Here is a 56971-nt window from a genome sequence, read left to right as displayed (position 1 = left end):
CCGACGCCGATGATCAGTTCACCGCTGCTCACCTTAAATTTGCCGATGCCTACCTGCAAACATTGCCGGAACCACGGCGTCAGGAATTGAGCACCTTCGACCCGGTGGACAACGCATTGCGCCGGATTACAAATCCGACGGTTCTGGACCTTTTTCTCAAGCCTGAACCTGCACCGGCCTGAACAGGATCAGTTGCACCAGACCTCACGCAATCGTGCCAAAGCCTTTTCGATCGCAGGTTCTGGCACGGCGGCAAAACCCAGCACCAGGCCGGCGCGTTGATCCAGCGGCTCCTTCGAATCGGGCAACCAATAACTACTCAAACCGTTGACCTCGACGCCCACACTTTCAGCCTGTTCTATGAGCTCCTGCTCGCGCGCCAGACTGCTCACCGCGACGGTCATGTGCAGTCCGGCCATCACGGCGGGCGGGCTGCCGACGCCTTCGATGTTGGCCGGCCAATGGGCCAACAGACAATTGCGACGCCCCAGGGCCGCGCGGCGCATGCGCCGGATATGCCGCTGGAAATGCCCGGCGGCCATGAATTCGGCCATGACGGCCTGTGTACTCACTTCGGAATGCCGCACGTCCACGGCGCGCCGTTGCGCGAATGCCTGCACCAGCCCCGGCGGCAGCACCAGGTAACCCAAACGCAGTGCCGGAAACGCAACCTTGCCGAAAGTCCCGACGTACAACACCCGGCCCTGCCGGTCGAGCGCCGCCAAGGGTGCCAGAGGGGCGCCGCTGTAACGGTACTCGCCGTCGTAATCGTCTTCGACGATCCAGCCCTGGGTACGCTCGGCCCAGGCCAGCAACTCCAGGCGTCGCGCCAGGCTCATGACCACGCCGGTCGGGTATTGATGGGATGGCGTGACATAGGTCAGGCGGCAATCACCCAGCCGAGCCAGTTGCGTGCAGTCAATGCCCTCGCTGTCTACCGCGACGCCATGCAGGCGCGCCCCCGCTACCGCAAACGCATGACCTGCTGCGCGATACCCTGGATTTTCAATCGCCACGGCATCGCCAGGCTCCACCAGCAACTGTGCACAAAGGCTGATGCCCTGTTGCGCACCACTGGTGATCACAATTTGTTCAGCTGTGCACTGCATGCCACGCGAACTGCGCAGATACGCGGCGATCATTGCGCGTAGTCGCGCATCGCCAGACGGGTCGCCGTAGCACAGCTGCTGTAAATCCGGTTTGCGCCAGAAAGCCGCATTCAGCTTGGCCCAGACCTCAAAAGGAAACAGATCAAAGGCGGGAACCCCGACTCGAAACGCTCTGGGCGGACCGCTCGGCGGCGTCGGTAAATGATTCCTTTCAACACGTGCCAATGCGCCGCTGTGGATAACTTCGCTGGATAAAACACCAGGTAAATTCGACTGTTTTGTGGATAACCCTGTGGGTAAGTCTGTTGAAATCCCTGTGGATACTTTTGTGGATAGTTTTTTGCCTGGCAAAGTGCTGGAAGTTATTTGCGCGACATAAGTCCCGTCCCCCACCCGTCCTTCAATGAATCCTTCGGCATAGAGCTGATCGTAAGCGCGCACCACGCTATTTCGGGAAATCGCCAGGGCGGCGGCCAGATCGCGACTGGCCGGCAAACGTGTGCCGCTGGCCAGCCGACCGTCGAGCACTCGCATGCGCAGTGCCTGATAGAGCTGGCGGCTCAACCCCTGACGACGATCGAGCTCGATACCCGCCGGGTTGAAGGACAAGGAAAGCGGTACATCCGTCATGGTAATGGACCTATGAAATTGGTCATTAATGGCTCTTACAACAGACCAATAGCCTGCCTAGGATGCAAGCAATCGCCAAGGAATATTTCCATGTATACGCCCAAAGCCTTTGCCATCGATGATCTGGCCCAACTGCACGAACTGATCCTCGCCACTCGCCTGGCCATACTGGTGACCCATGGAGAACATGGCTTGCAAGCCAGCCATGTGCCGGTGCTGCTCCATCGCGAACAAGGTCCCAATGGCACGCTTTACGGACATCTGGCCAAGGCCAATCCGCAGTGGAAGGACCTGCGCGACGGCGCCGAAGCGCTGCTGATATTTTCCGGTGCCGATGCCTATGTCAGCCCGGGTTTCTACCCAAGCAAGGCTGAGCACGGCAAGGTCGTGCCGACCTGGAACTACGTTGCAGTCCACGCCTATGGCCGTGCCGAAACATTCAGTGACGGCGGGCGGCTTCTTGACATCGTCAGTACCCTCACCGACCGCCACGAATCCGGCCGCGATAAACCGTGGAAAGTCGACGACGCACCCGCCGATTACATCGACGGCATGCTCAAGGCCATCGTCGGCTTCGCCATCCCCATCGATCGACTGGAAGGTAAGCGCAAACTCAGCCAAAACCGCAGCCCCGCCGACATTGCAGGCGTGCGCGAAGGCTTGGCCGCCAGTCCTGACGTGAACGACCAAACCCTCGCCCACTTGATGCGCTAAGGAATGAACATGACCCAGATCCAAATCCGCCAGGTCAGCGCCGACGACCACGCCGCCTGGCTGCCGCTGTGGCAGGCCTACCTGCGCTTCTACAACACCGAGCTGCCCGAAGCCGTTACTCAGAACACCTGGCAACGCATGCTCGACCCGAACGAACCGACCCATGCCGCCCTCGCCTGGGCAGATGGCAAAGCGGTGGGCATGGTGCATTTCATCTACCATCGTTCGAACTGGAGCATCGAAAACTCCTGCTACCTGCAAGACCTGCTGGTAACGCCTGAAACCCGCGGCACCGGTGTCGGCCGCAAGCTCATCGAGTTTGTCTACGCTACCGCCAAGGCCGATGGTTGCTGCAAGGTGCACTGGTTGACCCACGAAACCAATGCCACTGCGATCCAGCTTTACGAACGCGTCGCCGAACGCCCCGGTTTTATCCAGTTTCGCAAAGCCATTTAAGGTTCAAGGAGAAACAGCATGTCGACTTCACTCGCCGGCTGGGCAGGCGTCCCGGCACCGACGGTGCAAACCCTCGAAGGGCGTTTCATTCGCCTGGAAAAACTCGACCCGGCACGCCACGGCGACGATTTGTTCAAGGCCCTGCAAGGCCCCGGTGCCGATCCAAAGCTATGGGATTACTTGCCGTACGGCCCGTTCCCGGAGCGCAGCGCATTCAACGACTGGCTGAACAGCCACGCAGCCAGCAGCGACCCGTACTTCTTCAGCGTCATCGACCGCGCCAGCGGCCAGGTGCAAGGCATCCTCAGCCTGATGTCCATCGTGCCGTCCCAGGGCCGCATCGAAATCGGCCACGTCACCTTCGGCGCCCCGATGCAACGCTCGCCGAAAAGTACCGAAGCGATCTACCTGCTGGCCAAGGAGTCGTTCGCCCTCGGCAACCGCCGCCTGGAATGGAAATGCAACAACGCCAACGCCCGCTCCAAGTACGCGGCCGAGCGACTGGGCTTCAGCTTTGAAGGCGTGTTCCGCCAACACATGGTGGTCAAGGGGCAGAATCGGGATACGGCGTGGTATTCGATCCTGGATTCGGAATGGCCGGCGATTGGTGCCGGGTTCGAGAAGTGGTTGAGTGATGAAAATCAGGTGAGCTCTGGGCAGGTGAAGACGTTGGTGGAGTGTCGCGCAACATCGTAAGTGACTTAGCGGCCGTATTCGCGGGCGCATCGGATCGCCGCGCCGCTCGCTCCTCCAGGATCAGCAATGTTTTCGGGAGCGAATGTAGAGACAAAAAAAGGGGAGCACATGCTCCCCCGAGGTTTAAAGCGGTAGATCGAGGCTGTTTATTCAGCCTTCGATTTCAATCAGGATCTCACCCGGATTCACCCGGTCACCTTTGGCCACGTGAATCGCGGTGACCTTGCCGGCGATGGCGGCCTGGACTTCGGTTTCCATCTTCATCGCTTCGGTGATCAACACGGCCTGGCCGGCCTTGACGATGTCGCCTTCCTTGACCAGTACGTCGACGATGTTGCCTGGCATGGTGGTGCTGACGTGGCCCGGTGCGCTGGCCTGTTTGCGCTTGCTGCTGCCGCTGCCGACGAATTCGTTGAGCGGTTCGAACACCACTTCTTCCGGCATGCCGTCGATGGACAGGTAGAAGTGGCGCTTGCCTTCGGCCTTCACGCCGACGCCGGTGATGTCCACACGGTAGGTTTCACCGTGCACGTCGATGACGAACTCGGTCGGCACGCCTTCGCCGCCCGCAGAAGCCACCTTGCCCGCTTCCGGAATCGGCAGCAGCACTTCAGGCGTCAGGGTGCCGGCAGCGCGTTCTTCGAGGAACTTGCGACCGATGTCCGGGAACATGGCGTAGGTCAGCACATCTTCTTCGCAGGTGGCCAACGCGCCGATGTCGGCACGCAGCTTGGCCATTTCCGGCTTGAGCAGGTCGGCCGGACGGACGTCGATCACTTCTTCGCTGCCGATGGCCTGGCGACGCAGTTGCTCGTTAACGGTGCCCGGCGCCTTGCCGTAGCCGCCTTGCAGGTAAAGCTTCACTTCGTTGGTGATGGTCTTGTAGCGCTCGCCGGCCAGCACGTTGAAGAACGCCTGGGTGCCGACGATTTGCGAAGTCGGGGTCACCAGCGGCGGGAAGCCGAGGTCTTCGCGAACACGCGGGATTTCCGCCATCACTTCGGCCATGCGATTGAGAGCGCCCTGCTCTTTCAACTGGTTGGCCAGGTTGGAAATCATCCCGCCCGGTACCTGGTTGACTTGAACACGGGTGTCGACCGCGGTGAATTCGCTTTCGAACTGGTGGTACTTCTTGCGCACGGCGTAGAAGTACAGGCCGATCTCCTGCAACAGCTCCAGGTTCAGACCGGTATCGAACTCGCTGCCTTTGAGCGCGGCTACCATCGACTCGGTGCCAGGGTGGCTGGTGCCCGAGGCGAAGCTGGAGATTGCGGTGTCGATATGATCGGCACCGTTTTCGATGGCCTTGAGTTGGCACATCGCGGCCAGGCCAGCGGTATCGTGGGAATGGATGAATACCGGCAGCGATTGCTCGGACTTCAATGCCTTGACCAGTTCACCGGTCGCGTAAGGTGTCAGCAGGCCAGCCATGTCCTTGATCGCCACCGAGTCGCAACCCATGGCTTCCATCTGCTTGGCTTGCGCCACAAAGGCGTCAATGGTGTGCACCGGGCTGGTGGTGTAGGCGATGGTGCCCTGGGCATGTTTGCCCGCCGCTTTCACCGCTTCGATGGCTACGCGCAGGTTACGCACGTCGTTCATGGCATCGAAAATACGGAACACGTCGATACCGTTGACCGCCGCCTTGGCGACGAAGGCCCTGACCACGTCGTCGCTGTAATGGCGGTAGCCCAGCAGGTTCTGGCCACGCAGGAGCATTTGCAGACGGGTGTTGGGCAATGCAGCACGCAATTGGCGCAGACGCTCCCACGGGTCTTCCTTGAGGAAACGCACGCAAGCGTCGAACGTCGCGCCACCCCAGCACTCCAGCGACCAGTAGCCGACTTTGTCGAGCTTGTCGCAGATCGGCAGCATGTCCTCGGTGCGCATGCGGGTCGCGAGCAGCGATTGGTGGGCGTCGCGCAGGATGGTGTCGGTTACATGAATCTTCTTGCTCATTGTTCTATTCCTCACAGGCCTGCGTGGGCGGCGATGGCGGCGGCGATGGCCAGGGCCAGCTCTTCGGGTTTGCGCTTGATCGAGTAGTTGGTCAGCTCAGGATGGCTTTCAACGAAGCTGGTGTTGAACTGGCCGCTGCGGAATTCCGGGTTGCGCAGGATTTCCTGGTAATAGGCGGCGGTGGTCTTGACCCCTTGCACGCGCATGTCGTCCAGGGCCCGCAAGCCACGGTCCATCGCTTCTTCCCAGGTCAGCGCCCACACCACCAGCTTCAGGCACATGGAGTCGTAGAACGGTGGGATGGTGTAACCGGTGTAGATCGCCGTGTCGGTCCGTACGCCGGGGCCGCCGGGTGCGTAGTAACGGGTGATCTTGCCGAAGCTGGGCAGGAAGTTGTTTTTCGGGTCTTCGGCGTTGATCCGGAATTGCAGCGCGAAACCACGGTGCTGGATGTCTTCCTGTTTCACCGAGAGCGGCAGGCCGGAGGCGATGCGGATCTGCTCGCGAACGATGTCGATGCCGGTAATTTCTTCGGTGATGGTGTGTTCCACCTGCACCCGGGTGTTCATCTCCATGAAGTACACCTCGCCCTCGGCGAGCAGGAACTCCACGGTGCCGGCGTTCTCGTAACCCACTGCCTTGGCCGCACGCACCGACAGGTCACCGATATAGGCGCGCTGTTCAGGGGTCAGCTGGGGGCTCGGGGCGATCTCGATCAACTTCTGGTTGCGGCGCTGAATCGAACAGTCACGCTCGAACAGGTGCACCACGTTGCCAAAGCTGTCGCCGAGAATCTGCGCTTCGATGTGTTTCGGGTTGACGATGCATTTTTCCAGGAACACTTCGGCGGAACCGAAAGCTTTGGTGGCCTCGGAAATAACCCGCGGAAATGCCTGTTCGAGTTCTTCGCGGCTGTTGCAACGACGGATACCGCGCCCGCCACCACCGGATGTGGCCTTGAGCATCACCGGGTAACCGATGCGATCACCTTCAGACAGCGCTTCTTCGATGCCGGAGACGTTGCCTTCGGTGCCTGGAGTGACCGGCACTCCCGCCTTGATCATGCTGCGGCGGGCTTCGGTCTTGTCGCCCATGCGGCGAATGACTTCAGCCGATGGACCAATGAATTTAATGCCGCGTTCGGCGCAGATTTCCGCCAGTTCCGCGTTTTCCGAAAGGAAACCGTAACCGGGGTGCAACGCATCGCAACCGGTTTCCACAGCCAGGTTCACCAGCTTGCGCGGGTTCAGGTAACCGGCCAGCGGCTCGGCTCCGATGCTATGGGCCTCGTCCGCACGCTTGACATGCAAGGCATGACGGTCGGCGTCGGAATAGATCGCGACCGAGCGGATGCCCATTTCGGCGCAGGCACGCACGATTCGTACGGCAATCTCACCACGGTTGGCGATCAGGATCTTTTTTATCACTTGGAGGTTCCCTTGAGCCGGTGGTACCCACGACCTGCTAGACCAGGTCGACGCGTGACCAAATGTTTCAATTTGGTCGCAAGCCCACACTAGCGCCCACAAGGGATTAACAAAAATGAATAAAAATTGGGTCGTGCATAAGTAACAGCTTATAGTTGATGCATCAGCCGGTGGCCAGAGCACTTAGAAAATGCGTAAGTCCTTGATGCGTATGACATTGCGTCAATTGCAAATCTTCAATGAAGTCTGTGACTTGAGGTCGTACAGCCGTGCTGCCGAGGAAATGTCACTCACACAACCTGCCGTCAGCCTGCAAATTCGACAACTCGAAGAGCTGATCGGCCAACCTCTGTTCGATTACGTCGGCAAAAAACTCTATATGACCGAAGCTGCCGAAGCGCTGCAACGTGCCAGCCGGGACATCTTCGGTCGCCTGGAAAACCTCGACATGCAGCTGTCCGACATGCAGGGATCGTTGCAGGGCCAGTTGAAACTGGCAGTGGAATCCAGCGCCAAGTATTTCGTCCCGCACCTGTTTGCCGCGTTCAAGCGCCAGCACCCGGAGGTCAATCTGCAACTGACGGTGGTCAACCGCGGGCAAGTGATCCGGCGCCTCTCCGATAACCGTGACGACCTGGTGATCATGTCCATGGTGCCGCAGGACATGGGCCTGGAGTTTCTGCCCTTCCTCAACAACCCGATTGTTGCCGTCGCGCCGCCCGATCACCCCCTGTGCCACATGGGTCCACTGCGCTTGCAGGATCTGGAGCCTTACACGTTGTTGCTGCGTGAACCCGGCTCAGGGACACGCCTGGCTTGCGAAGAGTACTTCAAGGAAAAACGCGTGCATTTCAACCAGACCCAGGAGGTCTCGTCCGCCGAAGCCCAGCGTGAATGTGTGCTGGCGGGCCTGGGCGTGGCTCTACTGACACGCCACGCCCTGAATCTTGAGCTGGCGACCGGCGGGTTGATCGAGTTGCCGGTCGAAGAATTGCCGCTGTACCGCAGTTGGTGCCTGGTACAGGCCAAGGCTAAACGCCTGTCACCGGTGGCTCACGCGTTCCTTGCGTTCGTTCGCAGCGAGCGGGTACAGATCAGCGGCCTGGTTGAGCGTTTCGACGGGAAGTCGTCGAAGCCGACTGCCAGAAATTGAGTTCGAATTCTTCGGGAAAATCGCCGATCTCGGCCAGAAGTTGGCGGCGCTCGCAGCGATCCTCGATAGCGCGGCGAAACACCATGCGGCGCTGATCTTCTTGCTGGCGGCGGGTTCTGACAGCGCTGTTGCGTTCTTCGTAAGGCAGGGCCATTTCGAGTCTCCCAAGGCGAGTACGGGAGTTTCAAGATAGGCGCACGGGATGACGGTTTGGCGGCTCGGGGATTACAGACTGATGAAGGTTAGGGTCTACTCAAGGACGCCATCGCGAGCAGGCTCGCTCCCACAGGAAGCTCGGTCAAATAGTGGCAGCGAGCCTGCTCGCGATTCAGGTCGTTACGACCTGAGGACGACGTCAGTCGTCCAGCGCCTTCACTGCCTTGGGCGACAACCGCAAGCTGCGAAGGCTGCGCTTGACGCTTTTGAGATGGTTGACCAGGCTCGGCCCACGCGCCATGGCTACTCCCATCGCCAACACATCGATCACCACCAGGTGAGCGATCCGCGAGGTCAACGGCGTATAGATTTCGGTGTCTTCATGCACATCGATTGCCAGGTTGACGGTTGACAGTTCGGCCAACGGTGTCTGACTCGGGCACAGGGTAATCAACGAAGCTCCGCTTTCACGCACCAGGTTGGCGGTGATCAGCAGGTCCTTGGAACGACCGGACTGGGAAATACAGATCGCCACATCGGTCGGCTTCAGTGTCACCGCCGACATCGCCTGCATGTGCGGATCAGAATACGCCGCTGCGGTCAGCAGCAAGCGGAAAAACTTGTGTTGCGCGTCCGCCGCTACCGCGCCCGAGGCGCCGAAACCGTAGAACTCGACACGTTGGGCCTGGGACATCAACGTCACCGCGCGCTGCAATTCCACCGGATCGAGCTTCTCGCGAACCTCCATCAGGGTATGCAGGGTCGTGTCGAAGATTTTCAGGCTGTAGTCGGCGACCGAATCGTCTTCATGGATCGCGAACTGCCCGAAACTCGCGCCTGCTGCCAGACTCTGGGCCAACTTCAGCTTCAGGTCCTGGAATCCGGAACAACCGATGGCGCGGCAAAAACGCACGATGGTCGGCTCACTGATACCGACGCTGTGGGCCAGATCCGCCATGGAGCTGTGCATTACAGCCGCAGGGTCAAGCAGCACATGGTCGGCGACCTTGAGCTCCGACTTGCGTAACAGGTGACGTGACTGGGCGATGTGTTGCAGCAGGTTCAAAGGGCTGGACTCTTTGTTATTGGGTGCCGGGGATGTAGCACGCTTGTAGTTATACTACATGAATCGGCTTTTTGCCTGCTCAATGCTTAACCGCATCCCTCGAATTCAGGTGCCCGCGCTTCATGTAGCACGCGTATTCGATGCCTGGTGCTCAAGCGCCACTGACAGGGGCAGGCACTATGCCCTGCCCGTTCCCCCTCCAAAGTTTCCTCCGCCGTCATATATCGATATCGACTGGAACATATAACCTTACAACACGAATAACGAATACTTCGCACCAATGGATATATTGGCCCCGCAGGAAGCAACTAACTTTTATTAAAGGAACCCAATACCATGAGCATTAAAACCAAAGACTGGACCGCACAAATCGACAAGTTTCCCGGCAGCCCATCCTTTCGCACCTCTGGCACGGTAACTGTTGCCCATTCCGGCATCACGCCAAAGCTTGAGTACATGCCATTGCAGGACAAAAGCTTTGATCTGAGACTGGAGCTTAAACTGGAAACATCCGACGCGCCTTCACTGCAAGTTGAAACCGACAAAGTTGTCGAATATGAATCCCAGGGAAATTCCAATGTCAGTGGTGTCAGTATTTTCCATGAAGGCAAGTTACTGCATCACATCGATAAAGTTGTAATCACTCACTAAGGCACTACTCACTTCCTGTGCTTCCCGCCGCCTCAGGAAGGGGCGGCGGGAAGTTATCCTTTCACGCCGTACACTGCTCGCGCAGCAGGGCTGCAAGCCCGTCCGCCTCTACAGGCCGGCTGATGAGATAGCCTTGCACTTCATCGCAGCGCTCCTGCTTGAGGAATTCAAGCTGCTGCGCACGCTCAACCCCTTCTGCCACGACCTTCAGCGACAGACCATGGGCCATGGCAATGATTGCCCGGGTGATGGCCGCATCTTCGCTGCCCTCCCCCAAACCACGGATGAACGCCTGATCGATCTTCACGTAATCCACCGGAATCCGCTTGAGGTAGCTCAGGGATGAATAGCCGGTACCAAAATCGTCGATGGCCAGTTTGACGCCCAGATCACGCAACTGCTGGAAGGTCGCAATGATGTGTTCGACGCTGTCCAACAATTGGCTTTCGGTGAGTTCCAGCTCCAGGTAGTGCGGCGCGAGCCCGGTTTCTTCCAGTACCTGACGCACCAGGCTGACCAGTTTGCCCTGCCGCAACTGATGCACCGACAGATTGACCGACACGCGAATGGGCTCCATGCCCTGGCGCTGCCACTCACAAGCCTGCCAGCAAGCCTGGCGCAGTACGAATTCGCCGATTGGACCGATCAATCCGGTTTCCTCGGCCAGGCCGATGAAATCCCCGGGTGGCACGCGCCCCATCGTCGGATGATCCCAACGCACCAGGGCTTCGGCAGCGTTCAGCTTGCCTGTGGAAAGGCAGAGCTTGGGTTGGTAAAACACCTTCAGTTGTTTCTCTTCGACGGCTTTACGCAGCTGGTTTTCCAACTGCAATCGCTCCAGCGTGCTGGCTTGCAAACTGTCGGTGTAGAACTGGAAGTTGTTACCCCCCAGATGTTTGGCATGTTGCATGGCCATGTTCGACTGACTGACCAATGCGGAAATTTCCCGGGCATTGTCCGGCAACAAACTGATGCCCATCGACGCGCTGACCACCAGCTCGTGCCCATCGACGGTCACCGGCAAGCGCAACTTGGTCGACAGGCGAGTGGCTACCCGCGCCAGACTCGAAAGGTTGCCGTAGGAGTTGAAAAGCACTGCAAACTCGTCGCCGGACAAACGCGCGATGGTGTCGGCTTCCGGCAATGCGTTGACCAGTCGCCGGGCCATTTTCTGCAACAACTGGTCCGCGACTTCATGACCCAGGCTGTCATTGAGCTGCTTGAAGCGATCCAGATTGATATGCAGCAACGCCAGACTTCGATGGATGCCCTGGCGCACCCGCAGGTGCGCCTCGCTGAGCCGTTCGCGGAACATCGAACGGTTGGCCAGCCCCGTGAGTTCGTCGTAATGGGTCAGGTAGCGCATGCGCTCTTCCGATTCGCGACGAGCAGACAGATCGGCGAAGAAGCCTACGATATGACTTACATTTCCCCGGGAATCGCGCACCGTATTGAGCTGCAGCAATTGCGGATACATTTCACCATTCTTACGGGTTTCCACCAGTTCGCCTCGCCAGCTGCCGTGCTGCTCCAGGGCTTGATGGATCGCGGAATAATGACGACGAGCGTCGCGACTGCAGGGCAACTCCACCACATTACGCCCGAGCATTTCCTCGCTCTCATATCCGGTTACGCGGCTGAAGGCCTGATTGACCGCGATCAAGGCGTAATTGGGGTCGAAAATCACGATGCCTTCGCTGGCGGCCTCGAACACCATTGCCGCCAGTTGCAACTGTTCTTCAACGACCTTGCTCGCGCTGATGTCGCGCCGTGTGCCAACCATGCGGATCACCCGGCCGTTTTCGGCTCGCTCGACCGCCCGCCCACGGTCCTCGATCCAGACCCAATGGCCATCGGCATGCCGTACGCGGTATTCGACCTGATAGTCCTCGGTTCGGCCCTTCAAATGTTCGACCAGTGCCCTTCTCAGCGCAGGGAGGTCTTCGGGGTGCAGACGCGGCTTGAGATGGCGCAACATCGCGGTCACGTATTCCGGCTCCAGGCCGAACAGCTCCTGAATCAGCGTGTGATGGACTTCATCGGTCTGCAGGTTCCAGTCCCACAGTCCCAGCTCACTGGCCTTCAACGCCAGCGCCAGACGCGCCTCGCTTTTGCTCAGCGCCTGATTGGCAGCGTCCAGTTCCAGGCTGCGTTCGGCGACGCGCTTTTCCAGATCGACCTGGATTTCGCGCAGTTCCTCTTCGGCCCGCCGGCGCTGGTCTATTTCTCTGGCCAGTGTCTGATTGAGCTGATCGCTGCAATTTTGCGTGTGTTGCAGATGCTCGATCAGCGCCTGATTCTGAAAGCGTCGCAACAAGCCTTGATCGATCAGACGATTGACCTGCCAGGCGACCACGCTCAATGCGCCGAGCAGAATCAGGCCGAACCAGCCCCAGCCATGTCCCTGCTCGTCGCCGTTCCAGAACAGATAGGCGATCGCCGGTAACAAACAGGGCAAGGTGAACGACAGAAACGCCGGCAGGCTGACTGCATAGGCCACGCTGGCCGAAAGGGCGGCCGCGCCAATAAGGCCAAAGACCCAGGCTTGCTGAATGAAATTGTCCGCGGGAACAAGGGCAATGCCCGCGCCGGCCAGCGTCAGGCCAGTCAGACCCGAGCCCATCCAGAACATACGCTGCCAGACCGGATGGGCTTGACGATTGGGTATCGCCGAATCGAAGGCCGCCACCTGAATCACTCGCAGCGCCACCAGCGACAGCAACCACACCAACCAGACAGTGATCAGGAAGTAGCGCTGCGGACTCCAGAGCAGTCCGGCGCAGACCAGGCCATTGATCAGCATGAACAGCGTGGGCAGCAGCGAGCCCTGATAAAGCAGGCGCGTGCGTTCGACCGCCATTTCCATGGCGTATTGTTTACGGATAACCCGGGGCTCCACAGTGGGGCCCGACAGGTCGGAGCTGAAGGTCATAGGCGATGTTCTTGTTCTTATAATGATGAGCATGAGCCCGAAACGTCGACGGAGCATACACAAGCCCGTGCCGGGACCAAACTGCTCCCGATCAAAAAACAGACAAAAAAACCAGCCTCCTACCGCTATCCAAAGCCGACATGCGAGACGGGCCAACGCTTGCAGCCGATGACTGACCGGTCGTCTCGCCTGCTTCTTTCATCGGTTTAGGCAAACCGGGGTTTGCCGGGTGTGGCGCGGCCCCCTAGAATGCCCCGATGCGCGATGATCTCTCCCTTCTGCTGAACTCCCTCAACGATGCCCAACGCCAGGCCGTAGCAGCCCCCGTGGGTCGTCAGTTGGTCCTGGCCGGCGCCGGTTCCGGTAAAACCCGAGTGCTGGTGCACCGTATCGCCTGGTTGATCCAGGTCGAAAACGCCTCGCCCCACTCCATCCTGTCGGTGACCTTCACCAACAAGGCTGCCGCCGAGATGCGTCACCGCATCGAGCAGTTGATGGGCATCAACCCGGCCGGTATGTGGGTCGGCACCTTCCACGGCCTGGCACATCGCTTGTTGCGGGCACACTGGCAGGAAGCCGGACTGAGCCAGACCTTCCAGATTCTCGACAGCGACGATCAGCAGCGACTGGTCAAGCGGGTGATCCGCGAGCTGGGTCTGGACGAGCAACGCTGGCCGGCCCGTCAGGCCCAATGGTTCATCAATGGACAGAAAGACGAGGGTCTGCGTCCGCAACATATTCAAGCCAGCGGCGATCTGTTCCTGGCAACCATGCGCGGCATCTATGAAGCCTATGAGGCGGCCTGCCTGCGCGCCGGCGTCATCGACTTCTCCGAACTGCTGCTGCGGGCCCTTGATCTGTGGCGCGATCACCCCGGCCTGCTGGCGCATTATCAGAAGCGCTTCCGGCACATCCTGGTGGACGAATTCCAGGACACCAACGCCGTGCAATACGCCTGGCTGCGCCTGCTGGCCAAGGGTGGCGACAGCCTGATGGTGGTGGGCGACGACGATCAGTCCATTTACGGCTGGCGTGGCGCGAAAATCGAAAACATCTACCAGTATTCCGATGACTTCCCGGACGCCGAGACCATTCGTCTTGAGCAGAACTATCGCTCCACCGCAGGCATTCTCAAGGCCGCCAACGCCCTGATTGCCAACAATGCCGGGCGCCTGGGCAAGGAGCTGTGGACCGATGGCGGCGACGGCGAAGCAATCAATCTGTACGCCGCGTTCAATGAACACGACGAAGCACGCTATGTTGTCGAAACCATCGAAAGCGCGCTGAAAACCGGCTTGTCTCGAAGCGATATCGCAATTTTGTACCGTTCCAACGCCCAATCACGGGTTCTGGAAGAAGCCTTGCTGCGAGAGCGCATCCCCTATCGCATCTACGGGGGCCAGCGCTTCTTCGAACGGGCCGAGATCAAGAACGCCATGGCTTACCTGCGCTTGCTGGAAGGTCGTGGCAACGATGCCGCTCTGGAACGGGTTATCAACGTGCCGGCCCGTGGCATCGGCGAAAAAACCGTCGAAGCGATTCGCGACCATGCACGCCACAGCGACGTGTCGATGTGGGAAGCAATGCGCCAGCTGGTGGCCAACAAGGGCCTCACCGGTCGGGCCGCCAGCGCGCTCGGCGCCTTTATCGAGTTGATCGAAAACCTTGCCGCCAAGTGCATGGAAATGCCGCTGCACCTGATGACGCAAACCGTCATCGAGCAGTCGGGTCTCATTGCCTATCACGAAGCGGAAAAGGGCGAGAAAGGCCAGGCTCGGGTAGAAAACCTTGAAGAGCTGGTCAGCGCCGCGCGCAACTTCGAAAACAGCGAAGAAGACGAAGACCTGACGCCACTGGCGGCGTTCCTTGGTCACGCATCGCTGGAAGCCGGGGATACCCAGGCCGACGAACACGAAGACAGCATTCAACTGATGACCCTGCACAGCGCCAAGGGCCTGGAATTCCCTTACGTGTTCCTGGTGGGTATGGAAGAAGGCCTGTTCCCGCACAAGATGAGCCTGGAGGAGCCCGGGCGTCTTGAGGAGGAGCGCCGCCTGGCGTATGTCGGCATCACCCGCGCCATGCAGAACCTGGTGATGACCTATGCCGAAACCCGACGCTTGTACGGCAGCGAGACCTACAACAAGGTGTCACGCTTCGTACGCGAAGTACCCAAAGGCCTGATCCAGGAAGTACGACTTTCCAACAGTGTCAGCCGTCCGTTCGGCGGCGGCCAAACGCAAAGTACCAGCAACCTGTTTGGCGGCAGCGAGATACCGCAGACCGGCTTCAGTCTGGGCCAGGCGGTACGCCACTCCATATTCGGCGAAGGCGTGATTCTGAACTTCGAAGGCGCCGGCGCCCAAGCGCGGGTCCAGGTGAATTTCAGCGAAGGCAGCAAGTGGTTGATGCTGGGCTATGCAAAGCTGGAAGCCATTTAAGGCTATCGATCAGCTTTTCTGTGGGAGCGAGCCTGCGCGCGAAATTAGCACCTCGGCCGATCTGATTCACCGCGGTGCGGCTATCGCGAGCAGGCTCGCTCCCACAGGGTCTCGATTAAAGATCTCTCTGACAAGGCGTAAATCATGGGCTCAGGCTTCTTTTCTTCCTGGACATTCTGGGCCCTGTTGTCGGCCATCTTCGCGGCGATGACTGCCATTTTTGCGAAAGTCGGCGTCGAAAACGTCAACTCCGACTTCGCCACCCTGCTGCGAACCGTGGTGGTCCTGATCAGCCTGGCCTTGATTTTGTACGCCACGGGCCAATATCAATCCTTGGGATCGATTTCAGCCAAAAGCTACCTGTTTTTGCTTCTGTCCGGCCTGGCCACAGGTGCATCGTGGATTTGCTATTTCCGGGCACTTAAAGTCGGGCCGGCTTCATTGGTCGCCCCCGTGGACAAATTGAGCGTGGTGATCGTGGCGGTGCTCGGCGTGATTCTGCTGGGCGAGAAGCTGGACCTGCGCCAATGGGGCGGAATCGGCCTGATTACAGCCGGGGTGGTCATGCTGGCGCTGCGACGCTGAGCATCGTTCCTACAGAACTAATCCACTCTTCCTACAGACCCACGTGAACAAGCCTTATTGCACCGACTGGAGCTGAACCCTACCTGTCAGGCAAAAGCCCGAAACACTCTGTCGCTAGCCAGTGACACTTCAGCTGTGCAACATGGCGCGCGTGCCTTCCACAAATGGGAATTCCCTTTATGAAACGTTTTCTTAGCATCGCCATGGCGTTGTGCATCGGCCTGACGATGAGTCTCGACGTCAATGCCGCCAAGCGCTTCGGTGGTGGCAAAAGCGCAGGCGCTGCGCCGACTCACCAGACCAGCCAGATGGCGCCTTCTTCTCCAGGCATGGGCGGCGCTGCTGCGACCGCCGGTGCTGCCGGTGCCGCTGGCGCGGCTGCCAAGGCCGGTGGTGCTTCGCGCTGGCTCGGCCCTCTGGCCGGTATCGCTGCCGGTGGCCTGCTGGCCTCCATGTTCATGGGCGGCGGCTTCCAGGGCATGCAGATCTTCGACATCCTGATCATGGCGGTCATCGCCTTCCTGGTCTTCCGATTCATCGCCGCTCGTCGCCGCAAGCAGCAGGAGCACTACGCTCCGGCGGGCCATGCGTCGATGCAGCGTGAAGCATTCGAACAGAAGCCGGCCACAGGCTCCATTTTCGGCGGCTCGGCGGCACCTGCTGCCGCCCGCCCGGTGATCAATGCACCCGCCTGGTTCAATGAAAGGAACTTCGTCGAAGCGGCCCGCAACCACTTCCAGTCCCTGCAACAGCACTGGGACGCCAATGAAATGGACAAGATCGCCGAGTTCGTGACCCCGCAAATGCTGGAGTTCCTCAAGCGCGAACGTGCCGATCTGGGTGACGGCTTCCAGTCGACCTACATTGATAACCTCAATGTACAACTGGACGGCGTTGATGATCGCGCCGACAAGACCATCGCGACCCTGACCTTCAGTGGCGTGGCAAAAACCTCTCGTTTCGACCAGGGCGAAGTGTTCAGCGAAAGCTGGAACATGGAGCGCGTCCAGGGCGAAAACCAGCCTTGGCTGGTGGCAGGTATCCGCCAGAACGGCTGATTGTCCTCCGCGCTTTTCACGTTGTAATAAAAACCCCGGCTTGCCGGGGTTTTCTATTTCGCGGTTGCATCCATAGCAAGCTACTGTATAAACCGCCCCTTACAAACCGCGCCACACAAGCAAGAGGATCCCGGACGTGGAAGAAGTCATCGAACAACTGCGTGAAGCCAACGAACCTGTACCGGTTCCGCTGGAGTTGCCCGACGAAGATCAGTTGGTGGAAATCGAAGAAGAACTTTTCATTAACATTCCATTTGTCTTCAAGGAATTTCTGCTGAATGTCAGCGATGTGGTGTATGGCAGCCTGGAGCCAGTGACTGTTACCGACCCGCAATCCCACACCTACCTTCCGGACGTTGCAGCCAACGCCTGGGATGCCGGCGTACCTCGCGATCTGATTCCGATCTGCCAGGATGGTGACGATTACTACTGCGTCGAAGAAGACGGTACCGTGGTGCTGTGGTCGGGCGAAGAAGAGCTGATTACCGAAGAGTCGTGGGAATCGGTGTGGCACTGGGCACGGGACGTCTGGCTGGAAAGCTGATCGGCCTGACCCACCCGGTGTGGTCAATGCCCTGACGGCTCCTTGTGATTGTCTAACGTTTCCAGCAAGGCCACCTGCATGCGCGTGTGGACGCGGATAAACCAGCGCCACAGCAACGCCGCCACGGCAGCCGCTACCACCGCGATCAGCACAAGCAACTTGTTGGTCGGCAGAATACTGGCCGACAAGGCTGCCAATAGCAGGAAAATCACCAGCAGCGAGAGGATCGGGATCACTTCGGCAATCACCCGGCGCACTCGCTGCGTGTGGCGCCCGGCCACCTCCGGTTTCACCCCCATTTCCGCCAGCAGCATCGACAGCGCCTTGAGCTTGCGATACGCCGCGATCAGGAACGGCAGCGACAACAGCAATGCCCCGCCCCAGATCAGCGCTTTCTGCCAGCTCGGGTCGGCGATCCAGCCCTGCAGATATCTGGATATGCCTTCGGCAAAGTAGGCCCCAGCGAAGAAGATCCCGATGACCAACGCCAGATTGACTCCCACCTGCAGCAATATCCGTCGAATCATTGAAGCCAGCAACGCCCCCTCGCCCTGCGGCTGAATGCTGCGCAGCCATTCCCCATACATCCCCAAAACCCGCCCCAAACGTTGCGGCATGACGGCAGCGAGCCGGATCGACAAAGGATCGGCCGCGCGGATCAGGTAAGGCGTCAGCAACGTGGTGATCACCGAAACCGCAACCGCCACCGGGTACAGGAAGTTGCTGGTGACCTGCAGGGTCATACCCAACGAAGCGATGATGAAAGAGAACTCGCCAATCTGGGAAAGCCCCATCCCGACGCGCAGCGACGTGCGCCCGTCGTTGCCGGCGATAAAGGCGCCGAGTCCGCAGGACACCATTTTTCCAAGCACCACTGCGATGGTGATCACCGCAATTGGCCACGCGTATTGCAGCAGGATCATCGGATCGAGCATCAACCCGATCGCAACGAAAAAAATGGCGCTGAACAAGTCGCGAACCGGCTCGATCAGGCGCTCGATCTTCAGCAACTCCCTGGATTCGGCCATGATTGCGCCAATCAGGAACGCGCCGAGCACCATGCTGTATTCAAGCTTGACCACCAGCAGGCAAAAGCCGAAACACAGACCCAAAACCGTGATCAACAGCATTTCGTTGCTGTCGAACCTGGCCACATAAGCCAGTAATCGCGGGACCAGCAGAATGCCGATGACCAGCGCAACGATCATGAACAAGGACAGTTTGCCAACGGTGGAAAACACCTCGCCCGAACTGACCATGCCACTGACTGCAATACTCGACAGCAAGGCGATGATGCCGATGCCAAGGATGTCTTCGACGATCAGCACGCCGAAAATCAGCTGCGCGAACCGCTGGTTTTTCATCTTCAGATCGTTGAGTGCCTTGACGATGATGGTGGTCGAGGAAATGGCCAGGATCGCGCCGAGAAACAGCGAATCCATGGTGTTCCAGCCGAACCATTGACCGATTTCATAACCGATCCAGATCATCAGCACGATTTCCAGGAAGGCGGCGATAAAAGCCGTGGCGCCTACCTTGAACAGCTTGCGCAGACTGAACTCCAGCCCCAGGCAAAACATAAGGAAAATCACCCCGAGTTCCGCCAGGGTCTTGATGGTGTCCTCGTCGTGGATCAGGCCGAATGGCGGGGTGTGCGGGCCAATGATGAAACCGGCCACGATGTAACCCAGGACCACCGGTTGTCTGAGGCGATGGAAAAGCACGGTTACCACACCTGCAACCAACATGATCACTGCCAGATCCTGAATGAAACTGATGGCATGCATGGTGTGGGGCTCCCTGGGTGAAATCGCTCAAGCGCCGGACGCAGTCAATGTCCGCATGAGCAGAGTTAGAAATCCGCTTATCGCGTAGGAATTTTCCCTTTGGAATGGGCTTTTGCAGGGTAACACCGCGACTTCCGGCAGAAAGGCGGTGCAATATATGGAAACAGATCGATTGGGCGTGACGGCGGCTTACCGCTCGGCGTCCCGATAATGGTGATTCTGAAAAATCACGCAGGCACCCGCAGAGGTGCGCCCCTCAAACCTTGCCTTGACCCGTGAGAATGCTATGGAACCCGGAAACGCCCAACTGTCGATGACGGTATTGATGACCCCCGACATGGCCAATTTCTCTGGCAATGTTCACGGCGGAACCCTGCTCAAGTACCTCGACGAAGTCGCTTATGCCTGTGCCAGCCGATATGCCGGCCGCTATGTGGTTACCTTGTCGGTGGACCAGGTGATTTTCCGCGAGCCGATCCATGTCGGCGAACTGGTGACCTTTCTGGCTTCGGTGAACTACACCGGCAACACCTCGATGGAGGTGGGCATCAAGGTAGTGACGGAGAACATCCGCGAACGCTCGGTACGCCACACCAACAGCTGCTTCTTTACCATGGTCGCCGTGGATGACCAGCGCAAGCCAGCCCCCGTACCACCCCTGCAACCGGACAACAGCGAAAGCAAGCGTCGTTACATCCAGGCCCAGCAACGCCGCCAGATTCGCCAGGAGCTGGAAAAGCGCTATCAGGAGATCAAGGGCGACGCCTGATACTTCCACGTTCGAACGTTGGATGGCTTCGCGAGCAGGCTCGCTCCCACAGGGGTACGCAATCTACTGTGGGAGGGAGCCTGCTCGCGAATGAAGCGGCCCGGAATCAGAGACTGATGGAAGTCGCTTCGAACCGTACCCGCGGATGGGCTATCCGGTCCTGCGCCCGCACCAGTTCCAGTTCGTAGCTCGCGCAGGCCTGGGTTTCCAGCAACACCTCATGGACCGCCGATGCGGCAAACTCGAAGGCGGCCACCAGACTGTCGCCCAACAATACGCGCGCCAGAAACAACCCCGATGTCAGATCACCGACACCCACCGGCTGACGGGGGAACGCCAGCAAGGGACGTTGCAGGTGCCAGCTGCCTTCGGCTGTTACCAGCAGCATTTCGAAGACCTCCGGGACTTTGCCCGGATAGTCCAGATGCTTGACCAGCACGGCTTTGGGGCCACGTGCCAACAGCGCCCGTGCCATCGCCAGGCAATCGAACAGCGACTGAGGTTTGCGCCCCGAGAAACTGTCGAGTTCCAGTTGATTGGGGCACATGAAGTCAGCAACCGCAGCCGCTTCTTCCAGCAGGAAGTCGCTGACTTCGGCGGGCACGCTGCAGCCCTTCTCCGGATGGCCCATGACCGGATCACACAGATACAGCGCCTTGGGATTCATGGATTTGATCCGGGCCACTCCAGTAAGGATGGCCCGCCCTTGGGCAGCACTGCCGAGATAGCCTGACAACACAGCATCGCAGTTGCCCAGCTCGCCAATCGCCGCGATGCCTTCCACCAGGTCAGGGATCTGATGCGGCGCCAGCACTTCACCCGCCCACTGACCGTATTGGGTGTGGTTGGAGAACTGCACCGTATTGAGTGGCCAGACATTCACGCCGACCCGCTGCATCGGGAAAACCGCGGCACTGTTGCCGGCGTGACCAAACACCACGTGGGACTGGATAGCGAGCAGATGAGGCGTGCGTTTCATGCGGTGAGATTCCGTAAAACGATTGAAATTCGGACGGCGCAGTATGCGACTAAACGCAGCCTGTACGACAGACCGGCGACGCAGTTAAGCTGACACTATCTTTTGGAGCGCCCTGTTGATGCTGACCCTTGGAAATATTTTCGTTCTGATGCTGCTCGCCACCGCTGGAGCCTGGCTATGGCATAACCACGGCTTGCGCGAACGTGCGCTGGAGCGGGTCAAGCAGCATTGCATCAACCTGGGGATCGAATTGCTGGACGGCAATGTGGCGCTGAAGAAAATCGCATTCATCAAGGATGCCCACGGCCGGCGGCGCCTGGCTCGCGTGTATAACTTCGAATTCACCGTGACCGGCGAGACTCGCCATAACGGCACCATTACCCAGTTCGGCACTCATAGCGCGCAGATTGAACTGGCGCCCTACCCGATGCCATTCGATGACACCCCTCCGGTCGCCGATGTCGCCAGGCCCAGCGCTGAAGTGATCGAGCTGAGTCATTGGCGACAGGAGCACAACAAGTGGCGGCCTTGATAGGCTGTCGAAAAGCCCGCTAGTGCGCGTGAGTCCGACACCCGTCCAAGCCTTTCTGCAGTTCACCAACGTCCGGCGACGTGCTGAAAATCAGCTCAATTCGTGAATCCTGCCGCCATTCGCTACTGCGCCATTCCAGCATCGCATTGTCCACGGCATTGACCGATACCCAGCCCTCGGCGCTGTGGATAACCAGTTTCGCGCGCCGCCAGGCAAGGCCCGCCAGCCATTGACCGACCCGAGCAGTATCGAAGGTCTGGCTTGGGTGCCAGCGCCAACCGACACTCCAGCTCTGCTCCTGTTGCTGACTCAAGCAAATCGGCAGCGTTGGATCGGTCCAGATCGCGGGCATCTGTGACAGCCCTTTGGGCAGCACGAAGTTATCCACACCTGCCACCGCTTGAGCGGCCAAACCGGGTAATTCGCCGAGCGGCATCCTGGCCTGTTGCGTCCAGTACAAGGGCCGCATCGGCAATTGCGCCGCGATACGCTGACGTACGGCTTCATCAAGGCGTTCCGATTTGTTCAGCAGCAACAGCCCGGCGCTCTCCAGCGCATCTTGCTGCGCCGCCGGCAGCACCTTGCCGTCTGCGAGCGCCTGGGCGTCCAGCACCAGGACACTGGGTTGAACACTCAGTACGCCTCGCCACGGCGCTTGACTCAACTGCCTGAGCAACTGCGCCGGATGTCCCAGTCCGGATGGCTCGATGAACAATCGGTCTGGTCGCGCCTTGCGCAGCAATCGGCCCAGCCCCACCTGAAACGGAGCACCGTTGACGCAACACAAACAGCCTCCGGCCACTTCACCCAGTGCGATACCATCGGCATCGCGGGTCAGTAGCGCGGCATCGAGGCCGATCTGGCCGAACTCGTTGATCAACACCGCCCAACGCTCACCGACCGGGCGTTGTGCCAGCAAATGCTTGATGAGGCTGGTCTTGCCCGCCCCCAATGGCCCGGCAATGACGTGAGTGGGAATGTTCTGCAACATGATCGAAGGCGTCTTGGGAGGTAGTCATGCGGTGGAAGGGTTTGTCGTTGCTTCTGGCACTGACATGCAGCGAGGCGTTCGCCCAGGCCTGCGTTGTTCACAGCCAGGCCGAACGGCTCGATGTCAAAGTCTGCCAGCAGAACCGCAGTATCCCGGAAAAACTGTTCGCTGACAGTTTCTGCCAGCCGAACCTGGCCGGACAGCAGGTCGAGGTGCAGTACATCGATCAATGCCCTGCCGGGGCGTTCGGCGTGTGCAGCAACGCCCATGTCGCCAATATGCCTTACCGCCAGGATATTCACTATTACGGCGTCGCCACGGATGCCGCCTATTTGAAGCCGTTTTGCGAAACCCAGAGCCAGGGAACCTGGCTCAAGCCTTGAGAGGCCAGCGAGACGGCATCAGGCGGCCTCAGGCGGCCTCATCGAACCAGGGCCCAAACGGATCAGCCAGCAGGCGCCAACCCTCTGCACCCAGCGCCCATTCTTCGTCCGTCAGCAGGCAAGCATCGAGCTCGGTGGTGAGCTGAGCAAAATCAATGTGCTGGCCGATGAAGACCAGTTCCTGACGGCAATCGCCGGTGGCGTCGGTCCAGTTTTGCATGATGGCAGCGGTACTTGCTTCGTCCTGCGGCCACTGCTGCTTCGGCACAAAACGCCACCAACGGCCGGCAAAACCATGACGCATCAACCCTCCGGCCTGGGACCAGCTGCCGGCGTCCATAGGTTTGCTCGCCAGCCAGAAAAAACCTTTGGAGCGCAGCAACTTGCCGTTAAGCCACGGACGGTCGATGAAGTTGAAGAAACGCTGCGGATGAAAGGGGCGTCGGGCGCGATAAGCGCTGGATGCGATGCCGTATTCCTCGGTTTCGGGTACATGCTGGCCTCGTAACTCTTGCAGCCAGCCCGGTGCCTGCGCAGCTTTCTCGAAGTCGAAGCGGCCGGTATCGAGGATCCTTTCAAGCGCTACTTCACCCATCACCATCGGGATGATTTGCGCCTGAGCGTTGAGTCGTTCGAGAATCGCCATCAGCTCCTGGCATTCGCGGGAGCTGATCAAATCAATCTTGCTGATCAGGATGACGTCCGCGAATTCGACCTGCTCGATCAGCAGATCGGTAATCGCGCGCTCATCCTCCTCGCCCAGGGTTTCGCCCCGGGAAGCGAGGCTTTCAGCCGCCTGGTAGTCGAGCAGAAAATTCACGCCATCCACCACGGTGACCATCGTGTCGAGTCGAGCGATGTCGGAGAGGCTGCGGCCATCTTCATCGCAAAAAGTGAACGTCTCCGCCACTGGCAGTGGCTCGGAAATACCGGTGGATTCGATCAGCAAGTAATCAAAACGACCCTCCCTGGCGAGCTTTCCCACCTCCTCCAGCAGGTCTTCGCGCAGGGTGCAGCAGATACACCCGTTGCTCATCTCCACCAGTTTTTCTTCTGCACGGTTGAGACTGACATCGCGCTGGACTTCACCACCGTCAATGTTGATTTCGCTCATATCGTTAACGATCACGGCAACCCGCAAACCATTACGATTACGTAGTATGTAATTAAGAAGCGTACTTTTTCCGGCACCAAGAAAGCCCGACAGTACAGTCACGGGGAGGCGATTTAGCATCAGGTGTTCCTCACAGGGTTACCCGGTCAAATCCTCGGGCTTACTTGAATGTTATACTATTACAATGAAATTAAACCATCCTCTCCAACCCCTTACGCCAATGGCGTGGAGGTTGAAACCTGCTCCGTGAGTGAGAAGCGCTATGCGTAATGCCCTGAAACTATCGCTGTTGAGTGTTTCACTGCTGGTCGCCGGTGCCGTGCAGGCGCAAGTTCCAACCCTGGCGACATGCACCCGCAGCGCCAACCTGCTGGCCTGTGTGGATGGCGAAGGCAATGCCTACAGCGTCAACACCGCCGGGAGCACGATCTACTTACGGGGCTTCGAAGCCGCCGCAAGGCGCTATTGGGCACAGACCAGTAGTCGCTACGGCCAACTGACGTTTTTCACCGGAATCGCCTCTGACGGCGAGGCCTGGGTTGGCTACAACCGCCGCGTCGGCTGGACCACCATCAATCGTTTTTCCAGCTCCGGTGGTACCGGCGGCAAATTCACCTGCAATCGAATCTCCGGTTGTTAGATCGGGAACATTTTCTGCACCCGCGACCAGAAGCGTCGCCATCCGATTCAGCACGCGATATCTGTGCAGCAATGGTGTGCTCATGGGAAAGGTCTTGCTTGGATATTGTTATAGTATAACATGCCAATCAAATCATCCTGACGGACCTCCTCATGAACGCGCTGACTCTGCCGGATATTGCCGCGCAGGCCTCACGCCAAGCCCTGCCACTGGAGTGGGTGGGCATGTGCGGCATTGCTCTTCCTGTGTTGTTCGATGGCCAGCGACTGGCTGCTACGGCCGATGCCGGCGTGAGCCTCGATGACGGTGAAGCGCGCGGCATTCATATGTCACGTCTCTACCTGGCACTGGAAATACTTGAACGGGAGCCCCTTTCCCCCGCTCTATTCAAACGAGTGTTGATGAGTTTTCTGAGCAGTCACGAAGGACTTTCGAACAGCGCTTACCTGACAATACATACCGAACTACTACTGAAACGACCGGCACTGATCAGCTCATTGGCTGGCTGGAAAACCTATCCCGTCAGCATCGAAACGCATCTGAAAAACACAATGTTCCACGTGGAACTAAAAATCGATGTGCCTTATTCCTCTACCTGCCCCTGTTCCGCCGCACTTTCCCGGCAACTGATTCAACAACAATTCGTCGATGACTTCGCCAACCGCACGCTGCTTCACGCCGACGTGCTGGCTTGGCTCGGCTCCACTAAGGGCATTGTTGCGACGCCACACAGTCAACGCAGCACAGCGCATTTACGCTTGCGCCTGAACACATTCAGGGATGACCTGCCGCTGATCGCACTCATCAATGATGCTGAAGCAGCCCTCGGCACGGCTGTGCAAACTGCGGTGAAGCGTGCAGACGAACAAGCCTTTGCCCTGGCCAATGGTCAGAACCTGATGTTCTGCGAAGACGCCGCCCGACGATTGAATCTGGCTCTGAAGCGGTCCTCCGGCATCGAAGGATTTCACGTCCGCGTTGTACATGCGGAAAGCCTTCATGCTCATGACGCCGTTGCCGAAAGTGGCTGGAACTGGAAGGCCGCATGATCCGCCTGCAGAGTTTGCGGTGGGGAGCTGCGCGCCAACCGTTGACGCCACCCCTTGATCTCGAGTTGCTGGCAGGAAGTCTGACCGCTGTGATCGGTGCCAACGGCTGTGGGAAAAGCAGCCTGTTGAAGGTCATCGCCGGCCTGCAAAAGCCGCTGGCAGGAAGCGTGAGAGTGAAGGTACCCGTCAAAGGCGGACTGTCGTTCCTGCCCCAGCAACAACAACTGGACCGTCAGTTTCCCATCAGCCTTCAAGACTTGGTTGCCACAGGTTTTTGGGGGTGTGGGCAATCGCCTGAAGTCCGTCGACAGCGCCTGGCCGCGGTACTGGAAGATTGGAATCTGAACGGCCTGGAACAACGGCCCTTGATGGCCCTCTCCGGCGGCGAATTGCAACGTGCCCTACTCGCTCGCCTGAGCCTGGCCGAAGCCCCCGTATTACTGCTCGACGAGCCCCACGCCGCACTCGATGAACTCGGGCAGTCGCTGCTGTGGAATCACCTTCATGCCTGGCACGCCGCTGGCCGAACGCTGGTTGTCGTATGCCATGACCTGGCTGCCGTTCGCCAGCACATCCCGGACACGCTGCTGATCAAAAGCAGCGGCTGCGTATTTGGATCAAGCAGCGAACTCATCCACCCTCAACCACACGTGCAGGTAGCCTGCTGATGCTCACCGCTCAACTTTGGCAGCCCTTCCATGAGTTCGTTTTCATGCGTCGTGCGCTGGTCGGCGGCCTGGTCCTGGCATGCAGCACGGCACCACTGGGCGTATTTCTGATCCTGCGACGGATGAGTCTGATCGGTGATGCGGTAGCGCACGGCATTCTGCCGGGCGCGGCACTGGGCTTCTGGTTCGCGGGCCTGAGCCTTCCCGCATTAACCCTCGGCGGATTGGGTGCCGGGCTTGGCATGGCCGGGATGGCAGCCTGGATTACCCGGCGTACAGGGCTGCGAGAGGATGCCAGCCTCTCCGCGATTTACCCGATTTCCCTGGCCAGCGGCGTGCTGATTCTGGGCATCGCCGCAAAGCGCCTGGACTTGCTGCACCTGCTGTTCGGCTCGGCATTGGCAGTCGATGGTCCGACCCTGACAGGCATGCTTTGGGTCTGTGGCGCGAGCCTCATGGTGATGCTGCTCATCTACCGCCCCTTGTTACTGGACACCCTCGACCCGCTCTTCCTGCAAACCGTCAGCCGCCTCGGCCCCTTGGCCCATGGCGTATTCCTGACCTTGGTGGTGCTGAATCTGGTGATCGGCTTCCAGGCTATCGGCGCCCTGATGGTGGTCGGTTTGATGATGCTGCCTGCCGCAGCGTCGCGTTTCTGGAGCCGCCGCCTGCCAACTTTGATGGCCATCGCTGCGCTGCTTGGCAGCCTCTCGGTATGGCTCGGTCTTTTGCTGTCGTTCCATTACTCGCTACCCAGCGGCCCCGCCATCGTGTTGGTGGCTGGCGCGCTGTATCTGCTGTCCGTGGTGTTGGGGCCGGTACACGGCTTGCTGCGCCGCCCGCCTTTGCTCACATCCCCATGAGGTGTTTCTCGATGCGTGTTTTACTCGTGCTGTTCGGATTGATGCTGTCGATGTCTCTAAACGCTGCTGAAAAACTTCAGGTGGTCACCAGTTTCAGCATCCTCGCCGACATCACTCAACAGGTCGGCGGTGAACACGTCGAGATCACCAACATGGTTGCAGCCGACACCGATGCCCATACCTATGAACCGACACCGAACGATGCCCAGGCACTGCTTCGGGCAAAACTGATCATCAAGAATGGCCTGGGATTCGAGCCATGGCTGGATCGGCTGGTGAGCAGTACCGGAACCCATGCCCCAGTCATCAGCGCCAGTCGCGGCGTCATCCCTCGTGACCTGGATGAAGGCGGAGAAACCGTCCCCGATCCTCATGCCTGGCACAACCTGGCAAACATCGAGCTGTACATCGGCAACATCACCAAGGCATTGATCGCCGCCGATCCGGCAAACAAAGACGACTACCAGCGCAACAGCCAGGCCTACCTCAAACAGATTTACCTGTTGCTCGCCGAGGCCAAGGCCAAACTCGGCTCGCTTGCACCCGGCAATCGCAGGATCGTGACGTCCCATGATGCCTTCGGTTATCTCGGCCAGGCCTACGGTATCGACTTCATGGCACCGCAGGGCCTGTCCACCGAGCGCGAACCTTCAGCGGCCGAAGTCGCCGCGTTGATCACTCAGATCCGCCGCGACAAGGCCAAAGCGGTGTTCATGGAAAACATCAAGGACGCGCGCTTGCTCAAACAGATCGCCGACGAAAGTGGCGCCCGCATCGGCGGCACCCTGTACTCCGATGCACTCGCGGCGAGTGGCCCGGCGAGTACGTTTATCGGGTTGTTCGAATACAACCTCAATACCCTCTACAACGCCTTGAGCAAGCCCTGACGGGTTGGCGGCGGAACGACCGGCAGGCCAGACACGACAAACGTCTAACATGACAAGAACCCGGATTTGCTTCTAAGGTTAAGCGAGTGATCGAAGCATCCGAGAACAAAAACCATGATCCAGATCACCCTGCCCGATGGTTCATTGCGTGAATACGATCAGCCGCTGTCCGTGCATGAGGTTGCCGCGAGCATTGGTCCCGGGCTGGCCAATGCCGCGGTAGCGGGTCGGGTGGATGGCGTGTTGGTCGACTGTGAATACATGATCAGAGCCAATGCCAGGGTCAGCATCGTGACTGCGCGTGAGCCGGACGGACTGGAGATACTGCGCCGCTCCTGTTCCCTGATGCTGGCGATGGCCGTCAGGCAACTCCATGCTCATGCGCAATGGCAGACGGGTTCGGCATTGGGTGACGGCTTCTATTGCGAGTTTTCCGTCGAGCGCCCTTTGATGGCAACGGACCTGCCGCAAATCGCAGCCCGCATGCAATCACTGGCAGCGACCAACCACTCCATCCGCCGCCTGACAGACGTCCCATCCTGCGGAGGTCCATCGCTTTATCGCCTAGGGAACAACGAGTACCTGACGACCGGGCCGCATGTCCCCACCACCAAAGTGCTTCAGGCATTTGCCCTCGATCACATCAGCGGGACTTTGCAACAACGCATCTACGGCACCTGCTGGTCAAGCCATCAGGAGCTGCAGCAGTGGCAGCGGCCGCCGCAGGTCATGGTCGTCTGCATGGATGATCGTCAGGCCGGCTACGCCCATAGCGTCACCGAGCATCTTCGTCGCGGTGGCGTGCGCGCCCTGGCAGATCTTCGCAACGAGAAAGTCCGCCACAAGATTCGTCATCACAGCCAGACGGTGCCCTACCTGCTGGTGGTTGGAGAACAGGAAAAGGCCGGCGGGTTTGTCAGTGTACGCAGTCGCAGCGGGGAGGATTTCGGCAGGATGAAAATCGAGGCGGTATGCAACTGGCTGGGGCAGCCGGAAGTTTAGGGTCCTGGGCAAGTACGATCGCCCCGCCGCCCGCTCCCACAGGAGCGAACGGAACGGCGACCAACCTGCCCGTTGGCTTTAAGCCCGCGGTTTTACAGTTCCGCAATCCTGACCCAGCCAAACGGCGCGCGTATCGAGGCTACCCTTTTGCTGAATGCCAGTGGCATTGAAGGTGCCGTTGACCTTGGTGGTGAACTCGCGGTCACTGAGGAACGTGGCAACACCCGCGCCCTGCGCTTTCGGACAACTGAAGCGGAACTTCCACTGGTTGCCGTTACGATCGGTGATTTCCTGACGGCAGCCGGATTGCGGATCCGTCAGCGGAATATTATCGGTCTTGACCTGCTCCGGAGTCAGGCAGGCGCGAATCCCCTTGCCCCCCATGGTGATGCCCTGCTTTTCCAGCTGCGCACGCTGCTCAGGGGTCATCTGGCTTTGCAACTGGCCAAGGATCAGTTGCAGATCCGGCATGTTCTGGTCATCGACCTTCATGTTGCTGGTGGTCAACTCCCACAAGCCCGGCTGAAGCATCTGCGCATGCGCGGCCACAGGAAGAGCCAAACCCAGCGAAATGGCCAAACCCAGCAAACGAACGTTCATTGTGTAACTCCTGATCAATGGTGGCCGTTAGACGTCAGCCACGGACTTCGGTTCATGGGCCAATTAAATAGCGACATTCTGCCCGGAACATGGTCTGTTAAGCACTGAATCTTCAGGAGCAAGGCTGCCCCATGGATTACTTCGGACCGCATGTTTTTGGTTATCTGATCGCACTGCTGCATTCGCTGGGCATGATCGCAGCGATCCACGCCGTACTGACCGTTCGAACCGCCCAAGGCTCGATTGCCTGGGCCCTGTCGTTGCTGTTCATTCCCTACCTGACCCTTATCCCGTATCTGGTATTCGGGCGCAGTACCTTCGACGGTTACATCAAGGCTCGGCGCCAGGCCAACGAAGAAATGCGCAAAGCCGTTTCCGAACTCAATTGGCGGCCCTGGGTAGAAGAAGCCCTCACGGCTCGCGCGTCCACTGCCTACGCGTCGCTCAGGGCAATGCCGAAATTGGGTCGCATGCCCTGCCTGGCGAATAATGACGTGCGACTCCTGGTCAACGGTCGGGCCACCTTCGATGCGATCTTCAACGCCATCCGCCAGGCCAGGGAGGCGGTGCTGATCCAGTTCTTCATCATCCATGACGATCGTCTCGGCCAACGCCTGCGTGATCTGCTGCTGGAGAAAGCCGCTGAAGGTGTGGCGGTTTACTTGCTCTACGATCGGATCGGCAGTCATTCCCTGCCCCACAGTTACGTACAGGCGTTACGTGATGGTGGCATCGAGGTCAAAGCCTTCGCCACCCGCAGTGGCTGGCTCAATCGCTTCCAGGTCAATTTTCGCAACCATCGCAAGATAGTGGTCGTCGACGGCATTCTCGGTTTCGTCGGCGGACACAACGTGGGTGACGAATACATGGGTGAGAAACCACCCCTGGCACCCTGGCGCGATACCCATGTTCAAGTACGCGGACCGGTGGTGGCCTGCATGCAGGAATCCTTCGCCGAGGACTGGTTCTGGGCAGCCCGTTCCCTGCCGCCGCTGATCCTGCCGGAGGTGTATCCGGATGACGGCGTGCTGTGCCAAATGCTTGCCAGCGGACCGGCAGACTCCTACGAAACCTGCTCACTGTTCTTCGTTGAGGCCATCCACGCCGCCACCGAACGCGTATGGATTACCAGCCCGTATTTCATCCCTGATGAAGCGGTATTCGCCGCATTGCGCCTGGCGGTCTTGCGAGGGGTCGATGTGCGGATTCTGCTGCCATCGCGGCCCGATCACCGAATCGTCTACGCAGCCTCGAGCCTGTACGCCTTCGAAGCCGTACGCGCAGGCGTGCGGGTGTTCCGCTACGAACCCGGTTTCCTGCATCAGAAAGTGGTATTGATCGACAACGAAATCAGCGCCATCGGCAGTGCCAACATGGACAACCGTTCGTTCCGGCTGAATTTTGAAGTGATGCTGCTGACCGTCGACAGCGCTTTTGCCGCCAAGGTTGAAAAGATGCTCACCGATGACTTCGCCCAGGCTCACGAAATCGCCAAGGAAGAAGGCCGGGAGACCCACCGCCTGCAACAGGTCGGCATGCGGATCGCCCGGCTCATTTCACCGATCCTTTAGCTGTAGATGTCGTCCCGGGTCCATGGCAGTTCATGGCTGCCATCGGGATGTGCCTTCACGGCAAGGATCTGGTGCAGGTTGATCCAGCCTCTGGCGAAGGCATAGGCGCAACCCGCCAGATACAAACGCCAGATGCGCAAGGCTTGATCCGGCACCAGTTTGGCGGCGGCCTCAAGGTTGTCTTCCAGGCGTTCGCTCCAGTGGTCCAAGGTGCGTGCGTAGTGCAGGCGCAGGCTCTCGACATCGACGATTTCCAGCCCGGCCTCGCTGATGTGGGCTGCAATCATGGAGAGGTGCGGCAGTTCGCCGTTGGGGAACACATACTTCTCGATGAATTCACCGGCACCGCGCCCCACTGGACGGCCATCGGTGTGTTTGGCGGTGATCCCGTGGTTCATCACCAGCCCCCCTTCCTTCACCGCGCCGAACAGGGTTTTGCAGTACTCGGCCAGGTTGGCGTGACCAACGTGCTCGAACATGCCGACACTGACCACCTTGTCGAAACGGCCATCCTGCGGCAGGTCGCGGTAGTCGAGCAACTGCAGTTCGACCATGTCTTCGAGACCTTCAGCCTTCACGCGTTCACGCGCCAGCTCCAGCTGTTCCTTACTGAGGGTAATGCCGAAAACCTTCGCACCGAACTCACGGGCAGCAAACCGCGCCAACCCGCCCCAACCGCAGCCGACATCGAGCAGGTACTCGCCCGGTTGCAAACGCAGCTTGCGACACAAATGGCGGAATTTGGCTTGCTGGGCTTGCTCGAGGGATTCGCTACCGGTCTCGAAATAGGCGCAGGAATAGGCCATATCGCTGTCGAGCCACAGCTGATAAAAAGCATTGGAAAGGTCGTAGTGGTACGAAATGGCCTCGGCGTCGGTAGCCTTGTCATGGGCGGTGCGGATTGGCAGGCCGCTATCATCTTCGACCAGCAACGCCTGGCTCAACTCATCACAGACGCGGATCACTTCGCTGATAGAGCCTTCAAGCTCCAGCTTGCCCTCGACAAACGCGGAACCAAGCGAGTCCAGGCTTGGATGCGTGAACTGGGTAACCATTTGCGGGTCCTTGACCACAATCGTGACGCTGGGCGTCGGCCCCAGATTGAATTCATGGCCATCCCAGAGTCTAAGGCGTAGCGGTAACTGCAGATTCTGTAAGGCCGGTGGAAGTTGCGCGAGCATGGATAATTCCCCTGGTTTCAGATTTCTGATGTGAGGGTAGACCATCCTTGAAAAATAGCAGGCTATCGAATTCATAACTGTTTTCTATGGTCCATGGGGGCTGCACCCCCCTCATGAACCCATAAAAAACTGCCGTGTCCTCATATCAGAGGACTACAACCGCTGCCTACAGTTCTAAAAATTTACCTGCCTCAGGCCTCATCCTTGAGTTTGAGCAAGGGCTCCTGAAACCGCAGCAGACGCCCGGCATTACCCAACACCAGCAACGTGCTGAGGTTATGCAGCAATGCGGCAATCATCGCCCCTGCCGCCCCGAGCCAGCCGAATGCGGCGAAAGCCACAATCGCCAGGGTCCAGCCCAGACCGATAATCACATTGGCCTGCAGGGTTTGCCGGCATTGGCGACTCAGGCGCACGCAGGTGCCGAGACGACGCAAATCGCTGCCGATCAAAACGATGTCTGCCGAAGCCAACGCAATGTCCGCTCCACCGGCGCCCATGGCCACGCCGACCACTCCGGCCTTGAGGGCCAGGGAATCGTTGATCCCGTCTCCGACCACCATAGGCCTGAAACCATTACCGATTTCTTTCAGCACCCGATTGAGCTTGTCTTCGGGCAACGCCTGGGCCTCGACATCGCTGATGCCGACATCCTGCGCAAGCGCATGGGCGACGCTTTGCCGGTCACCGGTGAGCAGCAGTTGTCGGCCCAGACCCAGGTCACGCAGTTCATTCAGGGCAAACCTGGCTTCAGGCTTCACGCTGTCGGCCAGCAGCAACCAGGCGAGAAACTCGCCATTGAGTGCAAGCCCCGCAATCGGGCCGTCATGTTCCGGAACGGCAGAGGTGGGGATCTCCAATTGCGCGAACAATTCGGGACGTCCGAGCGCAGCCTCACCCTGCCCGGTCATGGCCACCACGCCCAGTCCCTGACGTTCATGAATGTCAGTCAGTACCAGGAAATGCTCCTGCGTCACCAGTCCCGCCAGCGCCCGGCTGACCGGATGACTGCTGGCGGAACCGAGGCTGGCAGCGAGTTTCAGGACGTGGCTGCGATCCTCCAGCGGGCTTTCAACGGATTGCAGGCGCAGCGTGCCGAAGGTCAGGGTTCCGGTCTTGTCGACCACCAGTGAGGTCAGGTCCGCCAACTCTTCAAGAAACGCCGAGCTGCGAATCAGGATGCCGTGGCGGGCCGCGACAGCGACGCCGGCAATCGCCGTTGCCGGCGCCGACAACACCAGCGCACAGGGGCACGCCGCCACCAGGACCGCCAGCATGGCCTGAGCATCATTGGTGATGAACCAGGTGACTGCGGCCAGCAACAACACCAGGACCATGTAGCTGCCCGCATAACGTTCCAGCAATCGTGTAATCGGCGGCTTGGAACGTTCGGCGTTTTGCATCAGTGCGATGACTTTACCCAGGGTCGACTCGTGGCCGGTGCGGGTCACTTCGATGCGCAGCAGACCATCGAGGTTGATTGCCCCTCCGAACACCGACATGCCGACGCCCGCCTCCACCGGTACCGATTCACCCGTGATGGAGGCCGTGTCGAGACTCGCCTGACCGGACAACACCTGTCCGTCCGCAGGCACCCGGTCGCCGGCTCGCACTTCCACCCGATCACCCGCCTTGAGTGTGGCGTTGTCGACTTCGATGATCGAACCGTCAGCCTGAATCTTGCGCGCATGGCTGCGTGTCAGCTTGCCGAGGGCATGAATGGCTTCCTGCGAACCAATCACGCTGCGCTCTTCCAGTACATGGCCGAAGATCATGATGATCGGCAGCAAGGCCGCCGTCAGCAAATCACCGGTTGCCCACGCACCGAGCATCGCCAGGGCAATCAACTGATCGGTAATGCCGTGCAGGCTTGGATAGCGCAGGCTGTACCAGGCCGAGCGCATGACGGGCACAGCCACCAGCAGTGAGGCGAAACCCAACAGCATTTGACTGACGCCCGTCTGCTGCGGCGACAACCAGCGCCAGACCAATCCCAGCGCAAGCAAGCCGAGGGCGAGCATGGCCAGCGTCAATTGGCGGGCGGCGCTGCGTTGTTCGTCCGAGGACAACATGCTCGATGCGGCGGTGGTTTGCTCGGTCATTGTGCAGCTCCCTGAATGATCAGGCGTGAGTCGTCTTTTGGATTGACCGTTGTCACCGAACCGGCCTGCCCCAGAATTTTCGGCAGGCGTTCGCGGTAAATTCGCAGCAACATTTGTGGGTCGGTACCTTGCTGTTGCGCCTTCGCCAGACTCAGCACAGTAGCCGTATCGGCGGAAGCCTTGGCCAGGCGTTCACTCGCCTGGGCGTGAGCGACTTGCAGTGTGCGGTCGGCTTGTTCGTTGGCAGTCTGCGTCAGCTTTTCGGCTTCGGTACGCGCATTGGCCACAGCCTTGTCCGCTTGCTGACTGGCTGTCAGCACGGCATTGAAGGCATTCACCGCAGGGCTGGGCAAACTCGATTGCACATCCACTCGCGCCACTTCTATTCCGAGCCCCTGCCCGGTCGCAGTCAGTTCGGCCAATCGTTGATTGATTCCCTGCACCAGGTCACCGCGCAGGCGTTCGCGTCTTTCGGCCGCCTGGCTATCGGCACCGAGCAACTCCGGGCGCGCCACCAGAATCGTGTCCAGATCTCGCGCAGCAGTCAGCGCCACCGCGCTACGGGTCACCAAACGATCCAGGGCCGGCAGCACATGCTCGCCTTGCAGCACAAAGGCAAAAGGGTCGGTGACTTTGTAGAACACCCGCACATCGAGTTGCACCACGCCAGCATCTCCGGTGAGCAAATAACCAGACCCTGCCAACGCGTCACTGATGGGCGTGGCAAAACTGGCCACACGATCCGCTTGAATCGCCTCACTGCTGCGCAGCAGATTTTCCACTCGACGCTCGATCACCCGGTCCGCAGCCGGCAACACAATCACCTGCTCAAACGGTCGCGGCCAGGCCAACAGCAATCCGGCATTCTGGATGCGATCCAGCGCGCCAAAGTGCATCACCACCGCTCGATCCTGCGGGTCGATCTGCCGCACATTGGAAAATGCCCACGCCAAAGCGGCCAGCACTGTCACCGCGTACAGGGCGAAAAATGCCAGGCGCGCGGCCTGAATCCAGGGGCTGCTCAACTCATCTGTTCCACGTGGAACCAGGCTCATGGCTGCGATCCGGATTTGTTATCGACACTTGGCGGACCGTCCACCAGTACCCGGAACGGTGCTGCATCGGTACGCAAAATCAGTTTGGTGCCTGGCGTAACCACCGTGCCCAAGGTATCCAGAGAGCGCAGCAAGTTGTAAAGCTGCGGCGAACCGGCATACGCCCGACCGTAAATTTGCGCAGCTTCGACACGGGATTGCGCTTCGATATCAGCCGCTTTCACGGTGGCATCGGCTTGCACAATTCGAGCATCCCGCTCGGCCGCGGAGCGAATTTGTGCCGCCTCGCGCTTGCCGATTGCCGTGCGCTCGGTGGCGATGGTTTCGCGTTCGGCGCGCATCCGGTCCACCGTCGCGGTAAGCGTGACCGATGGCAAGGTCAAGCGCTCGATACCCACTTGAAGAACGCGTACGCCATAGGTGGTGAGCAACTGCTGCTCGATTTGTTGCCGAAGCTGCGCTTCGAAATCCGCGATACGTACCTGACTGGCGTCGGTGTTTACCAGGTTCGCCAAATCGAAGCTGCTGGCCGTGGTTTCCAGCGCCGAACCAACAAAGGTGCGAATCTGCCGAGCCGCTTCATCCGGCTGGTTCTGCACAGCACGCATAAAGCGCTTCACGTTGTCCGGATCACTTTGCACCTGCCACGCCACGTAAGCCTGGACAATGATACGCAGGCCATCTCGCGTCCCCACATCCTGCAAGCCACTGGATGTAGTGCGTAGCCGCAGATCGACGGGGATGGCTGCCTCGAACGGTGCCGGCCAACGCCAGCCAAGACCTGGCTCCAGCATGACCCGCGCGGGATTGCCGAAACGCGTGATGACGGTCGCCTCCCCCGAACGCACCTGGACCAGGCTTGCCGCTGCCGCCGCGAACGCCACCAACAACGCGGCCCATCCCATGCGCCGCCAGGGAAAAGGACCCGCCTCTTGCGGATCGCCATGGTGATGATGGTGGTGATGGCCGTGATGATGATGTCCGCCATGGCCGTGATCATGATCGTGATCGTGATCGTGGGTATGCAACTGGCTCACTTGGCAGCTCCTGGCTGAGCGGTTTGACGTGACGGCGCAGGGTCGGCCGGCAGCGTGAATGTACGAAGGTCAATGGTCGGTGCATTGCTGCTTGCGCCCAGACGATGATCGAGAACCAGCAACCTGGCATTGGCCAAGCCTTGTGAGAGCTGGCTGAGGTACTGCTCAAGCACAAAGGCCTGGCCGGCACTGGCAAAAGCCTTCCGTTCGGCGCTGAACTTGAGGTCGGCGGCTTGCGCGCCGGCATTGATTTCACGCGCGCTGGCAGTTGCCTGATCGCGAGAGACACTGGCCTGCAACTGCGCCTGGTTAGTGGCCTCGGCAGCCGCGCCACGTTCACGAGCGATCAAGGCTTGTGCGCCAATCTGTGCCGCTTGCACACCGTGATAAGCATTGGCTGCGCCTGCCGGTGGGTGAATCGCTTCGACCACCGTGGCAAGAATTTCCACGCCGCTATCGAGCTTCTCCAAATCCGCCTGTACGGCGTGGCCAATTTCCTGAGCGAGCCCTACCCGATCTTCGCCCAGCAAACCGTCGAGCGTTCGCGAGGCAAAGTCGTGAACCAGAATCCGGCTGGCGGTGCTGCGGATCAATGTCGGCACATCGGCGCTGTTATAGGTAGCCGCCAGGGCCGCCTGATCGCTCAAGCCGATGCGATAGACAAAGCGCACGTCCATATTGACGATCTGAAAGCTTTGCTTGTCGGCACGGCTGCTGGCAATGACCTGGGATTTGTCGTTCACATGGCTCGCGTCCCACAACCGGTTGGCCGTGATCGGTGCCGGACCTTCGGCAGCAGAGACCTGCGTCGGTGCCGGTGATTCGCCGACACTGGTGGCCAACTCATGCACCACGCCGTTTTCTACACTCAGTACGCGACCCAACGGCCAGGGCAGACCAGCATGCAAACCCGGACCGAACACTTCCACCGGTTTGCCGAAACGCTCGTAAATGCCACGCTCTTGCAGCGATATTTCGTGGATACCGGTCAGGCACCAACCGATGAGTGCGACCACTGTCAGCACCGGCAGGAACGCTCGACGCATATAGGTAAATGCCCAGATCTGCCGCAGGTCGATCCCGAAACGGTTGTGCAACTCATGCTGTAGCACCAGCAACGGCTGCGGCGGCCAGCGCAGCATGTCGGCGACAAAGCTGCGCGCCAACAAGGTCGGCTCGAGCTGTTCACGGCGAGGACTGAACAACGACAGCACCGCCCGCAACAACAACTCGATCGCCACCAGTCCCGGCAACAAGCCGATCAGCACGGCCAGCCGTACCGGCCAGACTGACGTTTCATTCGCGAACAAAAGGCACAGCGCACCGAGCACCAGACTGATGATCGCTACCCGTGCAAGCTGCGCCAGCGAGCCGGCCTCAGGCCATTGAGCGGTGTTTTCCTGGGCCAGTTGCCGCTCCAGTACCAGCAAACCGAACGCCAGCAACAGCGCCACGGTCGCACCGATGGTGGCTGACAACCCCGGCGCGGCGGCTGGCAATCCAAGGTTCCAGGCCTGTTCCACGCTCAATAGCACCAACAGCGCCCAGGCACCGAGCCAGAGCGTCGGCGCCCCCACTTGCCCGAGCAGGTGCAGCGAGCGCAGGCGTATGCGGTCCAGCAGCCGTTCATACCATCCCGACGGGGCCTCGCCTTCAGGGGCAGCAACCACCGGCACGACAGGATTCATTGCCCGTGTGCGCCAATGCACCACCCACCAGGCCGACTGCAATCCGGCGACCAGCACCAGCAACGCAGCGCTCTGGTTAAACAGCAACGCGGGCCAAACAGATTGCGCGGCAAACAGTCCGATAAAGAAACTCGCTACCAGCCCCATGGCCGCCAGCACAGCAAGGCCGACCGCGAACAGGCGCAGTCGCCGCCCCTGAAAAACCGCCTGCTGAAAGCGCGGTAGTTCGGCTACCCGCGCCCCCTCCACATCGAGATCGACTTGCATACCACCCCAGTGTTCAGCTGTGTTCACATCATATTTCGTTACGATATAACGAAAACAGTGAAATATTTGTACTCAATTGCATTATCTAAAAATGCGCAACCTGTCGCTTGCCTGAAGCCTTGACCGAAATGGGCCAAAACGCACATATTACGATCGTAATTTTTTAGAAGGCTAATTTTACCCGTCCCGATCCCTTTCAAATCCAGGAGTAAAGGCATGAGCATTTATGACGTCGTGATAATTGGCGGTGGCCCCGGCGGTTACAACGCTGCGATCCGTGCCGGTCAATTGGGTTTGAAAGTGGCTTGCGTGGAAGGACGCAGCACCTTGGGAGGCACTTGCCTGAATGTCGGCTGCATGCCGTCCAAGGCTTTACTGCATGCTTCGGAACTCTACGATGCGGCCGTGGGTGCCGAGTTCGCCAACCTGGGCATCGAGGTCAAGCCCACCCTCAATCTCGCCCAAATGATGAAACAGAAAGATGAAAGCGTGGCGGGGTTGACCAAGGGCGTCGAATTTCTCTTTCGCAAAAACAAAGTCGACTGGATCAAGGGTTGGGGTCATATCGACGGGCCCGGCAAAGTCACGGTGACCGACAGCACAGGCGGCAAGACTGAACTGGGCGCGAAGGACATCATTATCGCCACCGGCTCGGAACCCACTCCCCTGCCCGGCGTGGAGATTGATAACAAGCGCATCCTCGATTCCACCGGCGCACTGTCCCTGCCGCAAGTGCCCAGGCACCTGGTGGTCATCGGCGCCGGCGTGATCGGCCTGGAGCTGGGTTCGGTTTGGCGGCGATTGGGCGCGCAGGTGACCGTTGTCGAGTTCCTCGACCGGATCTGCCCCGGTGTGGATGTCGAAGCCGGCAAAGCCCTCCAGCGGTCGCTGGCCAAACAGGGCATCAGCTTCAAATTGAGTTCGAAAGTGACCAGCGCCCTACCGTCGGACACCGGCGTTCAACTCAGCGTCGAGCCGGCCGCGGGAGGCACCGCCGAACGGCTTGAGGCCGATTTCGTGCTGGTGGCCATTGGGCGCCGTCCTTATACACAAGGCCTTGGCCTTGAGAATGTTGGCCTTGCCACGGACAAGCGCGGCATGATCGCCAACAAGGGCCATCGCACCGAAGCCCCGGGGATCTGGGTGATCGGTGACGTAACCTCCGGGCCGATGCTCGCCCACAAGGCAGAAGATGAAGCCATGGCGTGTGTCGAACAGATTGTCGGCAAGGCCGGCGAGGTTAATTACGCGCTGATTCCCAGCGTGGTCTACACCAAACCCGAACTGGCCAGCGTCGGCAAAACGGAAGAACAGCTCAAGGAAGAAGGCCGGGCTTACAAGGTCGGTAAATTCCCTTTCACCGCCAACAGCCGGGCGAAGATCAATCACGAAACCGAGGGCTTCGCCAAGGTACTGGCCGATGAACGCACTGATGAAATCCTCGGCGTTCACCTTGTCGGCCCCAGTGTCAGCGAAATGATTGGCGAGTATTGCGTGGCCATGGAGTTCAGTGCGTCTGCCGAAGACATCGCCCTGACCTGCCACCCACACCCGACGCGCTCCGAGGCCTTGCGCCAGGCGGCGATGAACGTGGAGGGATTGGCGACTCAGATGTAAATCCAGTCATTGCAGCGCTAGAGCTACCGCTATCGCGAGCAGGCTCGCTCCCACATTTTGAATTGCGACGGATATAAAAATGGTGGAAGCGAGCCTGCTCGCGATGCAAACGACTCGGTCTTAGGCCGGCAGATGTTCCAGCGGCAAAGCCCCCGGCGCCTTCACCGTATGAATCGCAAAATTGCTGCGGATATCACTCACGCCCGGCAACTTCAGCAGACGGCCAGTGAGAAAGCGGTCATAGGCACGCAGGTCCGGTACCACCACTTGCAGCAGAAAATCCGATTCCCCCGACACCAGGAACGCAGAGATCACTTCAGGCAAAGCCGTCACTGCCAGGCGAAACGCATCGGCCTGTTCGTCATTGTGCCGCTCGACCTTAACCCCCACGAACACCGTCAGGCCGAGCCCGACTTCATCGCGATCCAGGTTGGCCTGATAGCCGCGAATCACACCGGCCTCCTCCAGCATTCGTACCCGGCGTAAACACGGCGATGCAGACAGGCCTATCTCATCAGCCAGTTGCACATTGCTCAGGCGACCGTCCCTTTGCAGTGCGGCCAGAATCTTGCGGTCGTAGGCATCGAGTTTCATGGTTTGGCAGATCCGGATGGTTTATCTGAATGAAAGCGGCAGATTATGCCAATCCGAGACGCATAAGAAGCCAACTACGCAACCACCTGCCCTGCCCTTGCGTCTTAGACTGTTTGCACCAAATCGATAACGAAACAGGTGCGACATGGCGAGTTTCTGGCTGTTCTTTCTGGCGCTGGCGGTGGTGTACCTGTTACCCGGCCCGGACATGATTTTGCTGTTGCAGACTGGCGCCCGCCAGGGAAAAGGGGCTGCACTGGCCACTGCAGCAGGCCTGGCCATCGCCCGTGGATGCCATGTTGCGCTGGCGGCACTGGGTCTGGCGGCATTGTTCAAGGCCGCGCCCTGGACCTTCGATGGGGTGCGCCTGGCGGGAGCCGCGTACCTGCTCTGGATTGGCATTCAGTGCCTGCGCACGAACATGCTGCCGAACATGAACGACGCCTGCGATGCAAACCCTCGCTACCGAGAGGCAATTCAGCGAGGTTTGCTGACCAATCTTCTCAACCCTAAAGCACTCTTGTTCTGTTCCGTCTTGCTGCCGCAGTTCATTTATCCACAGGCAGGACCGGTACTTGAGCAATTCGTCACCCTGGGCGTGGTGCTGGTTGTCGTCGGTTTGCTGTTCGACAGCACATACGCCCTGGCCGGTGCGGCGCTCGGTCGATGGTTGCAACGCAACCCTTCGGCCCAACGCCTGCAGCAATGGTTATTCGGCAGCCTGTTGATCGGTTTCGCCGTGCGGCTGACCTTCATCCAACAAGCCTGAACCAGCTTCCTGTGGGAACGAAAATGATCGCCTGTAGGAGCCAGGCTTGCCGGCGAAGAACGATGACGCGGTTCCAACAAGAACATCGCGGTGTCAGGTTCGCGGGCAAGCCTCGCTCCTACAGGGGGATCATCTTGTTTTGCGGCGACGAACGATCAACAACACCGCCGCTGCCACAGCCAATACACCGCCCGCCAGCAACGCTGCCTTGAACGGCCGCAACGCCGAACGGGCCGCATCGGTGGCCTGGGTCACATAGCGCTTGTCGGCATTCTCGAAATCGGGATACGGGCATTGGTGGCCGAAGTCCGCCGCCCACTCCACATACGGGCCTTCCTTGATGTAACGCTGATAGAGCGCACTTTGCTCTTCGAGGCTGCTATTCCACCCCGCCGCCTCACAGAGAACGGCGGCAAACGCCTGGCTGGTGTGCGGCAAATTATCGGCCGCGCGACTGGCCAGTGCCGTGGCGACAAACCGGTAGTGGTAACGCTGATCAGGTTGGGCGGCGCTGGCCTGCTGACGCGTCACTTCGTCCTCGGCCACCAGCGGCCCTACCTTCAACTCGGTGTTTTCAAGGCTGAAGCTGCCACCGAGTGCGGCGTAATCCGGGGCCATTTCATAGCCAAGAATATCCATGCCCCACTCGCGTGCGGTCCAGGCTGCCTTGTACAACGCCGAGGCACGTCGTGTCGGCCACCATGCCGAATCGGCAGCCAGACGCTGCTGACCATACAACCTGGCCTTGTGGCGCAAGCCGTCATTGTCGAAATAATCCGGGGCTTGTTCGTAGTGCCCTTCGCGCAACAAACGCCGCCCCAACAAGTTGCGCAATTTCGCCGCCACCGGCAATGGCACGTAGTTGTCACGATCCTGCTGGGTAAGTCCCGGCGGTGCCGGCACCTGTGTATCGACGTAATGCTTGAGCTCATCAAGGGTCAGCACGCGCTCGGCCACGGTCGCCGCGTCGAACCAATAGACGCCCTTGCTGCGATACAGCTGATCGAACGCTTGCAGATAGTCGCCACGCTGCAGGGCGAGAATCGCGCTTTCGCCTTCGACTCGACACTTGGGCTGCACGGTTTCAAAGGACCAGTCCTGTGCTCGCCGCTCGCCCCAGGTTTCATTCTGTGGAAACGCCTGGGCCGCCTTCGCATACGCGGCTGCCGCTGCATTTTTATCGCCCTCGCGCACCGCCAGTTTGGCCCGCAGCCACCAGGCCAATCCGCCATCGCCAGCGTGCTCCAGGAATGCCCTGGCGCTGGTGTAATCACCCTGTTGATAATTCACGGCCGCCAGGCGATCGGCATTTTCCAGACTGCCGCGCGTGCTGCTTTGCAGCAGTTTGATCAGCTTCTGTTGGCCGGGTGGTTGATCGCCGAATGACCAGCCCAATCGACTGATCAATGCAGCCGTCACCAGTTGCTGCACCGGTTTGACCTGAAGCAGTACGGCCAATTGATCTTCCGGCATGGCTGCAAGATCGTTCACCAACAGCTTCAAGGAGCTGTAGCCCACCGCCGAACCCTGAAGGTTTTGCGTGGCGTATAACTCGATGGCACTGCCCCAGTCACCTTCCGTGCGGGCGATGCGGGCCTCCTCACCGAGGCTGGCGACGCCCAGTTCCAGTGGATCGCTGAAGCCGTCGATGCTCAGTTTCCGCGCTTGTGCGAACGCGTTTCGCGCCTGCACCAAGGAGTCAGGGTCGGCGCCTGCTTCCGAGCTTTTGGCGAACAATGCCCGGCCGAGCGAATAAGCCGCCCATGTGCTGCGCAACGCTCTTTGATCCGCCGGCAGCGCGAGCACTTTCTGGAAATACTCCACTGCCAAACCGGAGTCGCCCGCAGCAAACGCTACGGCCCCGGCCAGATAAAGCTTGAGTTCGGCCGGCAGACTGGCGCCTTGCTCCTCCACCTGACGGGCATCCGTCAGCGTGCGCAATTGCTTCACCAGCGCCTGCTGCTCGATGCTCAAGCCGATTTGCTCGGCCTGGGTACGCTGCTCGGCATAATCAGGACCGTCCATGCTGTAGACGGTCGCACTGACATTCTTCAACCCGGCGACTGCGTGTCCCAGTCGACTGACTTCAAAGCTGAAACTGCCTTCCGGCAGCTCCGCCAACGACTGCGCGCGGTTGTCCAGCAGTCGCATGGGAAAGTCCGGCCCACACGCCCAGGTCGTCCCCAATGGCAGGCTGAGACTGAGGCACAACAAATGGCGCGGCCAGTTACGGGTAAACATTTGACTCTCCTTGATCAACTTTCATGCAGCGGGCCCAACCGATGGCGCGCTGCTGGCCGGCCGCTATGCGGCCTTCTTGCAAACGGGTGAATTCAAGCAGGTTCGGGCCTGGTTGCAATGCATAACCGGCCAGCGCATCGGCGCCCTCACAATCCTGCGCCGCCAATGTCAAACGCTCGGGCCAGGGGCTGTCGAGATTGCCTTGATTGACGATGCCGATGTCATAAAGCCCCTGGTGCGACGACAGTGTCAGCTCCAACCGACTGCCGAGGGCATCACCACGTGCCACCGCGCGCAAGGTGGTCAGGCTCCAGGCCCGACGATCATTGGCCAGTGGCAGGCGAAACCAGATAAGGCCAGCCAGATGTGCCGGAGGATCGGCACGCAATTGGGCGCCCAGTCTGCTCAATTGCCGGGGGTCGGCCAGCAGTTCCTGACGCTTGCCATCACGTTCGAGTTTGACTTCGCTTTCCACGATGGGCGCTGCGCCATCGCTCGGCAACAGCGCCACGCCATAGGCTGGCAGTGCCAGATAGAAGGGTTTCACTGTCACGCGGCTCCAGGCTTTGGCCCAGCGCCGGGCCTGATCCGGATCAAACAGGCCACGACGCGGATCACTCACCGCATGCACCTGCAACACGCTGCTATCGACTGTGGATAACAACGCCGGCAATTCACGACTATCGAGCCAGGCGGGTAAGGCCGTGATACTCAGCGGCAACGACGTCGGCAAAACCGCACGCAAATGCGCCAGCAACGCTCGATAGGCAATCAGTTGAGCGCTGCCTGCGTCGTGGTCGATTTCCACCCCAGCCAGTTTCAATCCTTGCGTCTGCCAGTCATCGATCACTTGCTGAACTTGCGTCGTGACCTCATCCCGATTCAACGACTTGAGCTGGCCATCGAGTCGAATCACCGCAATCAGTGGACGACCATCGCGTTTGAGCAGCAACGGATCGATGCGTGCCCGACTCCAGCCTGCCTGGGGAAAGGCCTGCAGTGCCAGCACTCGCAATGTCGAAAAGTCCTCACGACTGTCCCTGAGTGCAGCGTCATGAGCCGAAGTCCATTGCCGTTGCCAGACGTAGAGCTGTTGATCGAGCGGCGGTGCATCCCGCTGCTCGCAACCATTGAGCAGCGCCAGCACCGTCAGCAGCCCGATCAAGCGAGTGAGTAAAACCATGAAACGCCTGTCCCTGAAATGCGCAAAGGGCCTGTCACGGCCCTTTTTTGTATTGCGTCCTACCCTACCCAGCCGTCGCCCGACAGGCAATCACGAGCGGCAAGGATCCATCAAATATCCAGGACCAAAGGCTGCGGCCCTTGAGCAGGAACGGCACAACAAATCAGCACATGACCTTCATCCGGTACCTCTGCCGGTGGTAGAGGATAATTCACCTGACCACTGATCAGCCGCGTCTTGCAGGTGCCGCAGGAACCGCCACGACAACTGAATTCCGGGTGCAGGCCACGACTCTCCGCCAGTTCCAGCAGACTGCCGCCATCCGGCTGCCATCGCGCCTCCTTGGCCGAACGCTGGAACACTACAGGTACCGATGTCGTTGCTGCCGGTGGTTGCTCGATCACCACTGCGTCGAGGTCGGGCTGTCGACGCAATGTCGATGGACCGAAGGTTTCAGCGTGGATCCGTACGTCGCGAACGTCCAGGTCCCTCAGACCGTCATACAGAGCCTGGGTAAAACTGCCGGGGCCGCACACGACAAAATCCGGTTGGTCGTAGTCGTCGACTTCAAGCAGCTCGGTAATTCGGGCCATATCGATACGCCCGGTCAAATCAAAATCTTCACCCTCCCTCGCGTCCGGCTCCGGCTGACTGAGCAGGCGAACCACTCTCACCGCATCGCCAGCGCTGTCGAGCAAACGATCCAGTTCTGGACGGAATGGCTGGTCGGCCAGGCTTCGAGAGCTCTGAAGAAACCAGGTCGGGCGTATGTATCGGGTACGCAAGCCCTGATAGACCACTTCACGCAGCATCGACAGCAGCGGCGTAATGCCTACGCCGGCCGCCAGCAACACCAGTGGCCGACGCTCATTAGGCGCCACGGTGAAATGTCCCTGTGGTGCACGCGCCTCCAGCAGATCACCGATGCGCAGGTGTTCATGCAGATAGGAAGACACGCGCCCATCGCGCTTGACGCTGATACGGAAAAAATCATCCGATGGTGCACTCGACAGGCTGTAGGTACGGATATGCACCTCACCGTCGATATTGAATCGCAGGGGTAAATGCTGACCCGCGTGGAACACTGGCAACCCTGCTCCGTCGGCGGGCTCGAAATAAATCGAACGGATGTTGTGGGTTTCCGCTTCGATTTTCACTACACGCAGCGGCCGCCATTGATCGCCCAGCGCCTTGGCTTGCAGCCGAGCGGCAGCTTGTTCCCATGAACCTGTGAGCAGACTGGTGGGCGACATACCCTCAAAGCGCCAGCGCAAAGCCAATGCTGCGGGTCGACGAACTACATGTTCCACGTGGAACGTCCACAAACGTTCGGCACCTTGAAAGGCTTCAATCTGCGGACCTTCCAGCACGATTTCCGTACTGCCACTGAGTTGCAGCAGGTCGCCCGAATTGAAATCAATGAACAACAACCCGGCCCGAGGATTGAGCAGCAAATTACCGAGCGTATTGAAATGCAGGTTGCCGGCGAAGTCCGGGATCGTCAGGCGATTGCCTTCTACCTGTACAAAGCCTGGCATTCCGCCACGGTGTGAAACATCCACCGAACGCTCGCCCTCGTTGTCCACATAACTGGCGACGAAGAAGGTGTCAGCCTCGACAATCATCGCCCTGGCGGCGTCATCCAGCTCAGTGAAATGCTGGGCCGTACGCGTTGCCGGATCTGTCAGCGGTACCCTGTGAAATTGGCGCAGCTGAATGTACTGCGGGCAATTGCCGAAAGACTGTTGCACCGTGACCCCAAAACCAGCGGGCGAAACAGCACCGACGCGCCCATTCATGCGGTTGCGGCGCCGGGTGTGCAGCTCGATCCCGAGCAGACCGATGGCCGCACCGTCGCTCAATTGCGCCGGGTCGTCGGCTGCGGGCAGGCTGGTGAATTGCAACAAATCCGGTTCGGGCGAATAAGCGAAACCCGGCTCCCCTTCCAGCACGCTGGCCCACGGATGCCCATCGGCATCCACCGCGCCGTACAACATGAACGGCAGTTGTTGATAGAACGCGCGATGTTGTTCCGGCATGTGATCACGAATCACTCTGCGACCGAACACCTCCATTCGCTCTGCGACACCTACATGAGTCTGCAACTGTATTTCGCCGGCATGCCACGGTGAACGGTCCATAACAGCTCCTCCCCTGCACCCACGCAACAGTGTGAAGGGCCCGACCAGGTCGGGCCGAAAGCATCAGGCAGTTTTTTGCAGGCCGGCGACAGTGCGCGGCATACCGATAAACCCCGGCAAGGCTTCAACCCGTGCCAGCCAGGTTCGGATGTTGGCGTAGTCGTCCAGCGACACGTTGCCTTCCGGTGCATGGGCGATATAGCTGTAGGCCGCCACGTCGGCAATGGTCGGCTCGCTGCCGGCCAAATACGGTGTGTTGGCCAGTTCCTGATCAATCACCTTGAGCACGGTATGGGCGTAAGCGATCACTTCTTCTGCGTTGTAAGGTGCACCGAACACCGTGATCAGCCTTGCTCGTGCCGGACCAAAAGCGATGGGACCCGCAGCGGCGGACAACCAACGTTGTACTTTGGCTGCACCGACAGGGTCGGCGGGTAGCCAACGACCCTTGCCATATTTTTGAGCCAGATACACCAGGATTGCGTTGGAATCGGCCAACACCACACCCTGATCGTCCAACACCGGTACTTGGCCGAAAGCGTTGAGCGCCAGGAACTCTGGCTTCTTGTGTTCGCCTTTGGCCAGATCGACAAAAATCAGTTCGGTTGGCAATTGCAGCAAGGAGAGCATCAGCTCCACGCGGTGAGCGTGGCCAGAACGTGGAAAGTTGTAGAGCTTGATGGCTTGCATGGTCGACTCCGCGGTGAGAGGCGCCACCCGGGTTGGATCGGCACCAAAGGCAGCTATCTTCCGCCAGTCACCAAAACAACAGAATAACCAGCAAACGCAATCAATTATTTCAACCAGTGAAATAAACGATCAGCCCTGCAAATCCGGATGTTCCCTGAGCGCCTTCACCGCAAAATCGACAAAACTGCGAACCCGTGCCGCCGCCTTGCGCCCGCCCTGATAGACCACATGGACAGGCAGTGGTGGTACTTCGAAATCCTCCAGAAGAATTTCCAGTTCCCCGGCCGCGACCCTGCTTGCTACCTGATAAGACAACACCCGGGTATAGCCCAGGCCAAGCACCGCTGCGGTAATGGCAGCCTGGTTCGCCGTCACCACCAGTCGCGGTTCAGGCCGGACACTCAGCGGCTCGTGGCCTTCGACAAAGGGCCAGTTCCTGATTTGGCTGATCGAAGACGTCCCAATAATCGGTGCCAACGTCAGGTCTTGCGGATGCCTTGGTCGACCATGGGTTGCCAGAAACTGCGGCGACGCAACAATGACTCGCCGCACCTCCCCTACCCGAATTGCATGTTGATTGCTGTCAGGCAGTTCACCGATGCGTACCGCCACATCGATGCCCTCCTCGACCACGCTGACCACCCGGTCGACCAGCAGAGCATTGATGGAGACGTCCGGAAATTGCGTGAGAAAACTCACCATCAGCGGCGTGACAAACAACTCACCGAACAGGACCGGCGCCGTGATTGTCAGCTGCCCGCGGGGCTGGGCGTGACTGCCCGCAGCCGAATCCTCGGCTTCCTGCACTTCAGCGAGAATCCTGCGACAGTCTTCAAGATACCGCTGGCCCGCCTCACTCAGATGCACACTGCGTGTCGTACGCGTGAGCAACTGCGTACCAATGCGCTTCTCCAGCGCCGCCACCGCACGGGTGACGCTGGCCGCCGACAACCCCAAACGCCGCGCCGCTGCCGAAAAGCCCTGTTCCTGGGCGACGGCGGCAAAGACCTGCATTTCCTGGAAGCGGTCCATCGGCGTGTCCTCATTCAAATAAAAATCGCAGCGCGTGGGCTGCGATTTTAAAAGGTGGGTCGCGGAGATCATAGTTTGACACAGCCCCCCGAGAACTCTGGTGTGGCGGGAGCCTCCGTTCCGACGGTGCCGCAACATAGATTGACTGGTCCGTTGGCTGGCCTGGACACCCCTCTGCGTTGCAGCCTGGCCGGCGCGCATATTGAAATTAGCTGCGCCAATCGTCAGAAATAGCTGCGACGAAAATAAGCCAGGTCCGTGCAGAGGATTTTTCAGCAAATCCTCCAATTAGTCCCAACTATCGTCATAACTTCAGAATAAATAAGAATAAATGACTCGACCGAGTTTGCCTTCCACGCCATCTTCGTTGCGGTCAACGGCTTCCCCATAGGTCAGCTTGATCGAGGAACTCCTGGATAGCGTAAAACCGGCAGTCACCCCCAGTGACAAGGATCGTTGCGCATTGTCATCATTCTCGCCGTCCGTGTGGGTTTCGCCGCCACGCCAGAACAGCATGTCCGCCGACATCCAGAATGGGCTGGCGAAGTTGTGGGTGATGTGCGCCTCACCGCCGTACAACGGTGCTTGGGACTTGCGCCTGGCACCGTAGGGTGAATTATTGTCGCTGTAGAAAATCACAGCCGGGAGCAGTTCGAAGGTGGTTAGCGACGGGTCCAGCCAGGAGTTACCCAGCGCATAGGATATTGGGGCCCCCAACTGCCAGGCATAGCGATGAGTGCCCAAGTTGACGGCTTTGTTCGAATCGTACTCACCCGTGGGCAAGAATATTTTGCCGAGTATGCCTAGGGAAAAACCGGGGTGGTGTTTCACATACTCCTCGACAGACAATGCGGGCGACCCTATCAATCCGAACGCCACCCCCAGTTGTGCATCGCCAAGACCCGAGCTGGACGTGGAAAGCGATTGCCTTGGCAACTCCACCGTCGCTTCGACCTCGCCGAACGGCAGTACACCGAAAACAGCAGTGGCATGCCCTGCAAGATCCACGACTTGGGTGTACTGCAGCACACCGACATTGACATCGATTTCGCTACCGCGGATGGCCGATCCAGGCGCAGCCGACTGGTTACCGCGGGTGGCGATGCCGTGAACGGTCAGCATCTTCGTGCCGACAGGCGCCAATTGATAGGCGCGAGCGCCGTCGTCGGCGGCTTGTCCTTCAAATGACACGCCCAGCAGCAGAGATAGGAGAACGTAATGTTTATTCTGATACCGATACATTGAATGATCCGGTCGGGTGTTGTTCATCACTGGGCGGGGTGCGCTTCAGGAAACTTCCATTGCTCGCTGATGACCTCAGGACGGGGCCGATACATACGCACGGTGTAGTTCCAGCCAGCGGTGATGGGCAAGCAATTGGGCGTAGTGGCCTCGCATTTGCCGAATTGAATGGTGTAGGCACCCTTCGCATCGGGCTTGGCGGTCAGGTTGTTGAGCGAGTAGGTGCCCAGCGCATTTTTTTCGAAATAGCCGTTGCGGTCGTAGACGCTCAATGACCAGAAGCCGTCCACAGGTACATCCTTAACAGTCAGTGTGTAGGGCGTTCGACCATCGTTATGCTCCGGGAACACGCTGACATATTTGGCCGCGTAATCAGGATTGCCGCCCCAGCCGACAGCCGTGCCCATCAGATGCGCGATCGGGTTGACCTCAGCGCGAGCGCCGAACATCCGCGATCCACTGCCGAAGGAGGACAAAGTCTCCAGGGTTTGGCGGACCTTCGCCTGGGAAGCCGCATCCCAGGCAACGCTTTCGTATTGACCTTTGTTGGCCTGTTCCACGCCAATGGCGTCCTGAATGCGCTGAGCGGCCTTAACGTCTTCTGGTTGCCCTGCGTTCACCAGCGTGCGCACGACGATAAAGACATATCGCGTTCCGACTTTGTCTCGATCATAGGTATGGCGGCCGGGGGTGTACGTCACCTCGGTGGTGTAGTGGTCCTGGGAAATAACTTGCAGTGACATGAAGCGCTTTGCGGAGTCGGGCAAGGTGATGCTGACCGGCCCCGCGTCCAGATCGAAAACCCCTGAGGTGTACAGAGTGTCGCGGTTCATTCTCACCACAGTCTGGTTGTCGATAGCGGTCGGTTCGCGTTCATGTACCAGGGAACCGAACCCGCCTTTCTCGACGGTTTTTTTAAAGTACAGATCGGTTTCTGCGCGGATGAAGTTGAAAGCGTCGACTCGCACGGCAGGACTGTCGCCCGCCGATACAGCCAGTGAACACAAGCAGAGTGCGATGCAGGTGAGAGCGCGAGGGGAGGTAGCGATGCGCATGGATCTTTCCTTGAAAGCTTGGGGGATGTTCTTCAAGGATTGCGGTAGCCGCAATTCCTCGATTCAGAGCATCGGCGCTATCAGCGCCAGACACCCAATCCCAAACTGACAAAAAATTTACCGCCCGCTGGGTCGCATCAAACTCGGGGTCAAATCTTCGTTAGGCTCGCACTATCAAACAGAAGAGATCGCCTTTCTTGACCGGCAACCAATTGGAGCGCTTGTCCGTGCCCGGATCCTCGGACTGGGCATAAATATCCAGGCTGCCGTCACTGCCGTATTTCAAACCGGCCGTGCGGTCTCCGATGGAGAAGCGATTGATCTGATTGTCGATCACCATGTACTTGGCGTTATAAGCGTGTAGCGACCAGAAGGCTTCGGCGTCGGGCCTAATATTTTTCTGCAGCGCGATGGACTAAGTCTCGTCGCAGTCAATCAACGGAAACTGCTCACGGATATCCATGATGTCCTGATTGAACTCCATGAGTATCAAGAACATGTACTCACTATTAGACACCCAGTGATGGCCACGGGAGACTCTAATAGCAGGAATGATTCTAGACGTGCGCTTGGAAGGAACTGAGGCGGGTTGGCTGATTCGGAGTCATTGCTGGACCAGCCTCAGGGCGCAAAATCGATTTAGATCAACGTATCGGCTGCTGTTCAGCCTGTGTGAGCCTCGATTTACGCCCTGTGGAAGGTTGTCACCTACTTAATTTCGCTTGTTACCGGCCTGTTTATTGTTGTCATCTGCTTTTTTTGAAAACAATACCAAGGCCGGCTCAGCTGTGGATAACTTATTCCACCGTCACGGATTTCGCCAGGTTGCGCGGCTGGTCGACGTCGGTGCCCTTCAACACCGCTACGTAGTACGACAGCAGCTGCAGCGGGATGGTGTAGAGGATCGGCGAGAGGATGTCGTGGATATGCGGCATGTGCACAACGTGTGTGCCTTCACCGTTGGCCATTCCGGCTTTTTCGTCAGCGAACACGATCAGTTCGCCACCGCGGGCGCGCACCTCCTGCAGGTTGGACTTCAACTTCTCCAGCAGTTCGTTGTTGGGCGCTACGGTCACAACGGGCATGTGGTTATCCACAAGCGCCAGTGGGCCATGCTTCAACTCACCCGCCGGATAGGCTTCGGCGTGAATGTAGGAGATTTCCTTGAGCTTGAGCGCTCCTTCCATCGCCACCGGGAACTGTGCACCACGACCAAGGAACAGCGTGTGGTTCTTCTCGGCGAACAGCTCGGCGATTTTCTCGACCGTGGCGTCCATGGCGAGCGCCTCACCCAGGCGGGCCGGCAGGCGACGCAGTTCTTCCACCAGAGTCGCTTCAACGCCGTTGGCCAAGGTACCGCGAACCTGTCCCAGAGACAGCGTCAGCAACAGCAGCCCGACCAGTTGAGTGGTGAACGCCTTGGTCGATGCCACGCCAATTTCGCGACCGGCCTGAGTCAGCAGCGTCAGGTCGGACTCACGCACCAAAGAGCTGATTCCGACGTTGCAAATCGCCAGGCTGGCGAGGAAACCCAGCTCCTTGGCATTACGCAGGGCAGCCAGCGTGTCGGCCGTTTCGCCGGACTGGGAAATAGTGACAAACAGGGTATCGGGTTGCACCACGACCTTGCGGTAGCGAAACTCGCTGGCGACTTCGACCTGGCACGGGATACCCGCCAGTTCTTCGAGCCAGTAACGCGCAACCATGCCGGCGTGATAACTGGTGCCGCACGCAACGATCTGCACATTGCGCACTTTGGCAAACAGCTCGGCAGCTTGTGGACCAAAGGCCTGCACCAGTACCTGATTCTGACTCAAGCGGCCTTCCAGGGTGCGCTGCACCACCGACGGCTGTTCGTGAATTTCCTTGAGCATGAAATGGCGGAATTCGCCCTTTTCAGCCGCTTCGGCACCGTCGCGGTACTGCACGGATTCGCGCACGACAGCCTGGCCATTGATATCCCAGATTTGCACGCTGTCGCGGCGGATTTCAGCAATATCGCCTTCTTCCAGATACATGAAGCGGTCGGTCACCTGGCGCAGGGCCAATTGGTCGGAGGCCAGGAAATTTTCCCCCAGGCCCAGACCAATCACCAATGGACTGCCGCTACGGGCTGCTACCAGGCGATCCGGCTGCTGGGCACTGATCACTGCCAGGCCATAGGCACCGTGCAACTCTTTGACAGTCGCCTTCAATGCCACGGTCAGATCGCCCAGATCCTTGAGTTTGTGGTTCAGCAAATGAGCGATGACTTCAGTGTCGGTATCCGACGTGAAGACGTAACCCAAGGATTTGAGTTGTTCGCGCAGGGCCTCGTGGTTCTCGATGATGCCGTTGTGCACCACCGCCAGATCACCGGAAAAATGTGGGTGCGCGTTGCGCTCGCACGGCGCGCCATGGGTGGCCCAACGGGTGTGGGCAATGCCCAGACGACCGGACAGTGCTTCTTCGACCAGCGCCTGCGCAAGCTCACTGACCTTACCTGGGCGGCGCACCCGCTCCAGTTTTTTGTCGTTGGTGTAGACCGCCACACCCGCACTGTCATACCCACGGTATTCCAGGCGCTTCAAGCCTTCGACCAGAATGGCGGTAATGTTACGTTCTGCGACCGCGCCAACAATTCCACACATGTCATTTCTCCTGACTGACAGCCGCGCAAATCAAAGTGATGCCGCGGGCCTGAATCTGATCCCGTGCCTCTGTCGGCAGGCGATCATCGGTAATAAGGGTATGGACGCTACTCCAGGGCAGCTCCAGGTTGGGAATCTTGCGACCGATCTTGTCGGCCTCCACCATCACCACGACTTCGCGGGCGACTTGCGCCATGACCCGGCTTAGCCCCAATAGCTCGTTGAAGGTGGTCGTGCCGCGAACAAGATCGATGCCATCGGCACCGATGAACAACTGATCGAAGTCGTAGGAGCGTAGTACCTGCTCAGCGACCTGACCCTGAAAGGACTCGGAATGCGGGTCCCAGGTTCCGCCGGTCATCAACAGCACCGGCTCGTGTTCCAGTTCGCTCAAGGCATTGGCGACATGCAGGGAGTTGGTCATGACAACCAATCCCGGCAGCTGCCCAAGCTCAGGAATCATGGCTGCAGTGGTACTGCCGCTGTCGATGATGATCCGTGCGTGTTCGCGAATCCGGGTTACCGCGGCACGGGCAATGGCCTGTTTGTATCTGGAAACAGGCTGACCGAGATCCGCCACCAGTTCCTGCGGCATGGTGATTGCGCCGCCATAACGACGCAGCAACAGGCCGTTGCTTTCAAGCGCAGCCAAATCCTTGCGAATCGTAACTTCGGAAGTTTCAAAGCGTTTAGCCAACTCATCCACACTCACCTCCCCCTGTTCAGTGAGCAGGGCAAGAATGTTGTGGCGACGTTGTGGCGTGTTGCGCTTCGACATAGACGATAAAGTTTCGTTTCGAAAGATAACGGAAGCAATCAAAACCTATCAGCGAAACTTCGTCAAGCGCATTGCGATAAAACGATCTGTGGATAAAAGCATCGCGGGCAAGCCCGCTCACACTGGAAGTCGAATACTCCCGTCGGAGCGGGCTTGCCCGCGAATACACTGGATCAGGCTGTGAATAACTTTAGCCAATCCTTGAGTGTGGATAACTCAACTCTTCTTGATCTTCTCCGGCCGCTTCCAGCCATCGATGTTCTTCTGGCGCGCACGCCCTACTGCCAACTGGGATTTATCCACAGTGGAGGTAATGGTCGAACCCGCCGCGGTGGTTGCACCATCGTGGATATCCACAGGCGCCACCAATGAGTTGTTCGAGCCGATGAACACATCTTCACCCAGTACGGTTTTCCACTTGTTGGCGCCGTCGTAGTTGCAGGTGATGGTGCCGGCGCCGATGTTGGTGCGTGCTCCGACTTCGGCGTCGCCCAGATAGGTCAGGTGACCAGCCTTGGCGCCTTCGCCCAGATGTGCGTTTTTCAACTCGACGAAGTTACCCACATGAGCCCGCGCTTCCAGCACCGAGCCTGGGCGCAAACGCGCAAATGGACCGGCATCGCTGCCTTCACCCAAAATGGCGCCTTCGATATGGCTGTTCGCCTTGACCACCACACCTTTACGCAGCGTGCTGTCTTTGATCACGCAGTTCGGGCCGATGACCACGTCATCTTCGATAACGACCTTGCCTTCAAGGATCACGTTGATATCGATCGTGACATCGCGACCCACTATCACTTCACCGCGCACATCGAAACGCGACGGGTCACGCAGCGTCACTCCTTGGGCCATCAAACGGCGACCAGCGCGCAGCTGGTAATGACGCTCAAGCTCCGAAAGCTGCTTGCGATCGTTGGCGCCCTGCACTTCCATCGCGTCGTGGGGTTGCTCGGTGGCCACCTCAAGACCATCGCTCACCGCCATGGCGATGACATCGGTCAGGTAGTACTCGCCCTGGGCGTTGTTGTTGGACAGACGGCTCATCCATTCGCCAAGACGAGCGAAAGGCAACGCCAGAATACCGGTGTTGCCTTCAGTGATCTCGCGTTCGACTTCATTGGCATCTTTCTGCTCGACGATGGCTTTAACCTTGCCGTCAACGTCACGAACAATTCGGCCATAACCTGTCGGGTCCGCCAGCTCGACGGTCAACAGTCCCAACTGCTGCTCGCCTGCGTGCTTGAGCAAGCGCTGGAGGGTTTCGACCTCAATCAGCGGCACGTCACCATAAAGCACCAGCACGGTATCGGACTTGATGAACGGCACTGCTTGAGCAACGGCATGACCGGTACCCAATTGCTTGTCTTGCAGGACGAAATTCAGATCATCAGCAGCCAGCCGTTCACGCACGATGTCGGCACCATGTCCGATCACCACGTGAATGCGCTGTGGATCAAGTTGACGGGCGCTGTGGATAACATGGCCGAGCATCGAATTACCTGCAATCGGGTGCAGGACTTTCGGCAAGGCCGAACGCATGCGCGTACCTTGACCAGCAGCGAGAATAACAATTTCAAGAGACATGACTGGCTACCAATCCTGGGTGGTCAGCGACTGCGACCAAATGATGAATATCGGAAAAAGAAAAAAGGGTAGCCGAGGCTACCCTTTTTTATCAATCGCACAACAAGCTTCGCCTTAGTGGCCGAACTTCTTGCGGATCTGCTGGACGGTGCGCAGCTGAGCTGCGGCTTCGGCCAGACGTGCGGACGCAGCTCCGTAATCAAAGTCTGCGCCTTTGTCGTGCAGCGCCCTCTCGGCAGCCTTGAGAGCTTCCTGAGCGGAGGCTTCGTCCAGGTCGGCAGCGCGTTGCACGGTGTCGGCAAGAACCTTGACCATGTTCGGCTGAACCTCGAGGAAACCACCGGAGATGTAATACACCTCCTCTTCCCCGCCCTGCTTCACCAGGCGGATCGGACCTGGCTTCAGATTAGTGATCAGCGGCGCGTGACCCAGGGCGATACCAAGATCACCCAGTGCACCGTGCGCAATCACCATCTCGACCAGACCGGAAAAGATTTCTCCTTCCGCGCTGACGATATCGCAATGGACTGTCATAGCCATCTGATTGCCTCAACCTAAATGAGCGCCCGTTTCCGGGCGCCGGGATTACAGTTTCTTGGCTTTCTCGATCGCTTCTTCGATGCTGCCGACCATGTAGAACGCTTGTTCTGGCAGGTGGTCGTAGTCACCGTTG

The 56971-nt window shown here is 59.1% G+C and carries 52 protein-coding genes (1 of these 52 cut by a window edge); 22 read left to right on the top strand and 30 right to left on the bottom strand.

Going from position 1 to position 56971, the window contains the following annotated elements; genetic code table 11:
- Positions 1-182: the 3' end of a hypothetical protein gene (locus tag ACQKP2_RS11425; RefSeq protein ID WP_427576441.1), read on the top strand. It extends 1303 nt beyond the left edge of the window; only the last 182 of its 1485 coding nucleotides appear in the window; its start codon lies beyond the left edge, outside the window; it ends in the stop codon at positions 180-182.
- Positions 183-188: 6 nt separating this feature from the next.
- Here ACQKP2_RS11425 and ACQKP2_RS11420 read toward each other — a convergent pair whose 3' ends face one another.
- On the bottom strand, positions 189-1739 hold the full coding sequence (locus tag ACQKP2_RS11420) for a PLP-dependent aminotransferase family protein (RefSeq protein ID WP_427576440.1): 1551 nt from the start codon (positions 1737-1739) through the stop codon (positions 189-191).
- 90 nt (positions 1740-1829) lie between these two features.
- Here ACQKP2_RS11420 and ACQKP2_RS11415 point away from each other — a divergent pair, with 90 nt between their 5' ends.
- From ACQKP2_RS11415 to ACQKP2_RS11405, 3 genes are read left to right on the top strand one after another with little or no spacing between them, the layout of a single operon-like run.
- Positions 1830-2453, top strand: a complete 624-nt coding sequence (locus ACQKP2_RS11415) for an FMN-binding negative transcriptional regulator (RefSeq protein WP_427576439.1) — start codon at positions 1830-1832, stop codon at positions 2451-2453.
- Positions 2454-2462: 9 nt separating this feature from the next.
- Complete coding sequence (locus ACQKP2_RS11410) at positions 2463-2909, top strand: N-acetyltransferase family protein (RefSeq protein ID WP_427576438.1); 447 nt, start codon at positions 2463-2465, stop codon at positions 2907-2909.
- A gap of 18 nt (positions 2910-2927) precedes the next feature.
- A complete protein-coding gene (locus ACQKP2_RS11405; RefSeq protein ID WP_427576436.1) occupies positions 2928-3605 on the top strand; it encodes a GNAT family N-acetyltransferase in 678 nt (225 codons plus the stop codon).
- 150 nt (positions 3606-3755) lie between these two features.
- Here ACQKP2_RS11405 and oadA read toward each other — a convergent pair whose 3' ends face one another.
- Together oadA and ACQKP2_RS11395 are read right to left on the bottom strand one after the other, a co-directional pair.
- Positions 3756-5564 (bottom strand): sodium-extruding oxaloacetate decarboxylase subunit alpha, encoded by a 1809-nt coding sequence (oadA, locus tag ACQKP2_RS11400; protein ID WP_427576434.1) that lies wholly within the window; start codon positions 5562-5564, stop codon positions 3756-3758.
- 11 nt (positions 5565-5575) lie between these two features.
- On the bottom strand, positions 5576-6991 hold the full coding sequence (locus ACQKP2_RS11395; protein WP_427576433.1) for an acetyl-CoA carboxylase biotin carboxylase subunit: 1416 nt from the start codon (positions 6989-6991) through the stop codon (positions 5576-5578).
- A gap of 190 nt (positions 6992-7181) precedes the next feature.
- Between ACQKP2_RS11395 and ACQKP2_RS11390 the strand changes: the two genes are divergently transcribed.
- Entirely contained in the window at positions 7182-8144 is a 963-nt protein-coding gene (locus ACQKP2_RS11390) for a LysR family transcriptional regulator (RefSeq protein WP_427576432.1), read from the top strand.
- Here the strand turns inward: ACQKP2_RS11390 and ACQKP2_RS11385 are convergent.
- Positions 8086-8298, bottom strand: a complete 213-nt coding sequence (locus tag ACQKP2_RS11385; protein ID WP_427576430.1) for a PA3496 family putative envelope integrity protein — start codon at positions 8296-8298, stop codon at positions 8086-8088. The genes ACQKP2_RS11390 and ACQKP2_RS11385 overlap by 59 nt on opposite strands.
- Before the next feature lie 201 nt (positions 8299-8499).
- The gene (hexR, locus tag ACQKP2_RS11380; RefSeq protein WP_007962240.1) at positions 8500-9366 is read right to left on the bottom strand and encodes a transcriptional regulator HexR; all 867 of its coding nucleotides are present in this window, start codon (positions 9364-9366) and stop codon (positions 8500-8502) included.
- Positions 9367-9702: 336 nt separating this feature from the next.
- On the opposite strand from hexR, the gene ACQKP2_RS11375 reads away from it, so the two are divergent.
- A complete protein-coding gene (locus ACQKP2_RS11375) occupies positions 9703-10017 on the top strand; it encodes a hypothetical protein (protein WP_427576428.1) in 315 nt (104 codons plus the stop codon).
- Between the two features lie 61 nt (positions 10018-10078).
- On the opposite strand, the gene ACQKP2_RS11370 is transcribed toward ACQKP2_RS11375, so the two are convergent.
- Complete coding sequence (locus ACQKP2_RS11370) at positions 10079-12949, bottom strand: EAL domain-containing protein (RefSeq protein ID WP_427576427.1); 2871 nt, start codon at positions 12947-12949, stop codon at positions 10079-10081.
- Between the two features lie 257 nt (positions 12950-13206).
- Between ACQKP2_RS11370 and uvrD the strand changes: the two genes are divergently transcribed.
- The 4 genes from uvrD to ACQKP2_RS11350 all read left to right on the top strand — a co-directional run bounded on the left by uvrD (position 13207) and on the right by ACQKP2_RS11350 (position 17577).
- Positions 13207-15390 (top strand): DNA helicase II, encoded by a 2184-nt coding sequence (uvrD, locus tag ACQKP2_RS11365; RefSeq protein ID WP_427576426.1) that lies wholly within the window; start codon positions 13207-13209, stop codon positions 15388-15390.
- A 144-nt stretch (positions 15391-15534) separates the two neighbouring features.
- The gene (locus ACQKP2_RS11360; RefSeq protein ID WP_427576424.1) at positions 15535-15975 is read left to right on the top strand and encodes an EamA family transporter; all 441 of its coding nucleotides are present in this window, start codon (positions 15535-15537) and stop codon (positions 15973-15975) included.
- A gap of 179 nt (positions 15976-16154) precedes the next feature.
- The gene (locus tag ACQKP2_RS11355; RefSeq protein WP_427576422.1) at positions 16155-17033 is read left to right on the top strand and encodes a Tim44 domain-containing protein; all 879 of its coding nucleotides are present in this window, start codon (positions 16155-16157) and stop codon (positions 17031-17033) included.
- Positions 17034-17169: 136 nt separating this feature from the next.
- Positions 17170-17577, top strand: a complete 408-nt coding sequence (locus ACQKP2_RS11350) for an SMI1/KNR4 family protein (RefSeq protein WP_427576421.1) — start codon at positions 17170-17172, stop codon at positions 17575-17577.
- A gap of 23 nt (positions 17578-17600) precedes the next feature.
- Here ACQKP2_RS11350 and ACQKP2_RS11345 read toward each other — a convergent pair whose 3' ends face one another.
- Complete coding sequence (locus ACQKP2_RS11345; protein WP_427576420.1) at positions 17601-19364, bottom strand: cation:proton antiporter; 1764 nt, start codon at positions 19362-19364, stop codon at positions 17601-17603.
- A gap of 286 nt (positions 19365-19650) precedes the next feature.
- Here ACQKP2_RS11345 and ACQKP2_RS11340 point away from each other — a divergent pair, with 286 nt between their 5' ends.
- The gene (locus ACQKP2_RS11340) at positions 19651-20133 is read left to right on the top strand and encodes an acyl-CoA thioesterase (protein ID WP_096514158.1); all 483 of its coding nucleotides are present in this window, start codon (positions 19651-19653) and stop codon (positions 20131-20133) included.
- Between the two features lie 106 nt (positions 20134-20239).
- Here the strand turns inward: ACQKP2_RS11340 and pdxY are convergent, their stop codons facing one another.
- Positions 20240-21112: a pyridoxal kinase PdxY gene (gene pdxY / locus ACQKP2_RS11335; RefSeq protein WP_427576418.1), complete on the bottom strand. Its 873-nt coding sequence runs from the start codon at positions 21110-21112 to the stop codon at positions 20240-20242.
- 118 nt (positions 21113-21230) lie between these two features.
- Here pdxY and ACQKP2_RS11330 point away from each other — a divergent pair, with 118 nt between their 5' ends.
- The gene (locus ACQKP2_RS11330; RefSeq protein ID WP_427576417.1) at positions 21231-21644 is read left to right on the top strand and encodes a DUF3301 domain-containing protein; all 414 of its coding nucleotides are present in this window, start codon (positions 21231-21233) and stop codon (positions 21642-21644) included.
- Positions 21645-21663: 19 nt separating this feature from the next.
- Here the strand turns inward: ACQKP2_RS11330 and ACQKP2_RS11325 are convergent, their stop codons facing one another.
- Complete coding sequence (locus ACQKP2_RS11325; protein ID WP_427576416.1) at positions 21664-22635, bottom strand: CobW family GTP-binding protein; 972 nt, start codon at positions 22633-22635, stop codon at positions 21664-21666.
- 26 nt (positions 22636-22661) lie between these two features.
- Between ACQKP2_RS11325 and ACQKP2_RS11320 the strand changes: the two genes are divergently transcribed.
- On the top strand, positions 22662-23018 hold the full coding sequence (locus ACQKP2_RS11320) for an NADH:ubiquinone oxidoreductase (protein ID WP_427576414.1): 357 nt from the start codon (positions 22662-22664) through the stop codon (positions 23016-23018).
- A gap of 28 nt (positions 23019-23046) precedes the next feature.
- On the opposite strand, the gene zigA is transcribed toward ACQKP2_RS11320, so the two are convergent.
- Positions 23047-24252, bottom strand: coding sequence for a zinc metallochaperone GTPase ZigA (gene zigA / locus ACQKP2_RS11315; protein ID WP_427576412.1), 1206 nt, complete (start codon positions 24250-24252; stop codon positions 23047-23049).
- Between the two features lie 142 nt (positions 24253-24394).
- Between zigA and ACQKP2_RS11310 the strand changes: the two genes are divergently transcribed.
- The 6 genes from ACQKP2_RS11310 to ACQKP2_RS11285 all read left to right on the top strand — a co-directional run bounded on the left by ACQKP2_RS11310 (position 24395) and on the right by ACQKP2_RS11285 (position 29241).
- Positions 24395-24772 carry a glutamine synthetase gene (locus ACQKP2_RS11310; protein WP_427576411.1) on the top strand — a complete coding sequence of 126 codons (378 nt, stop codon included), beginning with the start codon at positions 24395-24397 and terminating at the stop codon, positions 24770-24772.
- A gap of 152 nt (positions 24773-24924) precedes the next feature.
- Positions 24925-25821 carry a GTP cyclohydrolase FolE2 gene (folE2, locus tag ACQKP2_RS11305; RefSeq protein WP_427576409.1) on the top strand — a complete coding sequence of 299 codons (897 nt, stop codon included), beginning with the start codon at positions 24925-24927 and terminating at the stop codon, positions 25819-25821.
- Positions 25818-26489 carry a metal ABC transporter ATP-binding protein gene (locus tag ACQKP2_RS11300; RefSeq protein WP_427576407.1) on the top strand — a complete coding sequence of 224 codons (672 nt, stop codon included), beginning with the start codon at positions 25818-25820 and terminating at the stop codon, positions 26487-26489. The genes folE2 and ACQKP2_RS11300 overlap by 4 nt, the downstream gene beginning before the upstream one ends.
- A complete protein-coding gene (locus tag ACQKP2_RS11295; RefSeq protein WP_427576405.1) occupies positions 26489-27352 on the top strand; it encodes a metal ABC transporter permease in 864 nt (287 codons plus the stop codon). Before ACQKP2_RS11300 ends, ACQKP2_RS11295 begins: the two co-directional genes overlap by 1 nt.
- Before the next feature lie 11 nt (positions 27353-27363).
- On the top strand, positions 27364-28239 hold the full coding sequence (locus ACQKP2_RS11290; RefSeq protein WP_427576404.1) for a metal ABC transporter substrate-binding protein: 876 nt from the start codon (positions 27364-27366) through the stop codon (positions 28237-28239).
- A gap of 114 nt (positions 28240-28353) precedes the next feature.
- The gene (locus ACQKP2_RS11285) at positions 28354-29241 is read left to right on the top strand and encodes a His/Gly/Thr/Pro-type tRNA ligase C-terminal domain-containing protein (protein ID WP_427576402.1); all 888 of its coding nucleotides are present in this window, start codon (positions 28354-28356) and stop codon (positions 29239-29241) included.
- A 78-nt stretch (positions 29242-29319) separates the two neighbouring features.
- Here the strand turns inward: ACQKP2_RS11285 and ACQKP2_RS11280 are convergent, their stop codons facing one another.
- On the bottom strand, positions 29320-29841 hold the full coding sequence (locus ACQKP2_RS11280) for a DUF3617 domain-containing protein (protein WP_427576400.1): 522 nt from the start codon (positions 29839-29841) through the stop codon (positions 29320-29322).
- A 131-nt stretch (positions 29842-29972) separates the two neighbouring features.
- Here ACQKP2_RS11280 and cls point away from each other — a divergent pair, with 131 nt between their 5' ends.
- Positions 29973-31412, top strand: a complete 1440-nt coding sequence (cls, locus tag ACQKP2_RS11275; protein WP_427576399.1) for a cardiolipin synthase — start codon at positions 29973-29975, stop codon at positions 31410-31412.
- On the opposite strand, the gene cfaB is transcribed toward cls, so the two are convergent.
- The 5 genes from cfaB to hflK (ACQKP2_RS11250) form a co-directional block, all read right to left on the bottom strand.
- Positions 31409-32593 (bottom strand): C17 cyclopropane fatty acid synthase CfaB, encoded by a 1185-nt coding sequence (gene cfaB, locus ACQKP2_RS11270; RefSeq protein WP_427576397.1) that lies wholly within the window; start codon positions 32591-32593, stop codon positions 31409-31411. The two genes, cls and cfaB, sit on opposite strands and share 4 nt — an antisense overlap.
- Positions 32594-32784: 191 nt before the next feature.
- Complete coding sequence (locus tag ACQKP2_RS11265) at positions 32785-34695, bottom strand: cation-translocating P-type ATPase (protein WP_427576396.1); 1911 nt, start codon at positions 34693-34695, stop codon at positions 32785-32787.
- Positions 34692-35750, bottom strand: a complete 1059-nt coding sequence (gene hflK, locus ACQKP2_RS11260) for a protease modulator HflK (RefSeq protein WP_427576394.1) — start codon at positions 35748-35750, stop codon at positions 34692-34694. Before hflK (ACQKP2_RS11260) ends, ACQKP2_RS11265 begins: the two co-directional genes overlap by 4 nt.
- Complete coding sequence (hflC, locus tag ACQKP2_RS11255) at positions 35747-36787, bottom strand: protease modulator HflC (RefSeq protein WP_427576392.1); 1041 nt, start codon at positions 36785-36787, stop codon at positions 35747-35749. The genes hflK (ACQKP2_RS11260) and hflC overlap by 4 nt, the downstream gene beginning before the upstream one ends.
- Complete coding sequence (hflK, locus tag ACQKP2_RS11250) at positions 36784-38742, bottom strand: protease modulator HflK (protein ID WP_427576465.1); 1959 nt, start codon at positions 38740-38742, stop codon at positions 36784-36786. The genes hflC and hflK (ACQKP2_RS11250) overlap by 4 nt, the downstream gene beginning before the upstream one ends.
- 216 nt (positions 38743-38958) lie before the next feature.
- Between hflK (ACQKP2_RS11250) and lpdA the strand changes: the two genes are divergently transcribed.
- Entirely contained in the window at positions 38959-40359 is a 1401-nt protein-coding gene (gene lpdA / locus ACQKP2_RS11245) for a dihydrolipoyl dehydrogenase (RefSeq protein WP_427576390.1), read from the top strand.
- Between the two features lie 120 nt (positions 40360-40479).
- On the opposite strand, the gene ACQKP2_RS11240 is transcribed toward lpdA, so the two are convergent.
- Complete coding sequence (locus ACQKP2_RS11240; protein ID WP_427576388.1) at positions 40480-40953, bottom strand: Lrp/AsnC family transcriptional regulator; 474 nt, start codon at positions 40951-40953, stop codon at positions 40480-40482.
- Positions 40954-41098: 145 nt separating this feature from the next.
- Between ACQKP2_RS11240 and ACQKP2_RS11235 the strand changes: the two genes are divergently transcribed.
- Positions 41099-41722 carry a LysE family translocator gene (locus tag ACQKP2_RS11235; protein WP_427576387.1) on the top strand — a complete coding sequence of 208 codons (624 nt, stop codon included), beginning with the start codon at positions 41099-41101 and terminating at the stop codon, positions 41720-41722.
- A 129-nt stretch (positions 41723-41851) separates the two neighbouring features.
- On the opposite strand, the gene ACQKP2_RS11230 is transcribed toward ACQKP2_RS11235, so the two are convergent.
- The 13 genes from ACQKP2_RS11230 to ACQKP2_RS11170 all read right to left on the bottom strand — a co-directional run.
- Positions 41852-43963: a hypothetical protein gene (locus ACQKP2_RS11230; RefSeq protein ID WP_427576385.1), complete on the bottom strand. Its 2112-nt coding sequence runs from the start codon at positions 43961-43963 to the stop codon at positions 41852-41854.
- Positions 43950-45146, bottom strand: a complete 1197-nt coding sequence (locus ACQKP2_RS11225) for a DUF3142 domain-containing protein (protein ID WP_427576384.1) — start codon at positions 45144-45146, stop codon at positions 43950-43952. The genes ACQKP2_RS11230 and ACQKP2_RS11225 overlap by 14 nt, the downstream gene beginning before the upstream one ends.
- 110 nt (positions 45147-45256) lie before the next feature.
- On the bottom strand, positions 45257-47287 hold the full coding sequence (locus tag ACQKP2_RS11220) for a pyridoxamine 5'-phosphate oxidase family protein (RefSeq protein WP_427576382.1): 2031 nt from the start codon (positions 47285-47287) through the stop codon (positions 45257-45259).
- 63 nt (positions 47288-47350) lie between these two features.
- On the bottom strand, positions 47351-47977 hold the full coding sequence (locus tag ACQKP2_RS11215) for a glutathione S-transferase family protein (protein ID WP_427576380.1): 627 nt from the start codon (positions 47975-47977) through the stop codon (positions 47351-47353).
- A gap of 129 nt (positions 47978-48106) precedes the next feature.
- The gene (locus ACQKP2_RS11210) at positions 48107-49009 is read right to left on the bottom strand and encodes a LysR family transcriptional regulator (protein ID WP_427576378.1); all 903 of its coding nucleotides are present in this window, start codon (positions 49007-49009) and stop codon (positions 48107-48109) included.
- Positions 49010-49321: 312 nt separating this feature from the next.
- On the bottom strand, positions 49322-50251 hold the full coding sequence (locus ACQKP2_RS11205) for a transporter (protein WP_427576376.1): 930 nt from the start codon (positions 50249-50251) through the stop codon (positions 49322-49324).
- A gap of 26 nt (positions 50252-50277) precedes the next feature.
- A complete protein-coding gene (locus ACQKP2_RS11200; protein ID WP_427576374.1) occupies positions 50278-51306 on the bottom strand; it encodes a DUF1254 domain-containing protein in 1029 nt (342 codons plus the stop codon).
- Positions 51307-51466: 160 nt separating this feature from the next.
- Positions 51467-51712, bottom strand: a complete 246-nt coding sequence (locus tag ACQKP2_RS11195; RefSeq protein ID WP_427576463.1) for a DUF1214 domain-containing protein — start codon at positions 51710-51712, stop codon at positions 51467-51469.
- 391 nt (positions 51713-52103) lie between these two features.
- The gene (gene glmS / locus ACQKP2_RS11190) at positions 52104-53936 is read right to left on the bottom strand and encodes a glutamine--fructose-6-phosphate transaminase (isomerizing) (protein ID WP_427576372.1); all 1833 of its coding nucleotides are present in this window, start codon (positions 53934-53936) and stop codon (positions 52104-52106) included.
- A gap of 1 nt (position 53937) precedes the next feature.
- Complete coding sequence (locus ACQKP2_RS11185) at positions 53938-54714, bottom strand: DeoR/GlpR family DNA-binding transcription regulator (RefSeq protein WP_427576370.1); 777 nt, start codon at positions 54712-54714, stop codon at positions 53938-53940.
- Positions 54715-54930: 216 nt separating this feature from the next.
- Complete coding sequence (glmU, locus tag ACQKP2_RS11180; RefSeq protein ID WP_427576369.1) at positions 54931-56298, bottom strand: bifunctional UDP-N-acetylglucosamine diphosphorylase/glucosamine-1-phosphate N-acetyltransferase GlmU; 1368 nt, start codon at positions 56296-56298, stop codon at positions 54931-54933.
- 114 nt (positions 56299-56412) lie between these two features.
- Positions 56413-56838, bottom strand: coding sequence for a F0F1 ATP synthase subunit epsilon (locus ACQKP2_RS11175; protein WP_427576367.1), 426 nt, complete (start codon positions 56836-56838; stop codon positions 56413-56415).
- A 45-nt stretch (positions 56839-56883) separates the two neighbouring features.
- Positions 56884-56971: hypothetical protein (locus tag ACQKP2_RS11170; protein ID WP_427576461.1), on the bottom strand; the 88-nt coding region annotated here is incomplete at its 5' end.

Origin of the sequence: Pseudomonas sp. NPDC089569 (assembly GCF_050280625.1) — a bacterium.
GTDB lineage: Bacteria > Pseudomonadota > Gammaproteobacteria > Pseudomonadales > Pseudomonadaceae > Aquipseudomonas.
Note: the sequence above shows the minus strand (reverse complement) of the source record. Positions and strands in the feature narration are given on the sequence as shown.

Excerpts from the sequence above, each read along its gene's own strand:
- glmU (WP_427576369.1), bottom strand. The coding sequence starts at position 56,298 with ATGTCTCTTGAAATTGTTATTCTCGCTGCTGGTCAAGGTACGCGCATG.
- cls (WP_427576399.1), top strand. The coding sequence starts at position 29,973 with ATGGATTACTTCGGACCGCATGTTTTTGGTTATCTGATCGCACTGCTG.
- ACQKP2_RS11300 (WP_427576407.1), top strand. The coding sequence starts at position 25,818 with ATGATCCGCCTGCAGAGTTTGCGGTGGGGAGCTGCGCGCCAACCGTTG.
- ACQKP2_RS11410 (WP_427576438.1), top strand. The coding sequence starts at position 2,463 with ATGACCCAGATCCAAATCCGCCAGGTCAGCGCCGACGACCACGCCGCC.
- ACQKP2_RS11290 (WP_427576404.1), top strand. The coding sequence starts at position 27,364 with ATGCGTGTTTTACTCGTGCTGTTCGGATTGATGCTGTCGATGTCTCTA.
- ACQKP2_RS11405 (WP_427576436.1), top strand. The coding sequence starts at position 2,928 with ATGTCGACTTCACTCGCCGGCTGGGCAGGCGTCCCGGCACCGACGGTG.
- ACQKP2_RS11175 (WP_427576367.1), bottom strand. The coding sequence starts at position 56,838 with ATGGCTATGACAGTCCATTGCGATATCGTCAGCGCGGAAGGAGAAATC.
- ACQKP2_RS11325 (WP_427576416.1), bottom strand. The coding sequence starts at position 22,635 with ATGTTGCAGAACATTCCCACTCACGTCATTGCCGGGCCATTGGGGGCG.
- ACQKP2_RS11345 (WP_427576420.1), bottom strand. The coding sequence starts at position 19,364 with ATGCATGCCATCAGTTTCATTCAGGATCTGGCAGTGATCATGTTGGTT.
- ACQKP2_RS11215 (WP_427576380.1), bottom strand. The coding sequence starts at position 47,977 with ATGCAAGCCATCAAGCTCTACAACTTTCCACGTTCTGGCCACGCTCAC.
- ACQKP2_RS11320 (WP_427576414.1), top strand. The coding sequence starts at position 22,662 with ATGCGGTGGAAGGGTTTGTCGTTGCTTCTGGCACTGACATGCAGCGAG.
- ACQKP2_RS11330 (WP_427576417.1), top strand. The coding sequence starts at position 21,231 with ATGCTGACCCTTGGAAATATTTTCGTTCTGATGCTGCTCGCCACCGCT.
- zigA (WP_427576412.1), bottom strand. The coding sequence starts at position 24,252 with ATGCTAAATCGCCTCCCCGTGACTGTACTGTCGGGCTTTCTTGGTGCC.
- ACQKP2_RS11280 (WP_427576400.1), bottom strand. The coding sequence starts at position 29,841 with ATGAACGTTCGTTTGCTGGGTTTGGCCATTTCGCTGGGTTTGGCTCTT.
- hflK (WP_427576394.1), bottom strand. The coding sequence starts at position 35,750 with ATGAGCCTGGTTCCACGTGGAACAGATGAGTTGAGCAGCCCCTGGATT.
- uvrD (WP_427576426.1), top strand. The coding sequence starts at position 13,207 with ATGCGCGATGATCTCTCCCTTCTGCTGAACTCCCTCAACGATGCCCAA.
- ACQKP2_RS11235 (WP_427576387.1), top strand. The coding sequence starts at position 41,099 with ATGGCGAGTTTCTGGCTGTTCTTTCTGGCGCTGGCGGTGGTGTACCTG.
- ACQKP2_RS11420 (WP_427576440.1), bottom strand. The coding sequence starts at position 1,739 with ATGACGGATGTACCGCTTTCCTTGTCCTTCAACCCGGCGGGTATCGAG.
- ACQKP2_RS11415 (WP_427576439.1), top strand. The coding sequence starts at position 1,830 with ATGTATACGCCCAAAGCCTTTGCCATCGATGATCTGGCCCAACTGCAC.
- ACQKP2_RS11285 (WP_427576402.1), top strand. The coding sequence starts at position 28,354 with ATGATCCAGATCACCCTGCCCGATGGTTCATTGCGTGAATACGATCAG.
- glmS (WP_427576372.1), bottom strand. The coding sequence starts at position 53,936 with ATGTGTGGAATTGTTGGCGCGGTCGCAGAACGTAACATTACCGCCATT.
- ACQKP2_RS11230 (WP_427576385.1), bottom strand. The coding sequence starts at position 43,963 with ATGTTTACCCGTAACTGGCCGCGCCATTTGTTGTGCCTCAGTCTCAGC.
- cfaB (WP_427576397.1), bottom strand. The coding sequence starts at position 32,593 with ATGCTCGCGCAACTTCCACCGGCCTTACAGAATCTGCAGTTACCGCTA.
- ACQKP2_RS11220 (WP_427576382.1), bottom strand. The coding sequence starts at position 47,287 with ATGGACCGTTCACCGTGGCATGCCGGCGAAATACAGTTGCAGACTCAT.
- ACQKP2_RS11310 (WP_427576411.1), top strand. The coding sequence starts at position 24,395 with ATGCGTAATGCCCTGAAACTATCGCTGTTGAGTGTTTCACTGCTGGTC.
- hflK (WP_427576465.1), bottom strand. The coding sequence starts at position 38,742 with ATGCAAGTCGATCTCGATGTGGAGGGGGCGCGGGTAGCCGAACTACCG.
- ACQKP2_RS11265 (WP_427576396.1), bottom strand. The coding sequence starts at position 34,695 with ATGACCGAGCAAACCACCGCCGCATCGAGCATGTTGTCCTCGGACGAA.
- ACQKP2_RS11340 (WP_096514158.1), top strand. The coding sequence starts at position 19,651 with ATGGAACCCGGAAACGCCCAACTGTCGATGACGGTATTGATGACCCCC.
- ACQKP2_RS11385 (WP_427576430.1), bottom strand. The coding sequence starts at position 8,298 with ATGGCCCTGCCTTACGAAGAACGCAACAGCGCTGTCAGAACCCGCCGC.
- folE2 (WP_427576409.1), top strand. The coding sequence starts at position 24,925 with ATGAACGCGCTGACTCTGCCGGATATTGCCGCGCAGGCCTCACGCCAA.
- ACQKP2_RS11360 (WP_427576424.1), top strand. The coding sequence starts at position 15,535 with ATGGGCTCAGGCTTCTTTTCTTCCTGGACATTCTGGGCCCTGTTGTCG.
- ACQKP2_RS11210 (WP_427576378.1), bottom strand. The coding sequence starts at position 49,009 with ATGGACCGCTTCCAGGAAATGCAGGTCTTTGCCGCCGTCGCCCAGGAA.
- ACQKP2_RS11370 (WP_427576427.1), bottom strand. The coding sequence starts at position 12,949 with ATGACCTTCAGCTCCGACCTGTCGGGCCCCACTGTGGAGCCCCGGGTT.
- lpdA (WP_427576390.1), top strand. The coding sequence starts at position 38,959 with ATGAGCATTTATGACGTCGTGATAATTGGCGGTGGCCCCGGCGGTTAC.
- ACQKP2_RS11375 (WP_427576428.1), top strand. The coding sequence starts at position 9,703 with ATGAGCATTAAAACCAAAGACTGGACCGCACAAATCGACAAGTTTCCC.
- ACQKP2_RS11240 (WP_427576388.1), bottom strand. The coding sequence starts at position 40,953 with ATGAAACTCGATGCCTACGACCGCAAGATTCTGGCCGCACTGCAAAGG.
- ACQKP2_RS11225 (WP_427576384.1), bottom strand. The coding sequence starts at position 45,146 with ATGGTTTTACTCACTCGCTTGATCGGGCTGCTGACGGTGCTGGCGCTG.
- oadA (WP_427576434.1), bottom strand. The coding sequence starts at position 5,564 with ATGAGCAAGAAGATTCATGTAACCGACACCATCCTGCGCGACGCCCAC.
- ACQKP2_RS11185 (WP_427576370.1), bottom strand. The coding sequence starts at position 54,714 with ATGTCGAAGCGCAACACGCCACAACGTCGCCACAACATTCTTGCCCTG.
- pdxY (WP_427576418.1), bottom strand. The coding sequence starts at position 21,112 with ATGAAACGCACGCCTCATCTGCTCGCTATCCAGTCCCACGTGGTGTTT.
- ACQKP2_RS11200 (WP_427576374.1), bottom strand. The coding sequence starts at position 51,306 with ATGCGCATCGCTACCTCCCCTCGCGCTCTCACCTGCATCGCACTCTGC.
- ACQKP2_RS11295 (WP_427576405.1), top strand. The coding sequence starts at position 26,489 with ATGCTCACCGCTCAACTTTGGCAGCCCTTCCATGAGTTCGTTTTCATG.
- ACQKP2_RS11355 (WP_427576422.1), top strand. The coding sequence starts at position 16,155 with ATGAAACGTTTTCTTAGCATCGCCATGGCGTTGTGCATCGGCCTGACG.
- ACQKP2_RS11390 (WP_427576432.1), top strand. The coding sequence starts at position 7,182 with ATGCGTAAGTCCTTGATGCGTATGACATTGCGTCAATTGCAAATCTTC.
- ACQKP2_RS11205 (WP_427576376.1), bottom strand. The coding sequence starts at position 50,251 with ATGTATCGGTATCAGAATAAACATTACGTTCTCCTATCTCTGCTGCTG.